At 59.8% G+C, this 55,261-nt stretch carries 56 protein-coding genes and 4 tRNA genes (2 of these 60 running past the window's edge); 38 read left to right on the forward strand and 22 right to left on the reverse strand.

From position 1 onward, the window contains the following. From CD351_RS08915 to trxA, 3 genes are all read left to right on the forward strand, one after another. Positions 1-1,148, forward strand: the 3' portion of a protein-coding gene (locus CD351_RS08915; RefSeq protein ID WP_111992329.1) for a PD-(D/E)XK nuclease family protein. Its footprint begins 1,879 nt before the window's first position; 1,148 of the gene's 3,027 nt are visible here — the last part of the coding sequence; its start codon lies beyond the left edge, outside the window; it ends in the stop codon at positions 1,146-1,148. Continuing rightward, the gene (gene addA, locus CD351_RS08920) at positions 1,145-4,627 is read left to right on the forward strand and encodes a double-strand break repair helicase AddA (protein ID WP_174214261.1); all 3,483 of its coding nucleotides are present in this window, start codon (positions 1,145-1,147) and stop codon (positions 4,625-4,627) included. Before CD351_RS08915 ends, addA begins: the two co-directional genes overlap by 4 nt. An 80-nt stretch (positions 4,628-4,707) precedes the next feature. Beyond that, the gene (gene trxA, locus CD351_RS08925) at positions 4,708-5,028 is read left to right on the forward strand and encodes a thioredoxin (RefSeq protein ID WP_111992331.1); all 321 of its coding nucleotides are present in this window, start codon (positions 4,708-4,710) and stop codon (positions 5,026-5,028) included. Positions 5,029-5,133: 105 nt separating this feature from the next. Here trxA and CD351_RS08930 read toward each other — a convergent pair whose 3' ends face one another. Continuing rightward, the gene (locus CD351_RS08930; RefSeq protein WP_111992332.1) at positions 5,134-5,958 is read right to left on the reverse strand and encodes an inositol monophosphatase; all 825 of its coding nucleotides are present in this window, start codon (positions 5,956-5,958) and stop codon (positions 5,134-5,136) included. A gap of 10 nt (positions 5,959-5,968) precedes the next feature. Beyond that, on the reverse strand, positions 5,969-7,195 hold the full coding sequence (gene argJ, locus CD351_RS08935; RefSeq protein ID WP_111992333.1) for a bifunctional glutamate N-acetyltransferase/amino-acid acetyltransferase ArgJ: 1,227 nt from the start codon (positions 7,193-7,195) through the stop codon (positions 5,969-5,971). Between the two features lie 123 nt (positions 7,196-7,318). On the opposite strand from argJ, the gene CD351_RS08940 reads away from it, so the two are divergent. From CD351_RS08940 to CD351_RS08950, 3 genes are all read left to right on the forward strand, one after another. Beyond that, entirely contained in the window at positions 7,319-7,594 is a 276-nt protein-coding gene (locus CD351_RS08940) for a hypothetical protein (protein WP_162627670.1), read from the forward strand. 136 nt (positions 7,595-7,730) lie between these two features. Next, positions 7,731-10,499, forward strand: coding sequence for a preprotein translocase subunit SecA (gene secA, locus CD351_RS08945; RefSeq protein ID WP_111992335.1), 2,769 nt, complete (start codon positions 7,731-7,733; stop codon positions 10,497-10,499). Between the two features lie 57 nt (positions 10,500-10,556). After that, positions 10,557-11,297 carry a sulfite exporter TauE/SafE family protein gene (locus tag CD351_RS08950; RefSeq protein WP_111993678.1) on the forward strand — a complete coding sequence of 247 codons (741 nt, stop codon included), beginning with the start codon at positions 10,557-10,559 and terminating at the stop codon, positions 11,295-11,297. 33 nt (positions 11,298-11,330) lie between these two features. Here CD351_RS08950 and CD351_RS08955 read toward each other — a convergent pair whose 3' ends face one another. From CD351_RS08955 to CD351_RS08965, 3 genes are all read right to left on the reverse strand, one after another. After that, positions 11,331-11,735: a hypothetical protein gene (locus CD351_RS08955; protein ID WP_111992336.1), complete on the reverse strand. Its 405-nt coding sequence runs from the start codon at positions 11,733-11,735 to the stop codon at positions 11,331-11,333. 91 nt (positions 11,736-11,826) lie between these two features. Beyond that, positions 11,827-11,901 (reverse strand) — tRNA-Asn (locus CD351_RS08960). A gap of 108 nt (positions 11,902-12,009) precedes the next feature. Then, positions 12,010-12,849 carry an NAD kinase gene (locus CD351_RS08965; protein ID WP_234027087.1) on the reverse strand — a complete coding sequence of 280 codons (840 nt, stop codon included), beginning with the start codon at positions 12,847-12,849 and terminating at the stop codon, positions 12,010-12,012. Positions 12,850-13,100: 251 nt separating this feature from the next. Between CD351_RS08965 and CD351_RS08970 the strand changes: the two genes are divergently transcribed. Continuing rightward, complete coding sequence (locus tag CD351_RS08970) at positions 13,101-13,877, forward strand: EAL domain-containing protein (RefSeq protein WP_234027088.1); 777 nt, start codon at positions 13,101-13,103, stop codon at positions 13,875-13,877. Between the two features lie 86 nt (positions 13,878-13,963). Then, on the forward strand, positions 13,964-15,058 hold the full coding sequence (locus tag CD351_RS08975) for a redoxin domain-containing protein (protein ID WP_111992338.1): 1,095 nt from the start codon (positions 13,964-13,966) through the stop codon (positions 15,056-15,058). On the opposite strand, the gene mfd is transcribed toward CD351_RS08975, so the two are convergent. Both mfd and CD351_RS08985 read right to left on the reverse strand, forming a co-directional pair. Continuing rightward, positions 15,055-18,546, reverse strand: coding sequence for a transcription-repair coupling factor (mfd, locus tag CD351_RS08980; protein WP_111992339.1), 3,492 nt, complete (start codon positions 18,544-18,546; stop codon positions 15,055-15,057). The genes CD351_RS08975 and mfd overlap by 4 nt on opposite strands. A 68-nt stretch (positions 18,547-18,614) precedes the next feature. Then, complete coding sequence (locus CD351_RS08985) at positions 18,615-18,893, reverse strand: succinate dehydrogenase assembly factor 2 (protein ID WP_111992340.1); 279 nt, start codon at positions 18,891-18,893, stop codon at positions 18,615-18,617. 56 nt (positions 18,894-18,949) lie between these two features. Here CD351_RS08985 and recG point away from each other — a divergent pair, with 56 nt between their 5' ends. After that, complete coding sequence (gene recG / locus CD351_RS08990) at positions 18,950-21,013, forward strand: ATP-dependent DNA helicase RecG (RefSeq protein ID WP_111992341.1); 2,064 nt, start codon at positions 18,950-18,952, stop codon at positions 21,011-21,013. A gap of 75 nt (positions 21,014-21,088) precedes the next feature. After that, a complete protein-coding gene (locus tag CD351_RS08995; RefSeq protein ID WP_162627671.1) occupies positions 21,089-21,805 on the forward strand; it encodes a hypothetical protein in 717 nt (238 codons plus the stop codon). Here CD351_RS08995 and CD351_RS09000 read toward each other — a convergent pair. Beyond that, positions 21,793-22,281, reverse strand: a complete 489-nt coding sequence (locus CD351_RS09000; RefSeq protein WP_111992343.1) for a low molecular weight protein-tyrosine-phosphatase — start codon at positions 22,279-22,281, stop codon at positions 21,793-21,795. The two genes, CD351_RS08995 and CD351_RS09000, sit on opposite strands and share 13 nt — an antisense overlap. Positions 22,282-22,348: 67 nt before the next feature. On the opposite strand from CD351_RS09000, the gene CD351_RS09005 reads away from it, so the two are divergent. Next, complete coding sequence (locus CD351_RS09005) at positions 22,349-24,109, forward strand: DUF885 family protein (protein ID WP_111992344.1); 1,761 nt, start codon at positions 22,349-22,351, stop codon at positions 24,107-24,109. Here CD351_RS09005 and CD351_RS09010 read toward each other — a convergent pair whose 3' ends face one another. From CD351_RS09010 to CD351_RS09020, 3 genes are all read right to left on the reverse strand, one after another. Then, complete coding sequence (locus CD351_RS09010) at positions 24,110-25,489, reverse strand: AarF/ABC1/UbiB kinase family protein (protein ID WP_111992345.1); 1,380 nt, start codon at positions 25,487-25,489, stop codon at positions 24,110-24,112. Positions 25,490-25,650: 161 nt separating this feature from the next. After that, on the reverse strand, positions 25,651-25,833 hold the full coding sequence (locus CD351_RS09015; protein ID WP_111992346.1) for a YqaE/Pmp3 family membrane protein: 183 nt from the start codon (positions 25,831-25,833) through the stop codon (positions 25,651-25,653). 132 nt (positions 25,834-25,965) lie between these two features. Then, complete coding sequence (locus CD351_RS09020; protein WP_111992347.1) at positions 25,966-26,739, reverse strand: SDR family NAD(P)-dependent oxidoreductase; 774 nt, start codon at positions 26,737-26,739, stop codon at positions 25,966-25,968. Positions 26,740-26,798: 59 nt separating this feature from the next. Between CD351_RS09020 and CD351_RS09025 the strand changes: the two genes are divergently transcribed. The 4 genes from CD351_RS09025 to CD351_RS09040 all read left to right on the forward strand — a co-directional run bounded on the left by CD351_RS09025 (position 26,799) and on the right by CD351_RS09040 (position 29,136). Continuing rightward, the gene (locus CD351_RS09025; RefSeq protein ID WP_111992348.1) at positions 26,799-27,254 is read left to right on the forward strand and encodes a DUF3429 domain-containing protein; all 456 of its coding nucleotides are present in this window, start codon (positions 26,799-26,801) and stop codon (positions 27,252-27,254) included. Between the two features lie 77 nt (positions 27,255-27,331). Continuing rightward, positions 27,332-27,832, forward strand: coding sequence for a hypothetical protein (locus tag CD351_RS09030; RefSeq protein ID WP_162627672.1), 501 nt, complete (start codon positions 27,332-27,334; stop codon positions 27,830-27,832). A gap of 123 nt (positions 27,833-27,955) precedes the next feature. Next, the gene (locus CD351_RS09035; protein ID WP_111992350.1) at positions 27,956-28,936 is read left to right on the forward strand and encodes an IS1595 family transposase; all 981 of its coding nucleotides are present in this window, start codon (positions 27,956-27,958) and stop codon (positions 28,934-28,936) included. Then, positions 28,936-29,136 (forward strand): hypothetical protein, encoded by a 201-nt coding sequence (locus CD351_RS09040; RefSeq protein WP_111992351.1) that lies wholly within the window; start codon positions 28,936-28,938, stop codon positions 29,134-29,136. The genes CD351_RS09035 and CD351_RS09040 overlap by 1 nt, the downstream gene beginning before the upstream one ends. A gap of 124 nt (positions 29,137-29,260) precedes the next feature. On the opposite strand, the gene CD351_RS09045 is transcribed toward CD351_RS09040, so the two are convergent. Continuing rightward, positions 29,261-29,686, reverse strand: a complete 426-nt coding sequence (locus CD351_RS09045) for a hypothetical protein (RefSeq protein WP_111992352.1) — start codon at positions 29,684-29,686, stop codon at positions 29,261-29,263. A 97-nt stretch (positions 29,687-29,783) separates the two neighbouring features. Here CD351_RS09045 and CD351_RS09050 point away from each other — a divergent pair, with 97 nt between their 5' ends. Together CD351_RS09050 and CD351_RS09055 are read left to right on the forward strand one after the other, a co-directional pair. After that, the gene (locus CD351_RS09050) at positions 29,784-30,020 is read left to right on the forward strand and encodes a helix-turn-helix domain-containing protein (protein ID WP_234027090.1); all 237 of its coding nucleotides are present in this window, start codon (positions 29,784-29,786) and stop codon (positions 30,018-30,020) included. 54 nt (positions 30,021-30,074) lie between these two features. Continuing rightward, positions 30,075-30,878 carry a hypothetical protein gene (locus tag CD351_RS09055; protein ID WP_111992354.1) on the forward strand — a complete coding sequence of 268 codons (804 nt, stop codon included), beginning with the start codon at positions 30,075-30,077 and terminating at the stop codon, positions 30,876-30,878. A gap of 17 nt (positions 30,879-30,895) precedes the next feature. Here the strand turns inward: CD351_RS09055 and CD351_RS09060 are convergent, their stop codons facing one another. Beyond that, positions 30,896-31,081 carry a YodC family protein gene (locus tag CD351_RS09060; protein WP_111992355.1) on the reverse strand — a complete coding sequence of 62 codons (186 nt, stop codon included), beginning with the start codon at positions 31,079-31,081 and terminating at the stop codon, positions 30,896-30,898. Positions 31,082-31,461: 380 nt separating this feature from the next. On the opposite strand from CD351_RS09060, the gene CD351_RS09065 reads away from it, so the two are divergent. Genes CD351_RS09065 through CD351_RS15710 form a run of 3 tightly spaced genes read left to right on the forward strand, consistent with a single transcriptional unit; the run spans position 31,462 to position 32,593 of the window. Further along, complete coding sequence (locus CD351_RS09065) at positions 31,462-31,890, forward strand: Panacea domain-containing protein (protein WP_111993680.1); 429 nt, start codon at positions 31,462-31,464, stop codon at positions 31,888-31,890. Between the two features lie 5 nt (positions 31,891-31,895). Beyond that, a complete protein-coding gene (locus tag CD351_RS09070) occupies positions 31,896-32,366 on the forward strand; it encodes a hypothetical protein (RefSeq protein ID WP_111992356.1) in 471 nt (156 codons plus the stop codon). A 53-nt stretch (positions 32,367-32,419) separates the two neighbouring features. After that, positions 32,420-32,593 (forward strand): hypothetical protein, encoded by a 174-nt coding sequence (locus tag CD351_RS15710; RefSeq protein WP_162627538.1) that lies wholly within the window; start codon positions 32,420-32,422, stop codon positions 32,591-32,593. Between the two features lie 139 nt (positions 32,594-32,732). On the opposite strand, the gene CD351_RS09075 is transcribed toward CD351_RS15710, so the two are convergent. Beyond that, positions 32,733-32,809: transfer RNA gene (locus tag CD351_RS09075), tRNA-Pro, on the reverse strand. Positions 32,810-32,921: 112 nt separating this feature from the next. Here CD351_RS09075 and thyA point away from each other — a divergent pair. The 5 genes from thyA to CD351_RS09100 all read left to right on the forward strand — a co-directional run bounded on the left by thyA (position 32,922) and on the right by CD351_RS09100 (position 37,801). Continuing rightward, on the forward strand, positions 32,922-33,878 hold the full coding sequence (gene thyA, locus CD351_RS09080; RefSeq protein WP_111992357.1) for a thymidylate synthase: 957 nt from the start codon (positions 32,922-32,924) through the stop codon (positions 33,876-33,878). 72 nt (positions 33,879-33,950) lie between these two features. Next, positions 33,951-35,267 (forward strand): 3-methyl-2-oxobutanoate dehydrogenase (2-methylpropanoyl-transferring) subunit alpha, encoded by a 1,317-nt coding sequence (locus CD351_RS09085; RefSeq protein ID WP_111992358.1) that lies wholly within the window; start codon positions 33,951-33,953, stop codon positions 35,265-35,267. Then, positions 35,264-36,322 carry an alpha-ketoacid dehydrogenase subunit beta gene (locus CD351_RS09090; RefSeq protein WP_111992359.1) on the forward strand — a complete coding sequence of 353 codons (1,059 nt, stop codon included), beginning with the start codon at positions 35,264-35,266 and terminating at the stop codon, positions 36,320-36,322. The genes CD351_RS09085 and CD351_RS09090 overlap by 4 nt, the downstream gene beginning before the upstream one ends. Positions 36,323-36,328: 6 nt before the next feature. Continuing rightward, entirely contained in the window at positions 36,329-37,624 is a 1,296-nt protein-coding gene (locus CD351_RS09095; protein WP_111992360.1) for a dihydrolipoamide acetyltransferase family protein, read from the forward strand. 100 nt (positions 37,625-37,724) lie between these two features. Further along, positions 37,725-37,801 (forward strand) — tRNA-Asp (locus CD351_RS09100). A 122-nt stretch (positions 37,802-37,923) separates the two neighbouring features. Here the strand turns inward: CD351_RS09100 and CD351_RS09105 are convergent. The 6 genes from CD351_RS09105 to CD351_RS09130 form a co-directional block, all read right to left on the reverse strand. Continuing rightward, a complete protein-coding gene (locus tag CD351_RS09105; protein WP_111992361.1) occupies positions 37,924-39,366 on the reverse strand; it encodes an MFS transporter in 1,443 nt (480 codons plus the stop codon). A 66-nt stretch (positions 39,367-39,432) separates the two neighbouring features. Further along, a complete protein-coding gene (locus CD351_RS09110; protein WP_162627673.1) occupies positions 39,433-39,960 on the reverse strand; it encodes a hypothetical protein in 528 nt (175 codons plus the stop codon). A gap of 79 nt (positions 39,961-40,039) precedes the next feature. Further along, positions 40,040-40,285 (reverse strand): DUF2842 domain-containing protein, encoded by a 246-nt coding sequence (locus CD351_RS09115; RefSeq protein WP_111992363.1) that lies wholly within the window; start codon positions 40,283-40,285, stop codon positions 40,040-40,042. Beyond that, on the reverse strand, positions 40,285-40,857 hold the full coding sequence (locus CD351_RS09120; RefSeq protein ID WP_111992364.1) for a 5-formyltetrahydrofolate cyclo-ligase: 573 nt from the start codon (positions 40,855-40,857) through the stop codon (positions 40,285-40,287). Before CD351_RS09120 ends, CD351_RS09115 begins: the two co-directional genes overlap by 1 nt. 311 nt (positions 40,858-41,168) lie before the next feature. Continuing rightward, entirely contained in the window at positions 41,169-41,747 is a 579-nt protein-coding gene (locus CD351_RS09125) for a cell division protein ZapA (RefSeq protein WP_111992365.1), read from the reverse strand. Beyond that, positions 41,744-42,010 carry a hypothetical protein gene (locus tag CD351_RS09130; RefSeq protein WP_162627674.1) on the reverse strand — a complete coding sequence of 89 codons (267 nt, stop codon included), beginning with the start codon at positions 42,008-42,010 and terminating at the stop codon, positions 41,744-41,746. The genes CD351_RS09125 and CD351_RS09130 overlap by 4 nt, the downstream gene beginning before the upstream one ends. A 218-nt stretch (positions 42,011-42,228) precedes the next feature. On the opposite strand from CD351_RS09130, the gene tkt reads away from it, so the two are divergent. The 7 genes from tkt (at position 42,229) to CD351_RS09165 (ending at position 49,030) form a co-directional block, all read left to right on the forward strand. Continuing rightward, positions 42,229-44,226, forward strand: coding sequence for a transketolase (tkt, locus tag CD351_RS09135; protein WP_111992367.1), 1,998 nt, complete (start codon positions 42,229-42,231; stop codon positions 44,224-44,226). A gap of 15 nt (positions 44,227-44,241) precedes the next feature. Next, on the forward strand, positions 44,242-45,264 hold the full coding sequence (gap, locus tag CD351_RS09140; RefSeq protein ID WP_111992368.1) for a type I glyceraldehyde-3-phosphate dehydrogenase: 1,023 nt from the start codon (positions 44,242-44,244) through the stop codon (positions 45,262-45,264). Positions 45,265-45,293: 29 nt separating this feature from the next. After that, on the forward strand, positions 45,294-46,502 hold the full coding sequence (gene pgk / locus CD351_RS09145) for a phosphoglycerate kinase (RefSeq protein ID WP_111992369.1): 1,209 nt from the start codon (positions 45,294-45,296) through the stop codon (positions 46,500-46,502). Beyond that, a complete protein-coding gene (locus CD351_RS09150; protein WP_111992370.1) occupies positions 46,495-46,923 on the forward strand; it encodes a nuclear transport factor 2 family protein in 429 nt (142 codons plus the stop codon). The genes pgk and CD351_RS09150 overlap by 8 nt, the downstream gene beginning before the upstream one ends. 19 nt (positions 46,924-46,942) lie before the next feature. Next, on the forward strand, positions 46,943-47,590 hold the full coding sequence (locus tag CD351_RS09155; RefSeq protein ID WP_111992371.1) for a TIGR02466 family protein: 648 nt from the start codon (positions 46,943-46,945) through the stop codon (positions 47,588-47,590). Between the two features lie 3 nt (positions 47,591-47,593). Further along, positions 47,594-48,052 (forward strand): PaaI family thioesterase, encoded by a 459-nt coding sequence (locus CD351_RS09160; RefSeq protein ID WP_111992372.1) that lies wholly within the window; start codon positions 47,594-47,596, stop codon positions 48,050-48,052. 87 nt (positions 48,053-48,139) lie between these two features. Next, positions 48,140-49,030: a fructose bisphosphate aldolase gene (locus CD351_RS09165; RefSeq protein ID WP_111992373.1), complete on the forward strand. Its 891-nt coding sequence runs from the start codon at positions 48,140-48,142 to the stop codon at positions 49,028-49,030. Positions 49,031-49,036: 6 nt separating this feature from the next. Here the strand turns inward: CD351_RS09165 and CD351_RS09170 are convergent, their stop codons facing one another. Next, positions 49,037-49,477 carry a hypothetical protein gene (locus tag CD351_RS09170; RefSeq protein ID WP_111992374.1) on the reverse strand — a complete coding sequence of 147 codons (441 nt, stop codon included), beginning with the start codon at positions 49,475-49,477 and terminating at the stop codon, positions 49,037-49,039. A 131-nt stretch (positions 49,478-49,608) separates the two neighbouring features. On the opposite strand from CD351_RS09170, the gene thiE reads away from it, so the two are divergent. Then, positions 49,609-50,244, forward strand: a complete 636-nt coding sequence (thiE, locus tag CD351_RS09175) for a thiamine phosphate synthase (protein WP_111992375.1) — start codon at positions 49,609-49,611, stop codon at positions 50,242-50,244. Here the strand turns inward: thiE and CD351_RS09180 are convergent. Beyond that, complete coding sequence (locus CD351_RS09180) at positions 50,241-50,657, reverse strand: elongation factor P (RefSeq protein ID WP_111992376.1); 417 nt, start codon at positions 50,655-50,657, stop codon at positions 50,241-50,243. The genes thiE and CD351_RS09180 overlap by 4 nt on opposite strands. Before the next feature lie 205 nt (positions 50,658-50,862). Between CD351_RS09180 and efp the strand changes: the two genes are divergently transcribed. The 5 genes from efp to CD351_RS09205 all read left to right on the forward strand — a co-directional run. Beyond that, positions 50,863-51,426 carry an elongation factor P gene (efp, locus tag CD351_RS09185; RefSeq protein ID WP_111993681.1) on the forward strand — a complete coding sequence of 188 codons (564 nt, stop codon included), beginning with the start codon at positions 50,863-50,865 and terminating at the stop codon, positions 51,424-51,426. Positions 51,427-51,432: 6 nt separating this feature from the next. Then, the gene (locus tag CD351_RS09190) at positions 51,433-52,251 is read left to right on the forward strand and encodes an inositol monophosphatase family protein (RefSeq protein ID WP_111992377.1); all 819 of its coding nucleotides are present in this window, start codon (positions 51,433-51,435) and stop codon (positions 52,249-52,251) included. 163 nt (positions 52,252-52,414) lie between these two features. Then, positions 52,415-52,499, forward strand: a tRNA-Leu gene (locus tag CD351_RS09195). Positions 52,500-52,560: 61 nt separating this feature from the next. Then, entirely contained in the window at positions 52,561-53,394 is an 834-nt protein-coding gene (locus CD351_RS09200) for a hypothetical protein (RefSeq protein ID WP_111992378.1), read from the forward strand. A gap of 70 nt (positions 53,395-53,464) precedes the next feature. Beyond that, a protein-coding gene (locus CD351_RS09205; protein WP_111992379.1) for an SLC13 family permease crosses the window boundary here: on the forward strand, positions 53,465-55,261 show its 5' portion. The gene runs 3 nt beyond the window's last position; only the first 1,797 of its 1,800 coding nucleotides appear in the window; the start codon lies at positions 53,465-53,467; the stop codon falls past the right edge of the window.

Genomic DNA, 55,261 nt, shown 5'->3' on the forward strand with positions numbered 1-55,261 from the left:
GCGTCCTGCGGGTGCTGGGTGTACCGGGCGCTGAGTTTCGGATCGGGCTGTCAGCTCACGATCTTGCTGGCGCGATGGGCGCACCGGAGGTCGTCCTCAGTCGCTCACTGCGCGACGCGGACGGGCCGACCCTACCTTCGCGCTTTATCCTTCGCGTCGAAGCGCTGTTGGGAGAATTGGCCGACAGGCATCGCGACGACCGTACACCTGCGATACTTCCACTACTCGACCGCGAACCAGAACCTGCGCCCAACTATCCGCGTCCTCGCCCCAAGCCGTCAGCCGCACAGCGGAAAGTCCGAATTAGCGCGACCGCGATCGACCGATTGCTGGGCGATCCGTACCAGTTTTACGCTCAGGAGATTCTGAGCCTGCGCCGCCTTGATCCTCTGGCTGCCGATCCATTTGGCGATCCTGCATTGCGAGGCACGCTGGTACACGACATTCTCGATGCATGGCACAAAGCGCGCGAGGCGAACCCGTCGCTTGAAATCGCTCCTTTTGCTGAACGCATGTTTGCAGAGGCCAAGGTTCACCCTCTTTTCAAAGGCCTATGGCAGCCGCGGCTCATTGCGGCGATGGAGCGGTTTGAGCAGTGGGTCGATGAGGCAGCCAGAGATGGCCGCACGGTGCTCGTCACCGAAACGAAAGGCGAGATGGTGGTCGACGGTATCACCGTGAGCGGCCGCGCCGACCGGATCGACAGGTGTGCGGACGGGCAACTTGTGGTAGTGGACTACAAGACCGGCGGGCCAGCTTCCGCCTCGCAGGTTGAAGCAGGTTACGCACTGCAAATGGGCATCCTGGGCCTGATCGCGCGCGACGGGGCTTTCGAGAAAGGCAAGCTTTCCGGCGAGGTCGCGACCTACGAATATTGGTCGCTTGGACGTTCGAAGGACGATGGCGAGTTCGGCTATCAGTCGATCCCACTGAAAATGACACCGCGCCAAAAAGGACTGACCCCGGAGAAGTTTCTGCCCACGCACGAAGAGTTCCTGAGTACCGCGATAAACAAGTACATCCTTGGCGACGCGCCCTTCACGGCGAAAGAGAACCCGGATTACCCCGGTTATTCCGATTACGACCAGCTCATGCGCCTCGAAGAATGGATTGTGCGACTTGGCGAAGACGGGGAGGGGGCGTCTTGAGCGGCAAGGTATTCCCTCTTGCCGAGAACCAGCTTGGTGCAGCCAATCCGCGCGATAACGTGTGGCTTTCTGCCTCTGCCGGAACAGGCAAGACGCAGGTTTTGTCGGCACGCGTGCTGCGATTGCTTCTGACGCCAGGTGTAGAGCCTTCGCAGATCCTGTGCCTCACTTTCACCAAGGCAGGCGCTGCCGAGATGGCCAATCGCATCAATGCGGTTTTGGCACGGTGGGTAAGGCTTGAGGCAGGCGCGCTTGCGACCGAGCTCAAATATCTTGGGGCGGATTTCGACCCCGAAACGCTGGCCCGTGCGCGCACGCTGTTTGCAAGCGTTCTCGATTGCCCCGGCGGTGGGCTGAGGATCGATACCATCCACGCGTTTTCGCAGTGGCTGCTGGGCAACTTTCCAGAAGAAGCTGACCTCACTCCCGGCGCAAGGCCGATGGAAGACCGGGAGCGTGAATTGCTCGCGCGAGAAGTGCTGGCAGAATTGCTCACTGAAGGCGACCCGGAGTTTGCCCAAGCGGTCGCTGATTTCAGCCGGCTCAAGGACCCTGACGCGCTGCGTGGCTGGCTGATGCGCTGTGCTGGCGCGGCAGAGCTATGGTCGGGCAAGGGCGCGTGGCAAAAACCTATGCGCACGCGTGTGCTGCGCTTGCTGGACATGCCTTCGGATGCGGATGAGGGCTGGGCAGTCGAGGGCCTTCACCCCGATATCTTTCCTGACGATCAGTTACGCGCGATGCTGCCGCTCATGCAGAGTTGGAGCGCGAAGAAAGGCGCCGAAACAGCCGAGTTCATTCAGCGCTGGCTTTCGCTCGATTTTGCCGCTCGTCCAGAAGCGCTGGGCGGAGTGTTTGAAACCGTGCTCAAGAAGGATGGCGATCCACGCAAGATGGATAAGCCGTCGCGTGAAGAGCCGCGCTTGCCGGAATGGCAGCAGGACGTTGCAGATGCGGTTGCCATGATTGCCGAGCGCCGCGCTCTGCTTGCTCTTGCTGACTTTCTTACCCCGGCGCTGGAAGTGGGCAGGGCTTTCGCGATCCGATGGGACGAAGCCAAGGCGCGCGAGGGATATCTTGATTTCGACGACCTCATTCGCAAGGCCGCAATCCTGCTTGGAAACAGCGCGGCATCGGACTGGATCCGCTACAAGCTTGATCGCAGTTTCGATCATATACTGATCGATGAGGCACAGGATACGAATTCCTCGCAATGGGATATCGTCTTTGCGCTGATCGACGATTTCTTCGCAGGCGAGGGCGCGCGCGGGGACAAGGTGCGAACGATCTTCACCGTCGGCGATTACAAGCAGGCGATCTTCGGATTTCAGGGCACGAGCCCGGACAATTTCGAGCGTGCCAAGCAAAACGTGAAGGCCCGCATCGACGATGCGCGGGCGCATGCTGGCGAACTGCGTGAAAAACGCCGCTTGCCGACGTGGAACGAACTCGATCTGGGCCGTTCATACCGAACCTCGTTACCGGTGCTCGATTTCGTCAACCAAGTGATCGAGACGCTTGGACATGAGGCATTCGGACTGAGCGACGCGCCCGCTGACCATGTCGGCTCAGATAAGCCCGGACTGGTCACGCTCTGGAACCCCGTAATGGGCTCAGCCGATGACCCGGACGAGGATGATGACCGCGACTGGCTCCCCGCACATGACACGCGCCTTGCCGAAAAGATCGCAGAGCAAGTTCGCCTCTGGGTGAGCGAGGAAGAGCCGTTCGTGCTCGAAAAAGGCAAGCGGCGTCATGCGAGCGAGGGCGATATCATGGTGCTGGTACGCCGCCGAAAGGATCTTGCGACGCAGATCGTCGCAAAGCTTCATGCCAAGGGTGTGGCCGTAGCCGGGGTAGACCGCCTCAGGCTCGGTGCTCCTCTCGCGGTCAAGGATTTGATGGCGGCCGTGCGATTTGCAGCGCAGCCGCTCGATGATCTCAGCCTTGCCAATCTGCTGGCCTCACCGCTCATCGGATGGACGCAAGACGACCTCCTTCAATATGTGCCGCGCGATCCGGGCAAACGACTTTGGGACCATCTGCGCAAGCACGATGCCGCCTTCGTCGTTCAGACAGTCGACAAGCTGCGCGAACTGCTGGCGAGGGCTGATTTTGAGACGCCGCAAATGTTGCTTGCCTGGATGCTGACAGGACCGTGGCAAGCGCGCCGGGAACTGGTCGCCCGGCTTGGGAACGAGGCAAACGATCCGATCGATGAACTGGTGAACGCAGCGTTTGCATTCGAAAGCGCGCATGCGCCGAGCCTCGCGGGTTTCATCGAATGGTTCGATGCGGGCGAGGGCGAGTTGAAACGTGACGCGGATGAAGCCACCGGGCAGGTCCGCGTGATGACGGTGCACGGGTCCAAAGGGTTGCAAGCCCCGATCGTTATTCTGGCCGATGCAACCGGCGAGCCGGGCCAGGGTGGTGCGCTTGAGCTGGCAGACGACCCGCTGGACAATCCCGGTGACGCCGCGCGCAGCGTGCCGCTGCCATCCCTGTCCAAGGACGAGCGAGTAGGGCCAGTGCGCGAGGCTGCGGAGCACGCGTCGCTCGCGCAGATGCAGGAGCATTGGCGACTGCTCTATGTTGCGATGACCCGGGCAGAAGAAGCCTTGTTCATCGGCGGATCGCTTGGCCCCAGGCAGGCAAAAAAAGGCGAGCCTCACGATGACAGCTGGTATGCGCGGCTCGCTCCGGTTTTCGATACGCCTCTGCTCGAAGACAGCGTCTGGGGCGCAAGGCGCGAATGGGGCGCGCGAGCAGAGCCGCTTGTGGGCAGCGACACTGCACCCCATGAGATAGCCAGAGAGCCGCTGCCAAGCTGGGCGACAACACCGGTAGGACCAGAGCCGCGCCCTCCAAAGCCACTGGCGCCAAGCAGCGCGGCCGAAGATCGGGCCGCTGACCCGCCGCTGGCGCCCGAAGTCGCTGCAATCGCGGCGCGGCGCGGCACGCTGATCCACCGCTTGCTCGAACGCCTGCCCGACATCGCTGATGCTGAGCGTGAAGCTGCTGCGCGCAGCTGGTTGGTGCGGCAGGCGGACGATCTGGACGAGAAAACAAGGGAGGAGATGCTGACAAGCTCTCTGGCTGTCTTGTCAGAACCCGGCTTCGCAGAATTGTTCAGCGCAGATGCTCTGGCGGAGATTCCACTCGCAGCGCAGGTCGATGGGATCGTGGTGGCAGGCACTGTGGATCGATTACTCGTGACCGAAGAGGCGGTGACCGTCGTAGATCTTAAAACGACACGCCGTCCGCCCGAAAGCCTCGACGAAGTTCCGCGCGCAACGCTTCGCCAGATGGCCGCCTATGCCAGCGCGCTTGAAGCGATCTACCCAGGACGCGATGTGCGTGCAGCGGTGCTCTATACCCACAACACCACACTGATCGAGATACCGAAGGTTACACTTGCCGATCACAAGCGATCATTGGGCGAAGCACAGGATAACTATGCCCCGCTCGCTCTTGAGTGAGCTACAAACCCGCTTAAATTGAACCCAACCCAAGGCCCGGATGTAAGAAGGGCAAAGACACACTTTCAGGAGAAGCCATTATGGCAACCGTCAATGTCACCGATGAGAGCTTCAAGAGCGATGTGCTCGAGAGCGACAAGCCCGTTCTGGTCGATTTCTGGGCCGATTGGTGCGGCCCGTGCAAAATGATTGCACCTGCTCTTGAAGAGATCAGCAACGAGCTTGGCGAGCAGGTCACTATCGCCAAGATGGACATCATGGAGAACACCGGAATTCCCGCTGAAATGGGCGTGCAGTCTATCCCTTTGATGGTTCTCTTCAAGAACGGCGAAGCCGTCGCCCGCAAGGTCGGGGCTGCTCCCAAGAGCCAGCTGAAAGACTGGATCGAAAGCGAGCTTTAAAGATCAGGCGTTCTGACTGCGTTCAGCGGCAGACAAGCATCAAGGCGCAGGTTCTCGCTCAGACGAGAGCTTGCGCCTTGCTGATTCTGAAGCCCCGTGATCGAGCTACGCGTCGGCAGGCATATAGCCCGCCTTGATCAGCCTTTCGGCAAGATCATCGAACAATACGCGATTGGCGCTTCCGATCATGCCTTTTCGGCCATCGTCAACGCGGTAGGGCGAACCGTCGCGACGCAGGCACGCGCCACCTGCTTCGTTCAGAAACAGGCAGCCCGCTGCGTGATCCCAGGGCAGGGTGCGTTCGTAAATCGCCAGGTCATGCCCGCCGAAAGCGACGAGAGGATATTGTTCACATGCCGCGCGCGGGGCTTTGACGATCGCATAGTGCGGCTCAATTTCGGCTTCGAATAGGGCGCGCTGCGCATCGGGCATAAACCCCTTCATCGCGGCTAAATTAGGCGGAGTTTCGCCAGATACCTTGGCGAAGACCCTCTCGCCGTCAATGAATGCGCCTTCGCCCTTCTTTGAATGGCACAGCCGATCGCGAACCGGATCGTAGATCCAGCCAGCGACGGCTTCGCCGGCATCGGCAAGCGCAACCATGATTCCGAAATGACCCTCGCCGCTTGCGAAGTTGGCCGTGCCATCGAGCGGGTCGATGATCCAGCATGGGCCGGCAAGTCGCTCCATCACTTTGGCGTCGGCTGCAACCGCCTCTTCTCCGACAACCGCGACATCGGGAGCAAGCCGCGTGAGCGCTTCGGTCAGAAACTCTTCCACTTCGCGGTCGACAACCGTGACCGGATCGTCCTCACCCTTCATCTCGACCTCGTCCTCGCGAAGCGCGCGATAACGCGGCAGCATCGAACGCTGCGCAGCGAAGCGCAGGAGGTCGCGGATTTCGGCGTCCAGCGGAGAAAACTGGCTCATGAGCGCCCTCTCACGAACGATAGTCCGCGTTGATTGAGATGTAGCCGTGGGTAAGGTCGCACGTCCAAACAGTGGCGCGACCGTCACCCATGCCAAGATCGACTTCGATGTCTATGTCGTCACCTTTGAGGTGCTGTGTGACCGGAGCCTCGTCATAGTCATCTACCGGGAGACCATTGCGTGCGGCCCAGATGCCGCCGAACCCTATCGACAGCCTGTCACGGTCGGCTGGTTCGCCTGCTTTTCCCACAGCCATGACGATGCGGCCCCAATTGGCATCCTCGCCCGCGATGGCGGTCTTTACGAGTGGCGAGTTTGCGATCGAAAGACCGACACGCCGCGCGCTTTCATCGCTGGCCGCACCAATCACGCGCACGTTGATAAACTTGGTCGCCCCTTCGCCATCGCGCACGACAAGTTGCGCAAGCTGGCGGTGAACATCATGAAATGCAGCGGCAAAGGCATCCGCGCCCGGGCTGTACCAGTTTTCGATGCAGGCGTTGCCAGCTTTGCCTGTTGCAAAGGACAGCACCGTATCGCTGGTCGAGGTGTCGCCATCAACGGTGATGCAGCTGTACGTTCGCGAGTTCGCCTCTTCCAAAAGCGTTTGGAGGAAATCGGGAGCGACATTGGCATCGGTGAAAACATAGCCAAGCATGGTGGCCATGTCGGGCGCGATCATGCCCGAACCCTTGATGATCCCTGCGATCTCGACGCGGGTATCGCCAATCATCGCAGAGGCATGCGCACCTTTGGCGAATGTGTCAGTTGTGCCAATTGCGTCGGCTGCATCTTCCCATCCGCATTCGTCGGCTTTCAGGGCAGCATCAACACCCTCTCGAGCGCGATCCTTGGGAAGTGGCACTCCGATTACGCCAGTCGATGAGACGAACACTTCGCCCGGAGCGCATGCCAATCCCTCAGACACCTGCGACATGATCTGCTCAACGGCCTCACGTCCGCGGTGGCCGGTGAACGCATTTGAATTGCCGGCATTGACTACGAGTGCGCGCGCTTTGCCTGCCTTGACCTGTTCGCGGCCAAATTCGACTTCGGTCGATGCACAGGCGCTTTGGGTAAATACTCCCGCAACCGCTGTGCCTTCGGACAGTTCGACGAAAGTCAGGTCGCAGCGATCCCATTCCTTATAGCGAGCTTTCGCAACGCGCAGCTTTACGCCTGCGATTGAGCGCATTTCGGGAAAGGGCAGGGCAAGAGGAGAGCGTTCAAGTTCCATGGCCCGCAGCCTTAGAAGTGCGCCCTTGCCGAGTAAACGCCTCAATCTTTGTTATAGCAGTGCTAAAAATTAGGCGGGAAGGTGGACGCCAACGAACAGATGCATTATGTCGGGAGGCGCATGATGGCTCGTCATCTTATTGCGTTGTTCGCACTGTTCACCGGCATCGCCGCGCTTTCTGCGCCTGCGCACGCTGGCGAGGTCCAATCGAACGTGCAGAATGCGCGCTCGGTCGCCAACGCGTCCGAAAGCCAGACGAGCGAGAATTGCTCATGCGCCTCCGAAGCAGAAAACCGCGAAGCGGCCCGTCCCAAGCGTGAGCGTAAGCGCACTTGGACGTGGTTCCCAAGCTGGCTGCGCCCGAGCATTTTCCTCGGCGGAGACCGCGCGCTGGAATAGCGCGCCTTCAAGAATTTCTATCGTAACGCGCGCCGTAGGGTTGCGCGAAACTCCCTGACATATCCGCAATATTTTCGCTCCCGCCCCGTGGTGAGGCGCGACTTAAGAAACAAAAGCCAAAGGCAAGACCTCTCCCATGTTCAATAAAATCGTCAAATCTGTGTTCGGCTCTTCGAATGATCGCTACGTCAAGTCGCTGGGCAAGATCGTCGACAAGATCAACGCGCTTGAGCCGATGATTCAGGAGCTTTCTGACGAAGCGCTCAAAGCTCAGACGGACAAGTTCCGGGCGCAGCTCGACAGCGGCTCCACGCTCGAGGACATCCTGCCCGAAGCTTTCGCAACGGTCCGCGAAGCTTCGGTGCGCGTGCTGGGCATGCGCCACTTTGACGTACAGCTGATCGGCGGGATCGTACTTCAGCGCGGCGAGATCGCAGAAATGCGCACGGGTGAGGGCAAGACCCTGATGGCGACGCTTGGGGTTTACCTCAACGCGATCGAGGGCAAGGGGGTCCACGTCGTCACGGTCAACGATTACCTCGCCCGCCGCGACGCGGAATGGATGGGGCAGCTTTATACGTGGCTTGGCCTAACGGTCGGCGTGATCGTCCCCAACATGCCCGAGGCGGCCAAGCGGGACGCTTACAACGCCGACATCACTTACGGCACCAACAACGAATTCGGCTTCGATTATCTGCGCGACAACATGAAGCATGAGCGCAAGGCGATGACGCAGCGCCCGTTTAACTTCGCCATCGTCGATGAAGTGGACTCGATCCTGATCGACGAAGCGCGCACGCCGCTGATCATCTCCGGTCCGACTGAAGACAAATCCGATCTCTATGTCGCTCTCGACGAGGTTGCGAAGGAGATTCCGGAAGACTGGTACGACAAGGATGAGAAGACCAAGAACATCCAATTGAACGAAAACGGACTGGACCAGGTCGAGCAGCTGCTGATGGACAAGGGGTTGCTCGAAACCGACAATCTCTACGATGTCGAGAACACGCAGGTGGTACACCACCTCGATCAGGCGCTGCGCGCGGTGCACATGTTCAAGCGCGACGATCACTACATCGTGAAGGACGACAAGGTAGTCATCATCGACGAGTTCACCGGCCGCATGATGGATGGCCGCCGCTGGTCGAACGGCCTGCACCAGGCGGTCGAGGCGAAGGAAGGCGTCAAGATCGAGCCTGAGAACCAGACCATGGCCTCGATCACTTTCCAGAACTATTTCCGCATGTACCCCAAGCTGTCGGGCATGACCGGTACGGCTGCGACCGAAGCGGCGGAATTCTGGGATATCTACAAGGTCAATGTCGTCGACATCCCGACCAATGTGCCGGTCCAGCGCATCGACGAGGAAGACGAATTCTACAAGAACACGCTGGATAAGTTCGCAGCTATCGCCAAAACGATCAAAGAACATTCCGAGCGTGGTCAGCCGATCCTCGTCGGCACTGTTTCGATTGAGAAATCCGAATTGCTCAGCCAGTTCCTGGACAAGGAAGGCGTGAAGCACGAGGTACTCAATGCCCGCCAGCACGAACGTGAAGCGCATATCGTGGCGCAGGCGGGCCGCCTTGGGGCGGTTACCATTGCCACCAACATGGCCGGTCGCGGTACCGACATTCAGCTGGGTGGTAACGTCGATTTCCGTATCGACGACGAGCTGAGCGAGATGGAAGACGGCCTGCGCAAGGACGCCGAGATCACGCGGATCAAGGAAGAGGTCGCCGCGGAAAAAGCCAAGGTGCTCGAAGCGGGCGGGTTGTTCGTGCTGGGTACCGAACGTCACGAATCTCGCCGTATCGACAACCAGCTGCGCGGTCGTTCGGGCCGTCAGGGCGACCCTGGCCTTTCGCGCTTCTACCTTTGCCTTGAAGATGACCTTTTGCGCATCTTCGGCCCGGACACTCTGTTCGCCAAGATGATGAATTCGAACCTGGAGGATGGCGAGGCAATCGGGTCCAAGTGGCTCTCAAAGGCCATTGAGACGGCGCAGAAGAAGGTCGAGGCACGCAATTACGACACGCGTAAGCAGGTCGTGCAATATGATGACGTGATGAATGACCAGCGCAAGGTCATCTACGAACAGCGCGCTGAAATCATGGACTCAGAGGCGGTCGACGACGTCGTGGTCGATATGCGTCACGATTCGATCAGCTCGATCATCTATTCGAACTGCCCGGTCGGTTCCTATCCGGAACAGTGGAACGTCGAAGGGCTCAAGGAAAAGCTTGAAGAGGTCTTCGGGATCAATCCTCCGATCGATGAATGGCTTGAAGAAGATCAAGTCGAGCAGGAGATCATGGAAGAGCGCATTCGTGCTCAAACCGACGAGATGATGGCGGCCAAGGTCGAGAAGTACGATGCTGATATCTGGCGCCGCGTCGAAAAGCAGCTGCTTCTCGAACAGCTCGATTATCACTGGAAAGAACACCTCGCCACGCTCGATGCGCTGCGGCAGGTGATCTGGATGCGCGGCATCGCCCAGAAGCAGCCGATCAACGAATACAAACAGGAAGCCTTCGCTCTCTTCGAGACAATGCTTGAAACTCTGCGCGAGGACGTGACCAAGCTTCTGTTCAAGTCCGAGCTGCGCATTCAGCAGCCAGAGCCTGCGGCCCTTCCCGATCTGCCCGATTTCCTTACCGGTCATATCGACCCGCTCACCGGATTGGACAATTCCAACGATGGCGACGGCTCCGAAGACCGGCCCGAACTGTTCGGCTCGCTCGCCGGTTCGTCGAGGGCTGCATTCGGGCCGGGCGGTTCTCAGACCGACAACCCCTATGCCGGCATGGAAATCAGCCGCAATGCACCTTGCCCATGCGGTTCGGGTAACAAGTACAAACACTGCCACGGTGCAGCCACTGCGGGCGCGGTTCGCACTGCATAAGACTGGCGTCTCAGCACCGGTCGCTGGCGGGCAGGGGGGCGAGGCGCAGTGCCGTTAATCCTTCTGCTGGCCGCGGGATTTTTCGTCACTGCGCTGCTATATGCGAGCGTAGGTTTTGGCGGGGGTTCGACCTATTCGGCGCTGCTTGCGCTGGCGGGGCTGGATTACCGGGTGCTCCCGCTTGTCAGCCTTGCCTGCAATATCGTCGTCGTGACGGGCGCAACCTTCCGTTTTGCTCGCGCCGGGGTGACCCCGTGGAAAGGCGCTTTGGCGCTCACGGCGCTGGCGGCTCCTGCGGCTTTTCTCGGCGGGCTGATGCCCATCGACCGCTCAGCCTTCTTGCTCCTCCTTGGAGCTAGCCTTGTGTTGACGGCCTTGACGATGCTGATCCCTGTGCGTGAGGTCGATGCAGGCGCGCCGACGCGCTTTGCAAAGGCGATTCCTTTTGTCGTTGTACCGATCGGGTTTCTCGCAGGCCTCGTCGGCATCGGAGGAGGTATCTTCCTCGCGCCGTTGCTTCACCTTACCCGCTGGCGCGATGCGCGTGCGATCGCGGCAACTGCGAGCCTGTTCATCCTAGTCAATTCGCTGTTTGGCCTCGTTGGTCACCTTGCCAAGAACGGACCCGCCATGTTCGGCGGCGCAATGGTCGATGCTCTGCCATTGCTTATTGCCGTGGTGATTGGCGGGCAGATCGGCAGTCTTATGGCCGTGCGCATCCTTCCACTCAGGTGGATCCGCTGGCTAACGGCGGCGCTGGTCGGAATTGTCGGCGTTCGGCTGCTGGCCGGGGTCTGACGCGCCTCGACGTCGCCCCCGGCGCTGAGCGCATCAACCTTCAGTGAAGTAGGCGCCCGACAATTCGTGGTCTGCCAGTTTCTCGCACGTCTTTTTCATGCGGCGATTGAAGCGTTCGGACTGGTCGCGCGTGCGTACAGTGCGGCGCGCTTCCTCGAACATTTCCTTGGTGTCTTCGTACTCTTCGTCGATCGTTTCCTGCAAAAGTGCCTGCGCATCAGGCTCGCTCATGCCGCCTGCGACAGCCATCGCGACCGCGCGGGTTTTCCAGTCATTGATGCCTGCGTCATCGACGACGAAGTCATGCTGTCTGCATGTCGGCGCCATCGACACCGATTGAGCGATCTTGTCGAAATGATCCCGCGTATCCTGATCGATACTGCCAGCCATCAGCATCACAAAGATCGGCGATGCCGCAGCAAGTCCTAAAGTCCCCATGTATTCCTCCCAAAAAAATACATTCCGCAAGCGTGCTAGCACGGCGGAATTGACCCTGTCCAAGGACGAGATTTCGAAGATGGGTGGAAAATGGCTCCCCGAGTTGGATTCGAACCAACGACCAAGTGATTAACAGTCACCTACTCTACCGCTGAGCTATCGGGGAGCAGCTTCCCAAGCGGTATGGAGGGAAGCGGAGGCGAGCCTATATTCAGGCACGGCTAGCATTGCAAGGGGTGAAATTGCGTTTTCGAGCCTTTGGCGGCCTGATCTTTCAATCGACCGCAAACTGTTCAGCCACGATACGTTCGGCAAGCGACTGGCCGGGATCGAAGAGCAGTTCCAGATCGCAATCGTGTGCGATCTCGATTGTGACCTCTGCGATGTCGCGCAATTCCTTTTGGTCTGCGACCGCTGCAACCGGGCGTTTGACTGGCTCGAGAACCCTGAACTTGATCCGCATCTCATCGGGCAGCACTGCGCCGCGCCAGCGACGGGGACGAAACGGACTGATCGGAGTGAGAGCCAGCATCGCGCTGTCGAGCGGCAGGATAGGCCCATTGGCCGACAGGTTGTAAGCAGTGGAACCGGCAGGGGTCGCGACGAGGACGCCGTCGCCCACGAGTTGTTTGATACGAACGCGGCTTCCGACCGTCACTTCAAGCTTCGCTGTCTGGCGCGTTTCACGAAGCAGAGACAATTCGTTGATCGCGTACATCTCATGCTTTTCGCCAGCCTGTGTGACGGCGGTGATGCAAAGCGGCGTGATTGTCTTTGCGCGCGCAATGTTGAGCCGGTCCATGACGGGTTTCGACATGTCATAGCGGTTCATGAGGAAGCCGACCGTGCCACGGTTCATGCCATAAGCTGGTACGATGCGCCCTGAATCCATCATCGAATGCAGGGTTTGCAGCATGAAACCATCTCCACCCAGGACGACGACGGCGTCGGCATCCTCCATCGCGCACCAGTCGCGCTGTGCCCACAGCATCGAATAGGCTTCCTGCGCGCGCGGCGAATCGGATGCGACGAGGGCCACTTTCTCGAAATTGCCTCGCACAGGGCCATCGCCCGAGCGGCTGCCATTGGTGTCGATGTCCACTGCAGTCCCCATACACGCTCTCCGCACAAATTCGCGAAAAATCAGGCTTGCCTAAGCGTTTACTAGTCCATGCTACGCTGGCAGCGCGCCCCCCAAAGGCACTAATGAGTTATCCTGATGTTCCAAATTCGGGCGGATTGCAATTGGGGAGCGATTTTGGCGAAATGCGGGCATAAAGGAGCCGCATGAATAACGGGCGCACATCGACGGGGACAAAAGGGGCTGGCTCACTACGGGGGGGCTCGCCGGGCAATCTGCCTGGCGTGAAGGCATCGGCTCTTGAGCAAGACTTGCTGCGCGCGCTGGACCGTCGCGAGATCGAAGTGTTGTTCCAGCCGCAATTCTCCTGCCGAACGGGCGCGGTCGTTGGCGCGGAAGCGCTCTCTCGTTGGCAGCATCCTTCGCTCGGCGAAATCGGTGCGCGCGATCTGTTTGCGATTGCCGAACGTGCGGCTCTGGTTGCGCCCCTGTCGCGGCATGTGGTTGCAAGAGCGCTGGAAGATGCTGCAAGCTGGCCACGCGATCTTACCATTTCGCTGAATATCACGCCCGAAGAACTGGGCGATCCGCGCTTTGCTGCCGACTTTGCGGAGATCATCGCCAAAAGCGAGGTCGGACCGGAACGCCTGATGCTCGAAATCACCGAGGATTTGCTCGTCCGCAATATCGAGCAGGCTTCAGCGGCACTGAAGGCACTGCGCGCATTGGGCTTTCGCACTGCGCTCGATGATTTCGGCGCAGGTTTCTGCAATTTTCATTATCTGCGTGCGCTTCCGCTAGACGCGATCAAACTCGACAAGATCATGGTCGATGGCATTCCGGGCGATACGAAAGCGCTTGCGGTGCTGCGCGCGATCATGGCGCTCGCCAAGGCGCTTGAACTTTCGATCTATGCCGAAGGCATTGAAAACGATGTCCAGCGCGCAACGATCAAGGCGGAAGGATGCGATTACTGGCAGGGCTTCCTGCGTGCGCAGCCGATGAAAATCGACGACGTCATCGCTTTGTCGCGCACCGCGCGTGGGCAGGGCCACGGCTGATGCCTCGCCCCGCAACGCCATGATTTCACAATTGCAGCCACCCTCGTCATTGACCTCCTGCCTGTTTGCGTGAAGCTGCAAGACAGATGTCCGACAACCGTCCGTCCTACGCGATCGCCGCGCCTTCCATTCGGCCTTATGTCCAGCCCTTATGGCCGGGCGCTCTCGCGATGCCGTTTGAGACGCGCGATGAACATGGACGAAAGATCGGTCTGGCTGATGATCACCTGTCCGGTCATTACCTGTTGCTTGCCTTCCTGAGCGATCCTGAAAGCGACCAGACGCAGACGCTTTTGCGCGCGCTGGCTGATCTTGAAGACCGGCTCGATGCGGCCAATGCGACGCTGCTCGCGGTCAGTTCATCCGCGGATGCGATCAGAAACAAGGCACTGAAACGCGCGACGGGGTTTGCGTGGCCAGTCGCTGGGGATCCCTCGGGAGCGCTCTTTGCATCATACGGGCTGCACAAGGGGCATGACCGGACTGCGAGGCTCGTTCTGGTCACGCCATTCAGGCAAATCCGTGCCTTCTTCGATCTCGACAACGATATAGGCTCAACGCTGGATACGATCATGAGTGTACTGGAAAATTCGCAGGTAGCAGAGGAAGCGCGGTGGAGCCCGCCTCACGCGCCGATCCTTATCGTCCCAAACGTTCTGTCGCCGGAAGAATGCGGCAACCTGGTCAAATCGGTTGAGACGCAAACGCCCTTCATGGTTCGCAAGCCGCAGCCGGGAGAGGTCGCGGGCAATTACAAGGTTCCCGTCTACGACCACAACCGGCAGGATCGGGTGGACCTGATAATCAAGGACTCCAACACGCTGAGATTCCTGGATGAGCGGATCTTCGGCAGGGTCACGCCCATGATCAAGAAAGCGTTCGCATACGACGTGACCCGCCGCGAGGACCTGCATATCGCCCGCTATGTCGGCAAGCGTGAAGGCATCGCGATGGGGCACCGCGACAATGTCGACCCACCCGGCGCGCATCGCCGCTTTGCTTTGTCGATGAGCCTCAACGATGAATATGAAGGCGGTGAAATAACTTTCGAGGAGTTCAGTCGGAAAGGATATCGCGTGCCTGCGGGCACGGCGATGGTCTTCTCGTCATCGCTTTTGCACGAGGTTCAGGAAACGACCTCGGGTGTGCGCTACAACCTGATCTCGCACTTGTTCAGCTAGGCGGCCTGCTTCTCGCGCTTCTTCGCCCTGCGCGCGATCCCGCTGAGGCCCTTGGTCAGCTGAAATAGTCCGTTCAGGCGGCTTGCCGGATCGCCCCACGCACGATTGATCACCAGCTTCATGTCCGGGCGCAGCTTTGCTGTGTCTTTCAAGCGATCGACATAGGCGATGAGGCCCGGTCCATCGGGGAAGTCGTCCTTGTGGAACGTCACCAGTGTGCCGCGCGCGCCTACATCGATCTTGGCGATGTTCGCCTCGATGGCCTGATGCTTGATCTCGATCAGCCGAACGAGGTTCTTGGTGGGTTGCGGCAGGTCGCCGAAGCGGTCGATCATTTCCGCAGCAAGGCTTTCGATCTCGGCCTTGTCCTGCGCCTGATTGAGACGGCGGTACAGCGCCATGCGCACCGCAAGGTCGGGGACGTAATCTTCCGGGATCATGATCGGGGCATCGACCGTGATCTGAGGTGAGAAAGCATCCTGCGCTTTCTCAAGCCCCATCTCGCCCGCCTTTGCTGCGAGGATCGCGTCTTCAAGCATCGACTGGTAGAGTTCGAAGCCGACTTCGCGGATATGGCCCGACTGTTCGTCGCCGAGCAGGTTCCCCGCACCGCGAATGTCCAAGTCATGGCTGGCAAGCTGGAAGCCCGCACCAAGGCTATCGAGGTCACCCAGAACCTTGAGACGCTTTTCCGCGATTTCGGACAGCTGGACGTCTTTCTCGTAGGTGAGATAGGCGTAGGCGCGCAGCTTTGACCGGCCAACACGTCCACGCAGCTGGTAAAGCTGGGCAAGGCCGAACCGGTCGGCGCGGTGGATGATGATCGTATTGGCGCTAGGCAGATCTAGGCCCGATTCGACGATGGTGGTCGACAGCAGGACTTCGTATTTGCGGTCGTAGAAGGCGCTCATGCGCTGCTCGATTTCAGCGGCTCCCATCTGGCCGTGGGCGCTGATCGCTTTAACTTCGGGCACGTGTTCGCGAAGCCATTCCTCGACCTCGGCCATGTCGGATATGCGCGGCACGACGATAAAGCTCTGCCCACCGCGATGATGTTCGCGCAGCAGCGCCTCGCGCATCACCATGTCGTCCCATTCCATCACGTAGGTGCGCACGGCGAGGCGGTCGACGGGAGGGGTCTGGATCGTGGACAGCTCGCGTAGGCCAGTCATCGCCATCTGCAAGGTGCGCGGGATCGGTGTCGCAGTCAGCGTAAGCATGTGCACGTCCGAGCGCAGCTGCTTGAGCTTCTCCTTGTGCGTCACTCCAAAGCGCTGTTCCTCGTCGACGATGACCAGGCCGAGATCCTTGAACTCGGTCGATTTCGAGAGGATGGCGTGGGTGCCGACCACGAGGTCGACTGTACCGTTGGCCAGTCCCTCTCGGGTCTCGGCAGTCTCCTTGGACGAGACGAGACGCGACAGACGGCCAATCTTTAAGGGGAAGCCCTCGAACCGCTGTGTGAAGTTCTCGTAATGCTGGCGGGCGAGCAGGGTGGTCGGGGCAACGATCGCAACTTGTTTGCCGCTCATCGCCGCGACAAAGGCTGCGCGCAGGGCGACTTCCGTCTTGCCAAAGCCGACATCGCCGCAGACCAGCCTGTCCATCGGCTTGCCGCTTTCAAGGTCGCGCAGGACATCGGCGATGGCCGCGTCCTGATCGTCGGTTTCCTCCCATGGGAAGCGATCGACGAACTGATTGAAGCTTGCGTCCTCGGCCTCGAAACGGGGCGCCTTCTTGAGTGCTCGCTCGGCGGCGACCTTCATCAATTCGCCAGCGATTGCGGTGATACGCTCTTTCAGTTTGGCGCGGCGTTTCTGCCATGCCTCGCCGCCCAAACGGTCGAGCGGTACGGTTTCCTCAGACGAACCATAGCGCGAGAGAACTTCGAGGTTCTCGACCGGAATATAGAGCTTGTCGCCGCCCTTGTATTCGAGCGTGACGCAGTCATGCTGGCTCTTGCCGACAGCAACGGGTTCAAGGCCCAGATATTTGCCGATGCCATGCTCGACATGGACGACGAGATCGCCGCGCGAGAGCGCCTGAAGTTCGGCGAGAAAAGCGTCGGAATCCTTGCGCTTCTTCTTGCGACGAACCAGCCGGTCGCCAAGCACGTCCTGTTCGGTCAGGACTTCGAGATTGTCGTTGGCAAAGCCGGTGTCGAGCGGCAGGACCATGGCCGCTGTCTGACCCTTGGCAGCAAAGCCCTGCGCTTCCTGCCAGTTATCGGCCAGCACGGCGGGCGCGCCCGCTTCTTCCAGGATCGAGGAAATGCGTTTCGCGCTGCCGGTCGAATAGGCGGCGAAAAGCGGCTTTCGACCGTCCTTGGCGATGGACTTAAAATGCTTGGCCGCCGCTTCGTAGACATTGTCGCCACGTGCCCGTTCGGGCGAGAAGTCACGCGCAGCCTTGAAGCCGAAGTCCAGCACCGCTTCCGCTTCGGGCGCGGCGAAAACGCTGGCACGGTGCGCCGGAGCATTTGCCAGCGCGTTCTGACATTCGCCCTCTGTGAGATAAAGCGCATCGGTTGCGAGAGGGCGATACGATCCGGTCTTCTCGCTCGCCACGCGGCCGCGCTGGTCGTGATAGTCCTTGATGTCGGACAGGCGTTCTTCAGCAGCGCCAAGCGCGGCTTGATCAATGACCACCACATCTTCGTCGCTCAAGTGATCGAACAAGGTCGCGAGCCGTTCTTCGAACAGCGGCAGCCAATGTTCCATTCCCGCAAGCCGCCGCCCGTCGCTGACCGCTTCATAAAGCGGGTCCTGCGTTGCGGCAGCTCCGAATTTCTCGCGATACCGGCTGCGAAAACGCTTGATCGATTCGTCGTCGATCAGCGCTTCGGATGCTGGCAGCAGCAGGTGATCCTTTAGCCGGCCTGTCGAACGCTGGGTCGAGGGGTCGAACAAGCGAAGGCTTTCAAGCTCATCCCCAAAGAAATCGAGCCGCAATCCTTCGTCGAGCGATGAAGGGAAGATGTCGACAATCGATCCTCGCACCGCGAATTCGCCGTGATCGACAACCGTGTCTGTGCGGGTGTAGCCCTGTCGGGTCAGCAGCGCGGCGAGGCTTTCGTGGCCGATCGTGGTTCCCGGTTTAAATCCGCGCACACTCTCGCGGATGCGGAATGGCGTCAGCACGCGCTGAAGCACTGCATTGACCGTCGTCACCAGCAATTGCGACCCGCTTGACGGGTGTTGCAAACGGAACAGCGCAGACAGGCGTGCAGCGCTTACCGACAAAGCGGGCGATGCGCGGTCGTATGGCAAACAGTCCCAGGCCGGGAATTCGAGCACCTCGATCTCTGGCGCAAAAAACCGTGCGGCTTCCGCGACCGATCGCATCGCAGCATCGTCGGGCGCGATGAATACGGCGCGTTGCCTGGCGGCACGCGCCAGATCGCTCAGAACAAGCGGCTGCGCGCCGCGGGGCAGCGACGACAGGGTCAGCGGGGCTTTGGCCGCGAGAATGCGGTTGAGATCGGGCATGTGTTTTACAGCGTTTGGTGAAGCTAGCGGTTCCTGCGCTGTCGCAGGAATTGAGATACGCCGCGGCCCTAGCTGGGGATGTCGACGTAGTCGAGACGCTGCATCTTATCGATCATCTCGCCCTGAAAACGCTCTGGCACGGGTTGAGTCTGAAGTCCCCATGCCATGACATCGACGTCGTCTTCGGCAAGCAGGTCTTCGAACCAGCCCATTTCCTGCTCGCCCCATTCCGCATGATAGCGATCGAAATAGCCGCCGATCATGTAGTCCGCTTCGCGAGTGCCACGATGCCAAGCACGAAATTTGGCACGGGCGAGACGGGTTTCTAAGGTGGGCATATCGGACATGCCTGAGCGTTAAGGCACTCGCACAAGACGTTCAAGATCGTATAGGCTTGTGCGAGATGCGCCCCGATATTCTCAATCCCCTGTTTGCGGAAAGCCAGACGCTCGACGGCGTCGGGCCCAAGCTTTCGAAACCGTTGGAAAAGCTGGGTCTCACCAGGGTCAAGGATCTCGCCTACCATCTTCCCGAACGGTTCGTGACGCGGCGCGCGATTGCGAATCTTGATGATGGTGCGGAGGGCGAGCAGGTGATCGTCGCGCTGACCGCGACCGAGCACCGGTCAGCGCGCAATCCCGGTCGTGGGCCTTATCGGGTCATGGCGCAGGACGAGATCGGCAATATCTGCGCGCTCACGTACTTCGGTCGCGCCTCCTACACGGCGAAGAAACAACTGCCGGTCGGGGAAAAACGCTGGGTGGCAGGGCGGCTTGATCGGTATGGCGACATGCTCCAGATCGTGCATCCTGACCATGTCGAGACGGATTCCGCAGCCCATCTCGCGCGCCTGAATGAGCCGGTCTACGCTCTTTCGGAAGGTCTCACACAACCCCGCGTCGCGGGTCTTGTCGCGCAGTCGCTTGAGCGGTTGCCATCGCTGCCCGAATGGATCGAGCCGGGGCAGTTCGAAAGGGAGGGCTGGCCGCAGTGGAACGATGCGCTGCACCTCGCGCACAAGGGCAGTCACGAAAAGGCGAGAGATCGGCTGGCATATGACGAATTGCTCGCCAACAGCCTGGCTCTGCTGCTGGTGCGCGCGGACGGGCGGCGCAAGCGGGGGCAGCCGCTTCGAGGTGACCGGAGCTTGAGGGACAGGCTCGACCTGCCTTTCGAAATGACCGGTGCCCAGAAACGGTCGGTTGCTGAGATCGAAGGGGACTTGCAACAAGAAGCGCCCATGCTCCGCCTGCTGCAAGGAGACGTGGGCGCGGGCAAGACGGTTGTAGCCTTGGAAGCCATGCTGATCGCCGTCGAGGCAGGAAAGCAGGCGGCGCTGCTGGCACCGACCGAAATCCTCGCTCGCCAGCATTTCGAAACGCTGCGCAAAATGGCTGCGCCCACCGGGGCCGAAGTCGCGCTGCTGACAGGCCGTGCGAAGGGCCGGGAGCGTGAAGGGCTGCTGATGAGCCTGATCGGCGGGGATATCGATATCCTCGTCGGCACACATGCGATCTTTCAGGACAGCGTGACCTACAATGACCTTGCGCTCGTGGTGATCGACGAACAGCATCGCTTCGGTGTGCAACAGCGCTTGTCTCTCGCCGCAAAAGGGAAACGCGCACCGCACACCCTTGCCATGACTGCAACGCCGATCCCGCGCAGCCTTACACTTGCCCAATATGGCGAAATGGACGTGAGCAGGCTTGATGAACTCCCACCCGGCAGGCAGGCGATCGACACGCGCGTCGTCGCGCAGGACCGGATGGAGGATGTCGTGGCGGGGGTCGAACGGCATCTGGCTTCGGGACAACAGGCCTATTGGGTCTGCCCGATGGTCCGTGACAGCGAAACCGCCGACATTGCTGCTGCCGAGGCGCGCTATGCGTCGCTTAAGGAGCGTTTCGGTGACGATGTGGTCCTCGTCCACGGCCAGCTGCGTCCAGAGGTGAAGGATGCGAATATGGAGCGCTTCGCCGGGGGCGAGGCAAAGCTGCTTGTCGCGACAACTGTGATCGAGGTCGGGGTCGATGTCCCCTCGGCAACCTTGATGGTCATCGAACAGGCTGAACGATTTGGGTTAGCACAGCTTCACCAATTGCGCGGACGCGTGGGGCGGGGCAGCGAGAAATCCGTCTGCCTTCTGCTGCGCGGCGGCGAACTCAGCGAGACGGGCCGCAAGCGGCTAGCCCTGATGCGCGAAACGCAGGACGGGTTCCGGATTGCCGAAGAGGACCTTGAACTGCGCGGCGGCGGCGAATTGCTCGGCACGCGCCAATCGGGAGAGGCCGCGTTCCGGACCGCCAATCTGGAGCAAGTGCAAAAGCTGCTCCCCGCAGCGCATGCAGATGCAAGGCTCCTGATCGAGCGCGATGGAGGGCTGACCTCCGAGCGCGGAGAGGCGGCGCGGGTTCTGCTCTACTTGTTCGAACGCGACTGGGGCGTGCAATTGCTGCGAGGCGGGTAGGCGGCGCATCGCGTTGATTTGTCCGCAACCAGCAAGAATGATAGGCTCCAGCCGCCTTTGGGGGGAGGGACAAGCATGGCTACACAATTGTTCGCGCCCGATCCGATCGATTTTTTCGATCCGGTGCCATACTCGCTTGTCGAATATCAGGGACACATGATCGTCGGCGCGATCTGGTTTGTGGCGGCATTGGTCGCATTTTTTGCGACCAAGGGAAGCCGGCTGCATATTCGCGCAGGTCAGGTTTGCATCGCATCGGTCTTGCTGATCGGCGTGACGGCATTGGTGATGCTGGCAAGGGAGTTTATTGCGCCGCTCGCGCTCAATGCAGTGACGTCGTCCTACGCTGTGATCACGGCTTGGCTGGCGCTCAAGCCGTCGAGCGCAAATGTGCGCAGCGCAGAGGTCGCGCTCAGCGTGATCGAGGTGGCTGCCGTTGCCGCGTTCCTGGCAATTGCCCTGCCTAACGTGATGTCGGGCCTAGTGCCTCCTATCGGTCCGGTCGTGGTACTGCTCGTCCCGTTGATCCTGCTTGGCGGGGACATCAATTGGCACCTTCGCCAGCATGATCGTGCCAGATTGCGCGTGGGGAGGCATCTGGCACGTATGATCTGGGCATTCGTCATCGTGCTGCGCGCACCGCTCGTCGAGTTTGAAACCGCCGGGTTTTACGACCTGCCCGATCCCTTGCTGGTGGCTGGACCGGTGCTGCTTGGCGCGGTCATGCTCGTCTATGCGCAGTATCGGTTCGCGGGACGAACGCGCAGATCTCCAACATCTCAGGCGGTGTGATAGCCAAGCTTCTCGATCAGCGCCTCGACTGCCTCATTGATCGTCTGCCAGCATTCCTCGAAGCCGTCTTCGTCGCCATAATAGGGATCAGGCACAGGCTCTCCCTCGCGGCCCGGCACAAGGTCGAGCAGGAGACTCACACGCGCCGTACCATGCTTGGGTTCGCGCGCCTTGATCCCGGCCAGATTCGCTTTATCGAGGGCAAAGATATGGGTGAAGTCGTGAAAATCTGCCTCGGTCAATTGCCGACCGAGAACGCCAGAGATATCGACACCGTGCGATTGAGCCGTGGCAATAGCGCGGGGGTCGGGGTGTTCGCCGATATGATAGGAAGCGGTGCCGACAGAATCCACGTGCAACTCGATGCCAGCAGCGGCCGCGGCTTCGCGCAGCGCACCTTCCGCCATCGGAGAGCGGCAAATATTCCCAAGACACACAAAAAGCACCCGGGGAACGTGGTTATCGACCCGTCCCATAGGCGCTCTCTACGTTAAGACTTTCTCGCAACGCAATAAACATAATGCTGAAAAAGGGTTTAAATCCATGTCCTCCAAATTCTTGATTGCATTGCTTGCAACAGCCTTGCCCCTTTCGCCTTTATTTGCCGGCCCTGTCGAAGATTACGAGGCTGTGCGCGAAGAGGTCTGGGAATGGCGGCTCGACAACAACCCTCAACTTGCGACCAGCGTTGGCGACCGGCGCGGCGATGGCAAGCTGGGGGATTGGTCGCTGGAGGCCCATATCCGTTCGATCGAGGAAGCGCGCGCCTTTGTGGAGCAGCTTGATGCTATTGATACAACTGGATTTTCGCCCGAACTCATGGTCGATTTCGGAGTGATCAGGTCAAGCCTTGCCGACGCGGTCGCTGCGGGTGAACATGAGCATGATTTCTATATCCTCTTCACCAATCGCGGGGGCTGGTTCAGCAGTTTCGCCTCGCTTCCGAACGGATCGCCCTTCTTCACTCTGGCAGATTACGAGAGCTACATCTCGCGCTTGAACGCCTATGGTCAGGTGAATGACGATGGCATCGCGCGCAGCCGTCTTGCTGTGGAAAAAGGGCTGACGCAGCCGTGTGAGCCGATGCAAGGGCTGGATGCCCGGATCGGGCAACTGATCGTCGATGACCCCACTCAGACCCCGTTTTGGGGCCCGTTTGCAGGGGACAAGCCAGCCGCGTTCAGCGACGAGGTGTGGGACGATCTGAAACAGCGTGCGCGCGCGGCGATCACCGGAACGGTTGTGCCGTCCTATCGCGAGTTCCTGACGTTCTACACCGACGAATACGCGCCCAATTGCCGTGACGGCGTTCCCGGCGTTTCCGCGACGCCGGGTGGGGAGGCGTATTACGACTACCGAGTGCGCAGCTTTACCACGACCGGCATGACCGCTGACGAAGTGCACCAGCTCGGCCTCTCCGAAGTCGCGCGCATTCGCGCCGAGATGGAAGAAGTGGCCGCCCAGGCAGGGTTCGACACGCGCGAAGCCTTTATCGAACATCTGCGCACCGATCCGCAATACTACATGACCGATGAGGATGAATACGTCCGTTACGTCGCCGCCCTCGCGAAGCACATTGACGGGTTCATGCCCGAACTTTTCGGCCGTCTGCCGCGTAATCCCTACACTGTTTCGCCCATCCCTGCGGCACAGGCACCGGGCAACACCACGGCGTATTACGAACCGGGCTCGTTGGAAACCGGTTCGGCTGGCATCTACCGGATCAACACCACTGAGCTCGATCAACGCCCGCTTTGGGAATTGCCCGCGCTGGGCGTTCACGAAGCGGTGCCGGGGCACCATTTGCAGATCGCTATCCAGCAGGAACTCGATATCCATCCGCTGCGCGCCAACGGCACCTTCTTCACCGCGTTCGTAGAAGGGTGGGGGCTTTATTCCGAACGCCTCGGGATCGAGATGGGCCTCTACGACACTCCCGCCAAGCAGATGGGGCGCCTGTCATACGAGATGTGGCGCGCGACACGATTGGTGGTCGATACCGGGCTTCATTCGAAGGGTTGGAGCAAGCAGCGCGCGGTTGAATACATGCTCGATAACACGGCGCTCTCGCCGGGCAATATCGATGCAGAGGTCAACCGCTACATGACCTGGCCGGGTCAGGCGCTCGCCTACAAGGTGGGCGAACTCAAGATCCGCGAGTTACGCCAGCGCGCGGAGGATGCGTTGGGTGCCGATTTCTCCCTGCGCGACTTCCACGATACGGTGCTTGAGAATGGCTCGATCCCGCTGGACGTGCTCGAAGGGCACGTCGATCGCTGGATCGCGGCGCAGCTTGCAGAGTGATCAGGCTGGAACGGGGAAGGGCTCGGTCGACCCGAGCACTTCCTCGACCATCTGCCTCACATTGACCTGAGCCTTGAGCTTCGCGCCCAGCAGGGCGGTGCCCGATACTTTGCGCTGGACGAACAGCGTCTCGATCGGGGGGAAGGCCCATGTGTCCTTGTCCTGCGCGATTTCCCAACCCTCGTCGCGAAGCAGTGGGACGAACGCGCGGTCGCCAAAGTCGAACGGTTTGTCCTCGCGCATTTCACCGATTACGATATCGACCATGCGCTCAACGCGCTCGGGGTGCTTTTCGTAGACGATCGGCATCATGAAGCCCGAGTCGATCGTCGCCCTGACGACTTCGTCCCGGTCGCCTGCAAGTCCGGCTATCAACATCTTGCGATAGCCATTGGCAACCACGGGATCGACCGGACGGGATGCGCCGAAATCCAGAAGGACGATCTCGCCCGTCTCACGGCGAAAGCGGTAGTTTGCGAAATTGGGGTCTGTCTGCATGATCCCGAACTCGAACAGTTCGCGCGCCACCAGTTTCATGAGCCGGGTCATGACCTCATCGCGGCGCCCAGGCGTTTCCTGGTCGAGCCGCTCGATTGAAACGCCGTCTTCGAAACTCATCGCGAGGATCGAACCGCGCGTCAGACCTTCGTGAAGACGCGGCACGACGAAGCCTGCTTCCCCTTCGAGAGTGCGGCGGTAGAGCTCCATCTGCTCGCCCTCGCGCTGATAATCGGCTTCCTCATGAAGCTGTTTCTTTGCCACCGCCAGAAGCTTGTCGATCTCAAGCTCTGGCGGAGCGAAGCCCGCAACCCTGAGAAGCGTCATCACGTTGTCGACATCACTGTCGATGCTCTTGGCAACGCCGGGATACTGGACCTTGATAGCCAGTTCCTCACCATCGCGGGTCATCGCCTTGTGCACCTGACCGATGCTGGCCGCCGCGATAGGGCGAGGGTTGAACCATTTGAACTGGCGTCGCCAGTCATTGCCCCATTCGGCCTTGAGCACGCCGTCCAGCTGCTTTGTCGGCATGAAGTTGGCCTGATCGCGAAGGCGCGCGAGAATCTCGGACATCTCCGGCGGAAGAAGGTCGCCCGCATCCATGCTGATCATCTGCCCCATCTTCATCGCCGCGCCGCGAAGGTGCGAGAGACGGTCGGTCATGCGCTTTACATTGCCGGGCGTAAGGATCAGATCGCGCGGATTTATCGGTTCTCCGCTCGTCAGCCGACGCGCTCCTTCAGCAGCCATACCGCCGGCAACTCCGCCGACGAGCCTGCCGAAAGTCCCAAAGCGGGCGATCCGGCCCGATGGTACGGCGCGTTCCCTGTTCCTGTCGGCGCGGGTCTTTGGCGAATTTTCGAAGCTGTCGTCTGGCATGGCGCTCTAGATAGGGTCTGCGGGTTGAAAGCCCAGAAAAACAATCATGGGAAGCTACGCCGCGTACCCGGCGAAGGTTGCCGCAAATGCAGAAACGGCCTCGACACTAATGTGGCGAGGCCGTCTGTCAGGTCATGTTGCTGACCGAAGTCAGATCTGGATTAGGCGATCGATGCGCGCGTTCCACCAGCGATGTAGTTCACATAGATCGCGTGGATAAGACCCGGTACAAAGAACAGAAGAGTCAGCACGAGATTGATCAGAAAGTCTGTTCCAACACCCTTCTTCAGTGCAACGCCGAGCGGCGGAAGAAGAATAGTGGCGATAAGTGCGATAAGTTCCATCATGGGTGGGGCTCCTAGATTTGCGTGTGCGGCGATTGTCTCGCCTTGGTTACGCTTATCTTACCCTTCGGAACGCCATATTGTTCCAACAAAAAGAAATGGAACCAATCGCTTGGCGAGGTGTATTGATCTTCAGCTGATGCACAGGCCCCCGTCGACCGGCAGCGACTGGCCCGTAATGTAATCGCTGTGCGGCGATGCGAAGAAGACAGCCAGTCCTTCCAGTCCCGCGTGATCTCCAAACCGGCCCAGCGGAACGCGCTTTGCAATCCACTCCCCGAATTTCGGATTGGCAGCGGCGGTCAGCGGCGTTTCATAGAACCCGAAGAGAAGCGCATTGGCGGTGATCCCATATCGGGCGAGTTCGAATGCGGCCCCCCGTGTCAGCCCGTTTACTGCCGCTTTCGACGCGGCGTAATCGGAGCTTTTGTTCACTCCCATGATCGACTGGTCCGAAGAGGTGACGATGAGCTTGCCGCCCGGATCCCCACTTTCGGCGCGCTCGATCATATGGCGCGAGACGTGTTTGTAGGTCAGCGCCGCTCCGCGCGTATTGACAGCCATGGTCGCGTCCCAGCCTTCTGCCGTGATATCGGGAATACGGCTGCCCGCGCCGGATCGTCCGGCATTCGCAAATGCAGTATCGACGCGGCCAAACGCATCGAGCGTCGCCTTCATGGCCGCTTCAATGGTTGCTTCTTCGGCGACGTCACATGCAAAAGCCGCGACCCGGCCGCCGCCCAGTTTATCCAGCTCTGAAACCGCGGAGGCACTCTTGCGCGTATCTCTGGCCCAGATCGCGACATCCGCTCCCGCCTTGGCGAGACCTTTTGCCATGGAAAGGCCAATGCCGGAATTGCCTCCGGTGACGATGGCCACGCGGCCTGAAAGATCGAACATATCCATGGTTCACACGAGTGACCCAATTGGCTTAGGGCCGCAAGACTGAGAAACCGGACGACATAATGGACAACACAGCTTCGTTAACCCCGGCATCGCGCTGGCTTGGCTATGCAGGCCTCCTGCCGCAGATCATCTGCGTAGCGCTGGCAGCCACCGGACATGAATATGCCTACACCGCCCTGGCTGGAGGGTTTGCTTACGCGGCTGCGATCTTCAGCTTTCTTGGCGGCGTTTGGTGGGGGCAAGCCATCGCCAGCGGCAGGGGCGGGGCGGGCGCGTACCTTATCTCAGTCATGCCCAGCCTGATCGCGGTCGCGCTTTTCCTGCCGTGGAGCTTTGGATGGGATTGGCCCGGGCCAGCGCTGCTTTATCTGGGCGCGCTGATCCTGTTGTCTCCGCTGGTCGACCGTTGGCTGGGCTTTGCTGCGAAGGATTTCATGCAGCTGAGAGTGCAATTGTCGGTGGGGCTCGGTCTGCTGACAATCGCGCTCGGCCTGGTGGCCGACCGGATCGTCTGACAATTGCAAGAATGAAATGCGGTATTAGGTAGCAAACGCACAAAGCGTATCGGCTCGCTAGCCCCTACCTAGGCCGCATGGGAACTACGAACGTAAAAGCGGGTCTGGAGAACCAGATTGCGTCCTACATGGGCGAACTCGAAGAGATCGATGCCACGATCCAGATGATCATGGACGGCATGGACAATCTCAAAGAGCTTCAAAAGCGCCGAGCGAAGCTTGTCAGGCTGATCGATGGTGCAGAACAAATCATCACCGAAAACCATCCGGATTGGCAAAATAAGGTCAAGCCGCGCAAAAAGGGCAAGTGGCGTAGTCCATTTGCGAATGGTGAACTTGGCCGACGAGCGCTCGAAGTGCTTCGTGAGGAAGATCGCTGGATGCGCCCTCGTGAGATCGCAATCAAGATGCTTGAGGCCAAGAGCATCGCGACAGATGACAGAGTAACCTTGGACCGGGTGACCAACTCAGTTGGTGGCTACTTCGCGAAACACGAAGGCGATCTGGTCGAATCGACCTCCGAATATGCGAAGAAATGGCGCTTGATTCCCGATTTGAAAGCTTGCGTTAAGAACTAAATTTGGAAAGCGCTGATCCGTTAATCACGCGAGCGCTAGAGAATCCTCGAAAACTAAATTTGTAAAATAAAACTGTTGTAATTCCTCGAAAATCTGCATTCTTTCTCCGCTGCAACTTTCGCAATGGAGGTAAAGTCGCAGCATTTTCTTCTCTCGAAACAGGCGAGATCGCTGAGCAAAAAGCGTATCCAGCGCCTCACGGAGGACGAGGCCTTTGCCGAGTTCTGTGCCGTGCGTTTCGAAGAGAACGACGGTGAACCCTTCTGCCCGTGGTGTGGGCACAAGGAGGTCTACTCGATTCCTACCCGGAGAAAGTGGCGCTGTAAGTCCAAGGTGTGCGGTCGAGACTTTTCGGCAACTTCCGACACGGTTTTCGCAAGCCATAAGCTTCCATTCCGCGATCTTCTCCTGCTCGTCGCATACCAGTCTCAAGCGAAGAAGAACTTCAATGCAATCGACATGAGCCAAGAGCTTGAAGTGCAATACAAGACGGCGTTTGTCTGGTGTCATAAGCTTCGAGAGGCGATCGCGACCAGTCAGCACGAAGGCACGCTTCGGGGGCAAGTCGAAATCGATGGCGCGTATTTCGGCGGCTACATAAAGCCGAAGAACAGCTTCCCATTGCGGCAGGACAGACGCCGGTTGGTAAGAGAACAGGGAAAGCGCAAATGCGTCGTGATCTTCCGAGAACGGGGAGGTCGAAGCCGCGCTCTGGTCTGTTCAGAGAGCGAGGCAGCGCACAAAGCCCCTGAGTTCATCGAGCCCGGCAGCATCATCTACACAGACGATGCTGTCGAATATAACCGGCTTGCAGCGCGCTATAAGCTGGTAAAGGTCAACCACTCCAAGCGGTATTCGGAAGGTGACGCCTGCACGAACTGGGCGGAGTCATATTTTGCAAGGCTACGGCGCGCTGAGATCGGCATCCACCATCACTTCGCAGGAACCTACTTGCACAACTACGCCAACGAAATCTCGTGGCGAGAGGACCGGCGTCGCTTCCCGGCAAACGAGAACTACGAGGAGCTTCTGCGGATCACATCGCACCATCCCGTGTCGCGCCAATGGAAGGGCTACTGGCAGCGCTACAAGGACGCCGCATAGTGACCACGTTCACCATCCATCTGATGGGTCAGGCAACGCCCATCACGCTCGACTTGCCGATAAGCACCGTTGATGACCTTGCCGAGAAGGCTGGAGAGACACGATACCTTGTCGGTCACTTGGCGAGTGCCGATGAGGATGGTGTTTGTCGGCGGGTGATGATCGCTACGAGCAGGATACAATGCGCGATCGAGGCCTAGACGATCGCACATCCGACAAGCAGGAAGAGGCCTCCAAGAACGAGCGTCATAAGGCCTTTGATCAGATCACGAGCGCCCTTGCTCACGATCGCAGCCAGAATGAGTAGGCCAATGAACCAGAGCATCAGATCGGCTGCACATTACCATTTCGGAAGTTCACCAGATAGTTCGAGCGACCAGTCCCGTCGCGATTGGTGATGCAGCCAATCCCATAGTGGTCTGCATCAACTTTTGCTGACTCGATTGGTGCAGCGCAGAGATAGCCCTTCACGTTGATCGAAGCGCTTACGTAGTCCACCGATTGGAGCCATTTCTGTTGCTCTTCTGGCGAGCGCTGTTTGTCTCCGGAGAAGGCATGGATGATGGCCTGTTCGAGTGGGGTGGTTGGCGCAGGCTCGGTTTGCGCGACGGCAACCTCCTCGACAACTGGATCGCTCTGGTCGCTTGCTTTGCGATCTGATGGCAGGCTGACTGACCCGACCGAAGTGATGCCGAAATAGACACATAGACAAATGATGCCAATTCCAGCGCCTTTGATCGCATTATGCATTTCCGTTTTCCTTTCGAAGCATCGGATAGCTTCAAAAGGTTAACAGCGGGATTCATAAACCGTGGACTGATACTCCTTCCTGCCGCGATCTGGCGGTGTGGACCCTTATCTCGACATCCTAGGCCAACGCATCCGCGCCAAGCGACGCGAACTCGGTCTGTCACAGGAGGGATTGGCCAATGAGGCCGGACTGGACCGCAGCTATGTCGGCCGGATCGAGCGCGGCGAGCACAACCTGACGTTCGTCTCACTGGTCAGGCTGTGTCGTGCGATGGGGTGTGATGTGGCGGCATTGACAATGAATTTACCCACAACTTCAAATTCCTCTAAGTAGAGCAAGCGGCAGGCATGACTTACTCATTCTAGGGCTGCGTCTTAGGAATGAAGTATGGCGATCAATGAAGACACGGGAAAAATCGCACGCGCAGGCATGAGCGCTGCGTCGGGCCTAATCCCATTTCTGGGCGGCTTTCTTGCTGCCGCTGCGGCGGCTTGGAGTGAGAAGGAGCAGGAACACGCAAACAATATGTTGCGCCAATGGGTGCAGATGCTTGAGGACGAACTGCGCGAGAAGGGAAGGACGATCACCGAGATTATCGCCCGTCTCGATATGCAGGACGAGGAGACGCTGAAACGGGTTGAATCTGATGAGTTCCAAAGCCTGTTGAAGAAAAGCTTTCGAAATTGGTCTTCAATAGATTCTGAGAAGAAGCGAGAGAAAATTCGTAACATCCTTTCGAATGCAGCCGCAACAAGGTTGGTCTCAGACGATGTAGTCAGCCTTTTTATAGATTGGATCGCTCTATACTCAGATTTTCACTTCGAGGTGATCGGACAAATTTATCAGAATGAAGGAGTGAGCAGAGGCCAAATCTGGCGGAATCTTGGCCGTCCGCTGGTGGCGGAAAACTCAGCTGATGCAGACCTGTATCGAATGCTGATACGTGATCTAAGCACTGGCGGAGTAGTGCGCCAACACCGTCCGACCGACTATGAGGGCAATTTTCTAAAAAAGCCCTCTCGTGGGAGATCACGCGGCTCCGGAGGCGGGACAATGAAATCGGCCTTTGATGACGAAGACCCGTATGAACTAACGGAGCTTGGGAAGCAGTTTGTTCACTATGCGATGAACGAGCTTGCGCCAAGGCTTGAGTTTGAGGAGGTAAGCGAGAGTAGCGAGGCTTCCGCCTAGCGTTCCACTATAGTGGCTTACGCCATCGCGAACCCTGACCCAGCCTTAACCAGCAAAGCCGGATTGAACGTCTGCCTGTGCGCAGTGTGCTTTTCAAACCAAACACAGCCAACGAGATCGTAACCCTCACCTTGATCGATTTCTTCTACAGTCATCCGGGGACCGCCCGACTTTAGTTGAACAACGTCTCCAAGCTGAAACATGCTTCCGGCTCCTAACTGGTTAACCTATATGCGAATTGCGCCAATCGGACCCAGATGGTCAAGGGGACATTTGTAGAACACTGTGAGTCCAAATTCCCACAAGCGCCGGAAAAACACCGCTCAACGGCGCACGGCAAGCGGCCGCCAGCCTCTTGGTGTGGTTGCTGGTAAAGACCGGCGACGTGACCGCGCCGACATCAGGAATGCCAGTAATCCATAATCGAATTTGGCCGCACCTTGACATTTCAGCCAATGTCATGTAAACTTCGCAGAAGTCAGTTGCGAAGTTAAAACTTGGCCGCTCTTGGTGTTTGCTTGAAGAGCGTGAGACTTATTGCTAATCACCCTTTGGAACAAGGCTAGAACGAATGGAGGCGAACATGGCTGACGTATTCGACGTGTCCGCATACATTTTGAAGAAAGCTGGGCCTATGACGGCCATGAAGCTTCAAAAGCTTGTGTATTATTCACAAGCATGGTCGCTTGTGTGGGATGAAAGCCCTCTTTTCGATGAGAGGATCGAGGCTTGGGCCAATGGTCCTGTGTGCCCAGATTTATACTTCGAGCATCAGGGGCAATTTACTGTCTCAAGAGAGCCTAAGGGCGACGCAAAAGCGCTCACAAAAGACGAGCGTGAGACTGTAGACGCCATCTTGAAGCACTATGGGAACAAAAGGGCTCATTGGCTGAGCGATCTCACTCACAAAGAAGACCCTTGGCGGAATGCACGGCGCGGGTTGCCAGATGGCGTGCGCAGCAACCGCGTGATTTCGCACGCTTCGATGGCTGAATTTTACGGCAATCTCTGATTTCTGTGGCTCGAAAGCGCGATAAAAAGGCCAAATTTGGGGCTCATCCCGCGCCGGTTAAAAGTCCTGTCATCCGCGAACATCACTTTGAGGATGGGCATCCGCTCGCATGGAGGTTCGGCCAGACGGATAAAGCCGGTCCATTCGCTTGGGACATCCAGCCGGATCAAAAATTCCGTGAGGTGATGCTAAAGTTATGTGAATTTGAGTCGAAGAATTGGAATGAGATCACAGCAGGCGGCTCCCATCCAATTGCAACTGAGAAGCTTTGCGATGAAGCTAAGAGTCGACTTGTTGAAATTGAGAGAGATGATCTCGATGAGTTGCTGTCCCTGAGGCTGGCAGGAAAAAATCGAGTTTGGTGCATCAAGAGTGGGCACCTCTTGAGGCCCCTTTGGTGGGATGAGGAGCACCAAGTTTATCCGGTCGAGAAGGACAAGGCCGATAGGAAAAAGCGACGCCGCCGGAATGGTTAGGAGTTATATCTGGTGCTGGATATGAGTGATCAGCCGATCCTGAGGAGAACATTATGGCAATCAATGAGTCGTTCGAGGACGGGTTTGTCGAAGGCTACAAGGCAATCGCTGGAGATATGGTAATGGTCCCGATGGCTCCTATGGCTCCATTGACGCCGCTAGGCCAGACAGACTTTCGGATGGGCCTGCTAGCCGGAATCCGTGCGGCAGGCGGAATGCCCGACTGATCGAATTCAGTGCGGAGTGAGCTTCCATTTCCTTTACAAAGCCTCGGTTCGCAGATGCCTAGTAAGGTGAGAAACCGCTAAGAGCACTGGATTTCGCAGAATCCCAATTTAATGCTTTTGCTACCTAATACCGATGAAATGGTCGGGGAGAGAGGATTCGAACCTCCGGCCCCTGCCTCCCGAAGACAGTGCTCTACCAGGCTGAGCTACTCCCCGACCGTGTGCGCGAGACACTGGATTCGATCCAGCGGCGCGGAAGCAAGGCGCGTGCCTATAGGTGTGGATAGCGCAGGTGGCAAGCGCACTTTTGCACCCTATAGATTGGCTCATGGCCTCCCAGTCGATTCCAACCAAGCTAACCGAGCCCGCTCACCCTGAATGGCAATACCTCAATCTCATGCGCGAGATCTGGGAACGCGGAAGCGAGCGGATGGATCGCACGGGCACGGGCACGCGCTCAATCGCTGGTGCCATGCTCCGATACGACCTTGCCGATGGCGCAATGCCGCTGCTCACGACCAAGCGCGTCTACTGGAAGACCGCCACGCGCGAGATGCTGTGGTTCCTGACCGGGGAGACGAATATCCGCCCGCTGGTGTTTCAGGGCGTGAAGATCTGGAACGAGTGGCCTCATGCCAACTATGTGCGCGAGACGGGCGACGACATCAGTCTTGAGGACTTCGTCCAACGCATTGCCGATGATGAAGCATTCGCGGCGCGCTGGGGCGATCTTGGCCCGGTCTATGGAAAGCAGTGGGTCGATTGGCCGACCTATCGTTATCGCAAGGATGGCCTCTACGAGAAGGGCGAGGGGATCAATCAGGTCGCTGAGGTCGTCGAGAGCCTGCGCAACAATCCGGGCAGTCGGCGCCACATTATCGAAGGCTGGAATGTAGCCGAGCTTGACCGCATGGCGCTGCCGCCGTGTCACAAGACCTATCAATTCCACGTTGCAGGCAATCGCCTCAATTGCCTGCTTTATCAACGCAGTTGCGATGTCGCGCTGGGCCTTCCGTTCAACCTGTGGTCGGCGGCGCTGCTGACCCGAATGATGGCGCAGCAGACCGGCTTCGAGCCGGGTGAGCTCGTCTGGATGGGCGGGGACGTTCACCTCTATTTAAATCACGCGCATCTGATCGAAGAACAATTGACCCGCGAGCCAGCCGGTAACCCGCGTCTGGTAATCACAAGAAAGCCCGAAACAATTTTCGACTACAAAATCGAGGATTTCCGGGTCGATGATTACGCGCCGCTGCCTCCGATCAAGGCTCCTGTTGCGGTCTGATTGCCGCCGCTTGACCGCCGCATTTAGCTGACATAGCTGCCCTTCTGAAACTGTTCTTGGGAGAGCAAATCTATGGCCGATGCGGCCGACAATCCGTCCCCGACCGGAGACAACCGCCCCGCGCTCGCTCTGCACGTGCCAGAGCCTCGCTCGCGCCCAGGCGACCCGGTCAATTTTTCCGATGTCGATATTCCCGAAGCCGGTGCACAGCCGCGCCCTGATGAAGGCGCCAAGCCAGAGGACATGAAGGACCTGGCCTATGGGCTCGTCCGCGTTCTGGGCGATGACAACAAGGCGCATGGGCCGTGGGATCCGAAACTCGATCCTGAAACCCTGCGCACGATGCTTGGCCACATGGCTCTGACGCGCGCTTTCGATGAGCGCATGTTCCGCGGTCAGCGTCAGGGCAAGACGTCGTTCTACATGAAGTGCACCGGCGAAGAGGCGACCAGCATTTCTGCTGCCATGGCGTTGGCATCGGACGACATGGTGTTCCCAAGCTACCGCCAGCAGGGCATCCTGATCGCGCGCGGTTACCCGCTGATCGAGATGATCAACCAGATCTATTCGAACAAGGGCGACAAGCTGAAGGGCCGCCAGCTGCCGATCATGTATTCGAGCCGCGAGCATTCGTTCTTCTCGATCTCCGGGAACCTAGCCACGCAGACCCCGCAGGCCGTGGGCTGGGCAATGGCGAGCGCGATCAAGGGCGACAGCCGTATCGCGGCGACCTGGGTGGGCGAGGGCTCGACTGCGGAAGGTGATTTCCATTCGGCCTGCACCTTTGCGACAGTTTATAACGCACCCGTGATCCTCAACGTGATAAACAACCAATGGGCAATTTCGAGCTTTTCGGGTTTCGCAGGGTCCGAACGCACCACCTTTGCTGCACGCGCTCTTGGATATGGTCTTGCGGGCCTGCGCGTGGACGGTAACGACGCGCTCGCATGCTTCGCAGCGCAGCAGTGGGCGGCCAACCGCGCGAGAGCCAATCAGGGGCCCACGCTGATCGAATACTTCACCTACCGCGCCGAAGGTCACTCAACCTCTGACGATCCCTCCGGATATCGCTCTGCGCAAGAGCGTGAGGAATGGCCGCTGGGTGATCCCGTCATGCGCTTGAAGAACCACCTCATCGCGATCGGTGAGTGGGATGAGGAGCGTCAGGAAAAGATGGACCTAGAAGCCGCCGAACTGGTCAAGAAGACCACCAAGGAAGCCGAGAAGAATGGCATCCTCGGCCACGGCCTCCACCACCCGTTCCACACCATGTTCGAAGACGTTTTCGAAGAGCTGCCGTGGCATCTCAAGGAACAGGCCGAGCAGGCGACGCGAGAGCGTAAGATCAAGTGGCCCGATAGCCACCCCAAGGATGGAGCGGGCAAATGAGCGCTGAGACCCAAACCGCCGATCCGGTTGCCGAAACGACCGAACGCCGGATCAACATGATCGAGGCGATCAACGAAGCGCTCGACATCATGCTTGAGCGTGACGACGACGTCATCGTGATGGGCGAGGATGTCGGCTATTTCGGCGGCGTGTTCCGCTGCACCGCCGGACTTCAGGAAAAGCACGGCAAGACCCGCGTGTTCGACACGCCGATTTCCGAATGCGGGATCATCGGTGTCGCCGTGGGGATGGGGGCTTATGGCCTGCGTCCTGTCCCGGAAATTCAGTTTGCCGACTACATCTATCCCGGCCTCGACCAGCTGATCTCAGAAGCAGCCCGTCTGCGCTATCGCTCGGCGACCGAATACATCGCTCCAATGACGGTGCGCTCGCCTTTCGGTGGCGGCATTTTCGGTGGGCAGACGCACTCGCAATCGCCCGAAAGCATCTTCACGCACGTGTCGGGCCTCAAGACGGTCATCCCGTCGACGCCCTATGATGCGAAGGGCCTGCTTATCAGCTGTATCGAAGATAACGATCCGGTGATCTTTTTCGAGCCCAAGCGTATTTATAACGGCCCGTTTTCCGGTTTCTACGACAAGCCTGTTGAGCCTTGGAAGAAGCACAAGGATTCTGTGGTGCCGGAAGGCTATTACAAGATCCCGCTTGGCAAGGCGCGCACCGTGCAAGAGGGCGAGGCGCTAACCGTGCTCGCCTACGGCACGATGGTTCATGTGGCGGAGGCCGTGTGCCGTGAAAAAGGCGTTTATGCCGACATCCTCGACCTGCGCACGCTTGTCCCGCTCGACATCGAAGCAATCGAGCAATCGGTCAGGAAAACCGGGCGCTGTCTGATCGTTCACGAAGCGACCCGCACCAGCGGTTTTGGCGCTGAACTCTCGGCGCTTGTGACCGAGCGTTGTTTCTATCACCTCGAAGCCCCGGTCGAGCGCGTGACCGGTTTCGACACCCCTTATCCGCACAGCCTCGAATGGGCCTATTTCCCCGGTCCTGTCCGCATCGGCGAGGCCATCGACAAAATCCTCAAGGACTAAACGCATATGGCGAAGTTCACTTTCAACATGCCCGATGTGGGCGAAGGCGTGGCCGAGGCGGAGATCGTCGAATGGCTGGTCAAGGTCGGCGATACCGTTGCCGAGGACCAGCATCTCGTCGACGTGATGACCGACAAGGCAACGATCGACATCGAAAGCCCGGTCGATGGCAAGGTCATCGAGGTTGCCGGCGAAGTCGGCGATGTAATCTCGGTCGGTGCAATGCTGCTGGTGATCGAGGTCGAAGGCGAAGTGACTGATGAGGTTGAGGAAGAGGCTGCTCCTGAGCCTGCGCCTGAACCCGTGGCCGAGCCCGAAGAGCCGTGCAAGCCCATGCCGGAACCGACCGTAACGCCCGAGCCTGAGCTCAAGCCTGCACCGGCTCCTGTACCCACGCCGACACCCGCACCCGAGCCTGCTGCATCAGCGGCGAAGGTTCTCGCATCGCCCGCCGTGCGCCAGCGCGCTAAAGAGCTCGGTGTCGATCTGTCGCAGGTTAAGCCAGCCGACGATGGCCGCGTGCGTCACGGCGATCTGGACCAGTTCATCGCTTACAATTCCGGCGGTGGTTTCTCGCCTGCCGGTCGCACCCGCGAGGACGAGCCGATCAAGGTGATCGGCCTTCGCAAGCGCATCGCTCAGAACATGAGCGCGGCCAAGCGCAACATTCCGCATTTCACCTATGTCGAGGAATGCGACGTCACTGCACTGGAAGCCATGCGCGCCGATCTCAACAGCGCGCGCGGCGATCGGCCGAAACTGACGATGCTGCCGCTGCTGATCACGGCGTTCTGCAAGCTGATCCCGGATTATCCGATGATCAATGCGCGCTACGATGACGAGGCCAATGTCGTCACCCGCCACGGCAGCGTGCACATGGGTATGGCGACCCAGACCGACAACGGTCTGATGGTCCCGGTCATTCGCGATGCGCAGGCGCGCAATCTGTGGCAGCTGGCGACCGAGATCGGGCGTCTGGCGAATGCTGCGCGTGATGGATCGGCGAAATCGGAAGAGCTCTCAGGCTCGACGATCACGGTCACGTCGCTCGGACCGCTTGGCGGTGTTGCGACCACCCCGGTCATCAACCGCCCGGAAGTCGCCATCATCGGTCCCAACCGCATTATCGAGCGCCCGATGTTCGTCTCCGACGGGCAGGGCGCAGAGCGCGTTGAGAAGCGCAAGCTGATGAATATCTCGATCTCCTGCGACCACCGAGTGGTGGATGGATATGATGCGGCCAGCTTTATTCAGGACGTGAAGAAGCTGATCGAGACACCGGTTTTGCTGCTGTCTGATTGAGGACGAAAAAAAAGCGTCATCGAAGGCCAAACGGGCGTTGACAGCCCTGCTGGTCTGCCTTAGTGGCGCGTCTCCCAAGGGCGCTAACGCCGCAAGATGCGCGGGTGTAGCTCAGTTGGTTAGAGTATCGGCCTGTCACGCCGAGGGTCGCGGGTTCGAGTCCCGTCACTCGCGCCACTTGGGACATTGAGAGCCCCCCGAAGACATCTGTCTTGCGGGGGTTTTCTTTTGCCTAAACACAGGCTGCCGCTGGTTGACCGGGGGAAGTTCGTCGAGGTCTGTAAAGCCTCGCGAGCCGATCAGCCCTCACTTGCCTTTGCCAGCGCGGCCAGGTTCGCCTCATGCTGCGCCTTGTCGATCTTGTAACGCGACAGGCAATAGAGGGCCGCCATCCACAGTATAAGCAGCGTGGGCGCGTAAAAAGCGCCGAGCTGCCAGAGCGTGTCTTGAGGAACAGCCGAAGGCTCCGCGCCTTCGGGAAAGGCGATCAAGGACAGGATGACGCCCGCAGACAGCACGCCGAGCCCTTGCGTAGTCTTCCGCGTGAACGTCATCGCTGCATAATAGACGCCTTCATTTCGCCTGCCGGTCTTGACCTGGTTTGATTCAACAAGGTCCGCGATCATCGAATAGGACACGGTCTGCACTGAGATGATGAGCGCCAGATCGAGGATATTCACCGCCAGCATGATCGGGAACAGGATCGGGTCACCATTTTCCGGCATCAGGTCCACCAGCCGCAGCAAGACCGGCAAGGGCTGGATCGTGAAGGTAAGCAGCCCGAGCATGATCGTCGCGCGTTTCTTGCCAAGCCTGCGCACCGCGAATGGCGCGATAAAGAACGACATCGCCGCCGATATGAAAACGGTCGTCGTCCAGATGAAGATCTGAAACTCGCTGAAGCCCCAGAAATAATTGAGCATCAGAAAGGCAAGCGAGGTGTTCACGCCGAGCGCGATCGAGAAGATTACCGTCGCAACGAACAGCGCGATGAAGCTGCGCTCGCTCAGAATTTCGAGCATCTCGCGAACGACGCGGCGTAAGCTGAATGGATCGGGATTTGGGCTCGGCTTGCTGAATGTTGGAATGCGATGATGCGTGCCGATTGCGGAAACAAGGATAGCCGCCACCATCAGCACGCTCGCGACGACGCCATAGGTGCGAAAGCCCTCCGGATCGCGCATCCCCAACGGGCCGGTCAGCAGCACGCCGAACATCAGGACGCTCATCGCGTTGCCGCCCACCCATCCAAAGAACAGGCGATAGGCTTGAATGCTCGTGCGCTCTTCATAGTCGCGCGACAGTTCTGGCAGCAGCGCGCTGGAGGGCGTTTCATAGAAGGTGATGAAAGTCCTGATCGTGACCGCAAGAACTGTGAGGTACAAGAACAGCCCCATTTGCGAGAGATCAGGCGGGCTCCACAAAAGGAAATAGCTCAGCCCCACCGGGAGAGCGGCTGCGTACATGAAGGGATGCCTTCGCCCCCAGCGTGATCGAAGATTGTCGGACCAATACCCCACGATAGGATCCGAGATCGCATCGAACACAAGCGCGATAAAAATCGCGAGCCCGACCAGTCCGGGCTCCAAGCCGATGACGGTGCCGTAGAAAAGCAGAAGGAAATAGTCGAAGCCGCCATTCTTCACACCGAACGCGACCGAGCCGAAACCATGCGCCAGTTTGAGCGCGACAGGCGGTTTGTCGGCAGGCGCCGGCGCTACGCCCTCAGCGGTTGATGCCATTCAAATCCCTCTCTCAAAGGAGGAGGCTAGGCACTTGTCCGTAAGCTGGCAATGGGAGGACAGCGCTTATCCGGTTCGCTTGCGGCCCGGCAGACACCGAAGATCGTTGGTCCCAAGCTCTGTTTCCTGCGTCCCCGCTAGAACGAAGGCCTGCGATCCTCTGCGCTGGGTGTCGACGATGTTCAATGTGATGAGGTCGCCATCGGGATCGCTCCACTCGGCATCGCCCGGCAAGGGGTCGGCTTCGTAATTGTAGACCTCTGTGAGGCTGATGACCGCCTCTTCGCCTGACGTCGCGGTTGTGCCTCGCCAGCGCATCCGGGCGCTCACGGGTGCGCCCGACACGCGCCCGGTCACGACCATGCGCGCTTCGATTTGTGAGCTGTCACCGAACTCGAAATCAAGCGCGATGCTTGTTTCGCTGGTGCTGGAAGTGCGCGGTTTCACGCGGCAGAAATAGGTGCGCTGCGCCGCGACCTCTTCCACGTGAGCGAGCTTTTCTTCGGCGCTGGATTGCGATTGAGCATAAGCAACAGGAGCAGCAACGATAAGCCCCACGCCAAGCGCCAGTTTCCAACAGGCCAGACCTTGCATAAATGCTTCTCCCGCATCCGGCAGCAACGCTATTGCCAGCCGCAAGACCTGTCAAAGGCGTCTATGCCTGTACAAACCCTTAAGCCGGGTCCTGATCGACCTCGCGGCTGACGCCCCATTTTCCGGTTTCCATCCAGATCAGAAAGCGTTTGAGCGGCAAAAGCCAGATGACGCCAAGGGTCACGTAGGTCACGGTCTGCGCCCATCCGGGCCATGTCGCGAGGATGTCTGCGAGGTATACCGCGATCAGTACGCCGTAGATGATGAGCGCCACAAACAGGCCAAAAATGCCGATAGGAATACGCCAGGTCGGGGTCTCACGCATCAATTCAGTCCGTAGATTCGAGTTGGGGTCACAACCGCATCGAGCGCGATATCATGCGGCTCGGTCGGTAGCTCTTCGCACAATTGCACGTCCCAGGCGAGGCCGATTGCAATCCTGCCGGGGTTGGCGGCGAGCCAGCGGTCATAATGCCCTCCGCCCTGGCCGAGACGTGCAAGATCGTCGGTAAAGCCGACCAGAGGTACGAACAGAACGTCAGGAGAGATGAGCGGCGCGGATTGTGCCGGTTGCCTGATACCGAATGGCCCGTCCTCAAGGTCGCTTTCACCGTGGGGCTCGGTATGAGCGCGAAACTCCATGGGCGAGCTTTCGGTCGCGAAATGGGGCAATGCTATTGTGTGCCCCGCCTCGTGAAAAAAACGCGCATAGCCAGCCGCAGGCGCTTCGGCCCCGGTCGCGTGATAAAGCCCGATCACCGCCTTTTCGCTGAGTTTCGCCAGAAGCGGGGCAGGGGGGCGATGGAACAACAGCGCCCGCACGGCGTCCGGCTGAGCGGCGACATGCTCACGGCGCGCTTTTCTAAGGGCTTTGCGAAGCTCTGCTTTGGTGGTCACGACTTGTAGCGGGCCTGTTGGCGCTGATCGGCCAGAAGGATCGCAAGGGCGACCGCCCGCCCGCAGCGACGCGGCCGTCAGGCCGTGTGAGCGAGGAAATCGCAGAGCGAATGCGCTGCAGATAGCAAAATGACGGGACCACCATGGGTCGGTGCCGGGAAATCCTCTGACGCCTAAAACGTCAGGTGGGCGCCGTTTACTCCGGTCCCACAGCCGAACTGGTGGACCAAAGCAGGGACAGCTCCCTTGGATTGCTTATAGCCTCAGGGATTTTCTGTGGCTCGTGCCGGGCAGCCCCGCCATCGCGTCATTTAGTGTGTGGTCGACTGGCCTTCAAGCGCGTTCGCAGTCGCTTCAGCCCGTGCCGCCAGGGCTTCGAGCTTTTCCGCGAGCGCTGCGGAGTGCGCGGCGTCCTCTGCGGGACCGCCAAAAAGATCGTGCTGATGCTTCTCGCGTTCCTCGAATTCCGCGACTCTCGCCTTGAGAGCGAGATTTTCTTTGCGGGCGCGTTCTTCGGCCTTGCGAAGGGTCGCGATTTGCGCGCGCATTTCCGCCTTGGCCGAGCCGCTGCGCTCCTTGTCGTTTTCGTTGTCGGACGCAGCTTTCTTCAAGGCGTTCGCCGCGTCGTCACGGGCACGCTGAAGTTCGATCCGCAATTCGGCAAGCTCGCCCTTGGCATTGGCTGCCTTCTCTTTTGCCTCGTCGAGCTCATCGGCCATGAACAGGGCGGCAAAGACGAGATTGTCGGCTTCCTGCGGTGCGCGCGCCGTCCCAAGCTTGGCGTAGTTTTCATCGATAAGCTTCCCGAAAGCTTCGACTTTTTCCTCGTCACCGGGGCCACAGGCAATCGAATATGTGCGTGGGCCGACCTTGATCTTGACCTGGCTCACGCCTCAAGCTCCTCGATCAGGCTGTCGATCTGGCCGATTGTGTCGGCGACTTCCTCGCGCAGCTTTTCGTGCGCGTTGACCAGCGCCATGACGCGCTGCGATCCGCCCGCGTCATTCGCCCTTTCATCGGCGCTGTCGCCACCGCGCTGTTCGATTTCCGCACGCGCGGCGTCAATCCGCTCCATCGCGGCATTAAGGCGGGTCATCGCCTGTTCGATCCGGGCTGCACTCATGGTGGACCGGAATTTACCAAGAATGCCCACATTCGCAAAGCCTTGGGGCACCCTGTTGATAAGTGCTCTTGAGTCCATTGCGCAAACAAACACTTTGGGGAGCGCAAGGCGGCAAGTGTTGACCTCACCACATGGCTCGGCAATGGCAATCCGCGCTGGGAAAGGGGCCCGAATCGCAGCCCATAGAACAGCGCCCAAAAGCTATAGAGCGCGCATTCAACCCCGCGCCAGCAGGAGCCTGACCGAGCATGACCCTCGACGCCGCCCGCCTTCAGCCGATGGCAAACGCCATCCGTGCGCTCTCAATGGACGCGGTGCAGGCCGCAAATTCGGGACACCCCGGTATGCCGATGGGCATGGCGGATGTCGCGACCGTGCTGTTCGACCGGCATCTGAAATTCGATCCGGGCCGCCCCGACTGGGCAGACCGCGACCGTTTCGTTCTGTCGGCAGGTCACGGCTCGATGCTGATCTATTCGCTGCTCCACCTGTCGGGCTACGCACGTCCGACGATGGAGGAGATCGCCAATTTCCGCCAGCTGGGCAGCCCTTGTGCGGGCCACCCGGAAAACTTCCTCATCGAAGGCATCGAATGCACCACCGGCCCGCTTGGTCAGGGGCTCGCTATGGCGGTTGGCATGGCCATGGCCGAACGGCACCTTAATGCGAATTTCGGTGACGATCTTGTCGACCATCGCACCTGGGTGGTCGCGGGCGACGGTTGTCTTATGGAAGGGATCAACCACGAAGCAATCGGACTTGCCGGGCACCTGAACCTGGGCCGACTGATCGTGCTGTGGGACGACAACGCGATCACCATCGACGGTGCGACGGACCTTTCCACCAGCGAGAACGTCAAGGCCCGCTACGAAGCGACCGGTTGGCATGTCGTGTCGTGCGACGGCCACGATTTCGACGATATTGAGCGCGCACTCGAAGAAGCCAAGGCCGATCCACGCCCCTCGCTGGTAGCGTGCAAGACCATCATCGGAAAGGGCGCTCCGAACAAACAGGGCACCAGCGCCACGCATGGCGCACCGCTCGGCCCGGACGAAGTGGCCGCTGCGCGCGATATGCTTGGCTGGGAAGCGGAGCCTTTCAAGGTGCCGCAGGAAATCCTCGTCGATTGGCGCAAGACCGCCGAGCGCGGTCGCCATGAACACGGCGAATGGGAGCGGCGACTGAGCGAATCGCCCGAACGCGATGCTTTCGATAGCCAGCTGGCGGGCGTTGCCGAGGCGGTCGATACAGCCATCCAGCAACATATCCGCACGCTCGCCGCAGAGCCGCAAAAGGCCGCGACCCGCAAGGCAAGCGAGATGGCCCTTGGCCCCCTCACGGAAAGCTTGCCGCAGATGATCGGTGGTTCGGCAGACCTCACGGGCTCGAACAACACCAAGACGCCATCGACCCTGCCGATGAGCGCGGACGATTATTCGGGCCGCTACGTCTATTACGGTATTCGCGAGTTCGGAATGGCTGCCGCGATGAACGGCATGGCGTTGCATGGCGGCGTTGTGCCTTATGGCGGGACGTTCCTGATCTTTTCGGACTATTGCCGCAACGCAATCCGCCTTTCCGCGCTCCAGAAAACGCAGGCGATCTATGTCATGACCCATGACAGCATCGGCCTTGGCGAAGATGGTCCGACGCACCAGCCGGTCGAACAGGTGATGAGCCTGCGCCTGATACCGAACCTCTACACCTTCCGCCCGTGCGACACGATCGAAACGGCGGAGTGCTGGGCGCTTGCGTTGAAGGCAGAGGAAACGCCGTCAGTGCTGGCCCTGACGCGGCAAGGTCTCCCGCAATTGCGCGGCGAGGGTGATGAACAATGGACGGGCGAGGCGAACCGCTGCGCCAAGGGCGGCTATCGCCTTCGCAGCGCAGGCGCGGATCGCCGTGTCGTGATCGTCGCCAGCGGCAGCGAAGTCGCGCTCGCGATGGAATGCGCTGATCAGCTTGAAGAGGCAGGCGTCGGGGTGGATGTCGTCTCCATGCCGTGCACCGAGCTCTTCGATGCGCAGGATGAAGCCTACAAGGCCGACCTGTTGCCTCACGACACGCTGATCGTTTCGATTGAGGCGGGTTCGACCCTCGGCTGGGAGCGCTACACAGGTCGCGGCGGTCTCAATATCGGCATGGAAAGCTTCGGCGCTTCGGCTCCGGCGGGCGATCTGTTTGCCCATTTCGGTTTCACGGCGGGCGCAATCGTCCCCCAAATTCAGAACAAATTGAACAACTAAGCAGGAGTTTCTCACATGGCCACCAAAGTCGCCATCAACGGTTTCGGCCGTATTGGACGCCTTGTCGCACGCGCAATCCTTGAGCGTGACGATCACGACCTTGAGCTCGTTTCGATCAACGACCTTGCAGATACAAAGTCGAACGCGCTGCTGTTCCAATACGATTCCACCCATGGCCGTTTCCCCGGCACGGTCGAAGTCGCTGCCAAGGATGATGGGGGCGGCGCAATGGTCGTGAACGGCAAGAGCATCGCGGTCACGTCTGAGCGAGATCCGGGTAATCTCCCGCATGGCGACCAGGGCGTCGACATCGTGCTGGAATGCACCGGCTTCTTCCAGAGCCACGAGGCCGCTGAACCCCACCTCAAAGCGGGCGCAAAGCGGGTGCTTATCTCGGCACCCGCCAAGAACGTGTCGGCCACCATCGTTTACGGCGTAAACCACGAGACGTTGACTGCCGAGGACGTGATCGTCTCGAACGCAAGCTGCACCACCAACTGCCTGTCGCCCGTTGCCAAGGTGCTGAACGACACGGTCGGGATCGAGCGCGGTTTCATGACCACGATCCACTCCTACACCAACGATCAGCGTATGCTGGACCAGATGCACTCGGACATGCGCCGTGCGCGCGGCGGGGCGCAGAACATGATTCCGACCACCACCGGCGCAGCCCGCGCGGTCGGTCTGGTCCTGCCCGAACTCGCCGGCAAGCTCGACGGATCGAGCGTGCGCGTGCCCACGCCCAATGTCAGCCTCGTCGACCTCGTCTTCACGCCGGGCCGCGACACCAGCGCCGATGAGCTGAATGAAGCTCTCAAGGCAGCTGCCGAAGGTCCGATGAAGGGCGTTCTCGAATACACCGACCAGCCGCTGGTCTCGAGCGACTTCAACCACCAGCCCGCCAGCTCGACTGTCGACAGCCTCGAAACCAGCGTGATGGAAGGCAAGCTTGCCCGCGTGGTCAGCTGGTACGACAACGAATGGGGCTTCTCGAACCGCATGATCGACACTGCGGGCGTGATGGCAAAGTTTCTCTGATTGAAACGAACTGACGGGATGAGCGCGATATGACGGCATTCAAGACGCTCGATGATCTTGGTGACGTGACCGGCAAGGTCGCGCTCGTCCGGGTCGATTTGAACCTTCCGATGAAGGATGGTTCGGCCACCGACCTGACCCGTGTGGAAGCGGTGAAGCAGACCATTCTCGAACTCGCCGACAAGGGCGCGAAAGTGCTCTTGCTCGCGCATTTCGGGCGTCCCAAGGGTCAGCGTTCGAGCGTGCTTTCGACCAGCATGGTCGTGGGCGATGTCGAAAAGGTGCTCGATAAGGAGCTGATGTTCATTCCCGAGGTCCACGGACCTGTCGTGGCGCAGAGCATCGGTATCCTGCGCGATGGCGATATTGGCCTTCTCGACAACACCCGCTTTTGGCCGGGCGAGGAGGGCAATGACCCCAACTTCGCGCAAGCCATCGCGGTGCATGGCGATTTCTATGTGAACGACGCCTTCTCCACCGCGCACCGCGCCCATGCGAGCACGGAAGGCATAACGCATTTCCTGCCCTCCTATGCGGGCCGCGCGATGGAGAAGGAACTCAAGGCGCTCGACGCGGCGCTGGGCGATCCCGAAGCGCCGGTTGCGGCGGTCGTCGGCGGGGCGAAGGTCTCGACCAAGCTTGCCGTGCTGGAAAATCTGGTTGGCCGCGTCCAGCATCTCATCATCGGCGGCGGCATGGCGAACACGTTTCTCGCCGCGCGCGGCGTCGATGTGGGCAAGTCGCTGTGCGAGCATGACCTGACGGACACCGCTTCGAAAATCATGGATGAGGCCGACCACGCAGGCTGCACCGTGCACCTGCCTTACGACGTGGTCGTCGCCAAGGAATTTGCCGCAAACCCGCCAAGCCTTCGCACCTGCAACGTCCACGAGGTTGCTAGCGACGAAATGATCCTCGACATCGGCCCTCAGGCGACCGAGGCGCTTGCCGATGTGCTCAAGACCTGCCGAACGCTGGTCTGGAACGGGCCGCTTGGCGCATTTGAGACCGAGCCTTTCGATACCGCCACCGTTGCGCTTGCACGCCATGCGGCTGCGCTCACTCAGGAAGGATCGCTCACCAGTGTCGCTGGTGGAGGCGACACCGTTGCTGCGCTCGCCCAGGCTGGTGTGACCGATGACGTGACCTACCTGTCGACGGCAGGCGGCGCGTTCCTCGAATGGATGGAAGGCAAGCAGCTGCCGGGCGTTGCTGCGCTTGAACGTGCCGATGGCTGAAGTTCAGGACAGCATCGAGGTCCTCGAAAATCGCCTGATGCGCGCGTGGCTGCATCAGTCGGCTGGAGAAATCAGAAACCTCGTGCAGGCCGATTGCCTAATGATGTTCGGCACCGCGCCGCCGGTATTGCTGGACCGGCCCAGCTTCATCGCAGGGCTTGAACGGGGCCTTCGATGCGACGCGTTCCGTTTTCACGAAGTCACCGCGCGCGCTTACGGCAAGACGGCGTGGTTCACCGGCCATGCGGAACTTGATCTGTCGATCGGAGCCCGGCGTTGGACCGGAAACTTCCTGATTACCGATCTGTGGCGCAAGGGTACGGTCCGGCGGCGCTGGAAACTCGCGGAGCGCAGCATTGCGCCGGCGGAGAACAACAGCCAGCTCTCCGACGCTATCCTCGCCCTGCAATTGTGGCGCTGATGCGGTAAGGGGCACGCATATGGCAGAAACACGGCATCTCTTCTCGACCCCCTTCGTCATCGACACGCTGCGCAGTGCAGAAGGTATCTCGCATCTCAAGAACCTCATCATCGCGGAAAAAGCGCGCGATGAGGACGGGGTGCAAATCTCCAATATCGGCGGCTGGCATTCGAACACGAAGATGCTCGAATGGGGCGGCGAAGCGGCGCGCGCGCTGGCTCTGAAGGCCATGGATATGGCCGATGCGGCGATGATCAATGTCGGCGCGGATCAGGGCCGCGAATATGGCTGGGTTCCGGAGATGTGGGCCAATGTGTCGACCAGGGGCAACGCCAACCAGTATCACACCCATCCCGGCAGCTTCTGGTCTGCGGTTGCCTATATCGACGATGGGTATGAAGGTGACCCCGACGCAGGGCTTGGCGGCGAACTCCAGCTTCTCGATCCGCGCATGCCGATGGTGCGAATGACCGTGCCGGACCTGCGCTTTAAGGATGTGGATGGCGGATTGCAGAACAATGAGCCGATGGTTCGCCCGCATACCGGCCTGATCGTGATGTTCCCCAGCTGGCTGCAACATTCCGTGCGCGCTTTTTATGGGAACGGCACGCGCATTTCGATCGCGATCAACCTTATCGCTGGTCCCAAGGCGCGCGGCGGGAACTGATCGATGAGCGAAGGTATTCAGGGAACCGAAGCCTATGGCAGCGCCGTCCTCAATGGAGAGGGCGAATTTGCCGGTTGGCACCATTGGAACAGCGACCCGTTCGAGACCCGCTCCGGCCCGTTCTTCATGAAGCGCGAGGAGGATGGATCGTTCGTTTCCGCATTCCGCGCAGAGGATCGCCACATGAACGGGGCAGGCTTCATGCATGGCGGGTGCCTTATGACCTTTGCCGATTTCGCGCTGTTCGCCATCGCGACGGATGAGCTTTCTGGCAGCAATGGCGTGACGATGAACCTCTCGGGCGACTTTCTCGGCTCGGCTGGACCCGGCGCGCTTATGGAAGCGCGCGGCGAAGTGACGCGGGGCGGGGGGAAGACGATTTTCGTACGCGGGATGATCACCGCCGACAGCCATCCGGTTTTCAGCTTCACAGGGATTATCCGCAAGTTCACAAAGCGCTGAATTCGGGCTGTTGCGGCTCGTGCGAGCGAGCGTTAAGGCCCGCTAGAAACAGCACAAAACAACCAGCAGGAAAGGCGCCCTCACGCCATGAACACTCAGGAAATGACTGCCAAGATCGCCACTGGCGAAGGCTTTATCGCAGCGCTCGATCAGTCGGGCGGCTCCACTCCCAAGGCGCTGCGTGGATATGGCGTGGAGGACACGGAATGGTCAGGCGACGAGGAAATGTTCGCCCGCATTCACGCCATGCGTTCGCGCGTAATCACGTCCCCCTGCTTTTCCAGCGGCAAGGTCATCGGCGCGATCCTGTTCGAAAGGACGATGGACGGCGAGGTGGACGGCAAGCCGACTGCCGATGCGCTGAAAGAGCGCGGGATCGTCCCGTTCATCAAGGTCGATCAGGGCCTGATGGACGAAGCCAATGGCGTTCAGATGATGAAGCCGATGGACAAGCTTCCCGCGTTGCTCGAAAAATCGGTAGCGAAAGGCATGTTCGGCACCAAGATGCGCTCGGTCATCAAGTCGGCTGACGCGGAAGGCATCGCTGCTGTCGTCGCCCAGCAATTCTCGGTCGGCTACCAGATCGCGGAAGCGGGCCTTATGCCGATGCTTGAGCCGGAATATGACATCAACGCCGATGACCGTGCCGAAGGTGAGGACATCCTGCTGGCCGAAATCCAGAAGGGCCTCGATGCGCTTCCCGAAGGGCGTCAGGTCATGCTCAAGCTGTCGATCCCCAAGCGCCCCGGCCATTACACCACTCTGACCGAGCACCCCAAGGTGCTGCGCGTCGTTGCGCTTTCGGGCGGCTATTCGACCGATGATGCCTGCGACCAGCTCGCCAAGAATCCGGGCATGATTGCAAGCTTCAGCCGCGGCCTGTTGCAGGATTTGCGCAAGGATCAGTCGGATGACGAATTCAACTCCGCACTGAGCGGAGCGATCGACAAGATCCAGAAAGCCAGCGTGCTGGTCTGACCCGTGTCAGGGCCGGGGCAAAGGCGCTGGCCCGGTTCGAGTGCGAGTACGAGGCGGCGCGGGTATGAACTCGATATCGAGCGCATATTCGCGCAGATGAAGCGCGCCGCGCTCACGTGGGCGCGTGCCCGGATCGCGCAGGACGAGAAATCCGCCCGGAGCCGCAACCGGCTGTCCCAGCCGCAGCACGATCTCATAGGGAAGGCCGCGCTCTCGCACGATCACTGAGACGCGCATGTCTTCGGGCCGAAAACAGAAGCGCGCATCGGCGCAGCGCTGGTCACGCACGACGCCGAACGGTGTCACTTGAAGCGGTCCGACCTGAGCTTCCTGGAAAAAGGCCACATCGTCGGCCCGTGAAACCTGTGCCTGCGCGGGTGCGCTGCTGAAGGCGAGGGCGCCAAGCGCGACAAATGCAAGACGTGAGAGAACTGGTTTGAACCGCATCGAAGTGGGTCTCCTTTAACGTTTCGTATACCATGGTTTCGTGCGCGCGACGGACAGCAAAATCGGCCTGTGCCGCTGGTGGACAGTTAGCCGGATTGGCGCAGGCACAATCAGACGCTATCAGGCGCCGCATGACTGACGTATCCACCCAGCTTTACCTGATTTCGCCCGCGCAAGTGGACGGTGACTTTCCCACACGGCTCGAACGCGCGCTTGAGGCAGGAAAGGGTCTCGTCACGGCGTTCCAGTTTCGCGTGAAGGGTGTCGATCAGCATGAGGCGGCGCGGCTTGCAGAGCCGCTGATGGCGATTTGTGCTCGCCACGAGGTCGCGTTCATCGTCAACGATTCGGTTCCGCTCGCGAACCGGCTGAAGGCCGACGGCGTGCATTTGGGGCAGGATGACGGCGATCCGAAAGAAGCGCGCGAAGTGCTTGGCCGCGATGCTCAGATCGGCGTGACTTGCCACGCCTCAAGGCACCTCGCGATGGAAGCTGGCGAGGCTGGTGCTGACTATGTCGCATTCGGGGCGTTTTACGAAAGCACCACCAAAGACAAGGGCGATGCGCAGCGCCCGACGCCCGGCATTATCGAATGGTGGGTGAAGATATTTGAAATCCCGGTCGTCGCGATCGGAGGGATTACACCGGACAATTGCGCGCCGCTGGTCAAAGCGGGTGCGGACTTCCTGGCAGTATCGGGCAGCGTCTGGAACGGGGACGAGGCCGCCGCCGTCAAAGCCTTCGCAGAAGCGATCGAAGCGGCCTAGCGGCGATCCTGGGTCCTGGTGCACAGCAGGGTGCTGCGCTTTCCTTCGTTGTCGAGCTTACGCAACTGATTGTCGCCCACGCGCAGAAAACGCTCGCCCTTTTTGGGGCCGCGAGTGAAGGTCAGTTCATCCCCGCGCATGATGTATGTCCCATCGCCGTCCATGCTGAAATAGCGCGACGCGGTGGATATGCGGAAATTCTCCGCTTCGACTTCGACATAGGCCCCTGCACCGGCATCGCCGGGCAGCGCGCATTGATAGTCGCCAAGCGGCATCGTGCGCAGCATACCGCCCGATGGAAGCGGCGCGGCCTCGGTCGCTGGTGGTGCGTTGTCCTGACGCCCGGTCGCGGGCACGGACGCGGCGACGATCACCGCGGTCGCGGTCAGGATAAGGACATGAGAGGTTTTCATGGTTTAGCGTGATCCCTTTGAGCGCATGTCTTACCATCGCGCAGCGCGCTTTACCACGCGATTAACCATAGGAAACCGCGCCTTGATCGCGGGGAGCAGGGGCGCGCTTGCCGAGTCTGGCGCAAGCGGCTATTGGCGCGCTTTGATTTCCGGCAGCGCCTGCCCATATGCGCTCGCGCCTCCCACCTACAAAAGAGTTATTCCCATGAAGATCAGCGGCGTCGACATTCGTCCCGGCAACATCCTCGAATATGAAGGCGGCATCTGGAAAGTCGCTAAGATTCAGCACACCCAGCCCGGCAAGGGCGGTGCCTACATGCAGGTCGAAATGAAGAACCTGCAGGATGGCCGCAAAACCAACGTGCGCTTCCGCAGCGCCGATACGGTCGAGAAGGTGCGCCTCGATACGCAGGAATACCAGTTCCTTTACGAAGACGGCGACATGCTCGTCTTCATGGACACGGGCACCTACGAGCAGATCAACCTGCCCAACGACCTCCTTGGCGATGCGCGCCCGTTCCTTCAGGACGGGATGCAGGTGCAGCTTGAGCTGTGGGAAGAAAAGCCGATCTCGGTCGAACTGCCCGCGCAGATCGAAGCGGAAATCGTCGAAGCCGATGCGGTGGTGAAGGGGCAGACGGCCTCCTCCAGCTACAAGCCCGCCGTGCTCGACAACGGCGTTCGTATCATGGTCCCGCCGCACATCGAAAGCGGCACGCGGATCATCGTCGACGTTTACGAGCAATCCTATGTCGGGAAGGCCGGCTAACTTCTCATGAGCATGTTTTCAGGTCTTATCCGCGTCATGGAACGCGCCGCGCGCAAGGCGGGCGGCCGTTTGCGGCGCGATTTCGGCGAAGTCGAACACCTGCAGGTGAGCCGCAAGGGCCCTGCCGACTTCGTATCCAAAGCCGACATGCGTGCCGAACGCACGCTGTATGACGAACTCCGCGCGGCGCGTCCGGGCTGGGGCTTCGTTCTGGAAGAGGCGGGCATCATCGAAGGCGATGAAGGCAAGCCGCGCTGGATCATCGACCCGCTCGACGGGACGTCCAACTTCCTTCACGGCATTCCGCATTTCGCGATCAGCATTGCGGTGCAGGAACCAAGGCTTGACGGCAAAGGCTGGGGCGAAGTGACTGCTGGCGTGGTCTATGACGTCATTCAGGACGCGACCTACTGGGCGGAGAAAACGCGCGGCGCATGGCTTCAGGATGCGCGTCTGCGGGTTTCCTCGCGGCGTGGACTGTCCGACGCGCTGGTTGCGACCGGCATCCCGTTTCAGGGTCATGGCGACTTCGCCGAGTGGAGCCGCATTTTCGGCGCAATCGGTCCTGAAGTCGCCGGTATCCGACGCTTTGGCACAGCCTCGCTCGATCTTGCCTATGTCGCGCAAGGGCGTTTCGACGGGTTCTGGGAAAGCGGTCTCAACGACTGGGATACTGCTGCCGGATGCCTGCTGGTGCGCGAAGCGGGCGGCTTTGTCAGCGACTTCCGCGGCCGTTCGGAACCGATCCACTCGAAGCAGGTCCTCGCTGCCAACGACACCCTGCATTCAAAGCTGCACAAGATCCTCGCGGGAAGCTTGCGTTAATTTTTTGTGCACCCCCATCCGGGGTGCGTTTTCCTCGCTCTTGCGACCTGAAGGCCGCGTCGCTGCGGGCGGGCAGTCGCCCTTGCGGCGTCCCGCGCGGTTTCCAGTGCTTGCCAGCTTCGTCGCACCTCGCTAACAGCCCGCATTCCGCGAAAGCGCGGGTGCCCCTGTGGTGGAATTGGTAGACGCGAGCGACTCAAAATCGCTTTCCTTCGGGAGTGCCCGTTCGAGTCGGGCCAGGGGCACCATTTTTCGTTGCGCTACCGCTTCGCTGGTTGAGCGCGGAATTGGTTTTGGGAGTTGACCCGCATGGAAACCCCATTCGAAACCGGACCCTCGCGCTACCAGCCTCCGGCAAATTACCCTTACGCGAGCGATCCCAAGCTGCGCTTTGATCAGAGGCGTCTGGCGCGCGTGGTCGGGTTCATTGCCTTCGCCATGCCGGTTGTGCTCGGGTTTGGCGGCTATGCGCTGGGCCGGTTCCGCGTCGCGCTTTCCGAATATTACTACGAAGTGATCCTGCTCGGCGATTTCTTCGTGGGTTGTCTTGTCGCGATCGGAGCGCTGTTGATGGCCTATCGTGGGTGGACGCCCAAGGTCGCGCAGCTGGCGACGCTTGCGGGGCTCGCCGCGCTGATGGTCGCTTTCGTCCCGATGAATGGCTGGATCATCGGCTGCGAGGAGCTGGCGAGCGATCGCAGCTGCGCTGTGCAGGCGGTGCGCTATCCGATCATCGGGTATTGGGTCCATGCGGTGGCAGCGGGGATATTGTTCGCGATCCTTTCCTTCTTCTGCCTGTTCGTCTTCACCAAGATTCCCGTCGACGATGCCAGTGGCCGCAAAGTCGCAAGCCCCGCAAAACTTCGCCGCAATGCGATTTACGTAACCTCGGGCGTCATCATCGCGCTTGGGGCGATCAGCATTGCGGTTGCAGGCTTGCTTGCCGTGCCGTGGTGGTTCGACAACAACATGACGTTCTGGGCCGAGGCAATGATCCTCGGCGCGTTCGGCGCATCCTGGTTGGTGCAGGGGCGCGCGCTTGCCCCATTCAACGATCCGCGCGACCGCGAGGATGCAAAGCTCGCCCGGCAAGTGAGCGGGCAGCAGCTCAGCCTGTTCGGTTTTGGACCGACGCCGCGCTAATCTTAACGCTCCACCAATCAAAACACTTGCAAACTTGCCCGCTTATTGGGACACGAGCGCCAACGACGCCATGCTGGAAGCACCATCCTATCACGCCATGGCGGCAATGGCCGTCACCATCCTGATGTTTATCGGCTTTGTACGCGGTCGCATGAGCATCGAGATCGTCTCGCTTCTCACCATCGCGGTCATCGCGGTTGGCCTCTATTTCTTCCCCATTGGCGATGCGCGCCCAATTGATGGCCTCGCGCTCGCATTCGGAGGCTTCGGGCATTACGCGCTGATCACCATTTGCGCGCTTATGATCATGGGCAGGGGGCTGGTCGTGACCGGCGCTCTCGAACCCGCCGCGCGCATTCTGGAGCGGGTGTTCAAGTTTAACCTGCAACTTGGCCTCCTGGTCTCGCTCATCATCGCGCTGGTCCTGTCGATGTTCGTCAACAACACGCCGGTTCTGGTATTGATGATCCCGATCTTTGCAGCGCTGGCCAGCAGGGGCGCTTTGCCGACATCCAAGACGCTCATGCCCTTGAACGCGGCCTCGCTTATCGGCGGGCTGGCGACGACTATCGGCACCTCGACCAATATCCTCGTCGTCTCGATCGCGATGGACCTTGGCATGCGCGAGATCGGGGTGTTCGACTTTACCCCGATCGTGCTCGTCGCCTGCCTCGTGGCTCTGCCTTACATGTGGCTCGTCATGCCGCGTCTGCTCAAGGACAACACCGCACAGGCGCAGGCCGGTGCCCGCATGTTCCACACGCGCCTTCGCGTCGGCAGCCAGTCGATGCTGGCAGGGGTGGAGCTTTCCGAAGTTCGCGACAAGCTTCCCTCGGCCATCACCTTTCACAATCCCCCTGTCGGCCCGATGCAGCCGCAACAGCGCATCCATATATCAGGCACGCACGAGGCGCTTGAAGATGCAACGCGCGAGCTGAAGGGCGAACTCGCGCCAAGCTGGGTGCTCGACCGGATCAAGCGCACCGCATCGGCGAAGAGCGAGGACGTGATGGTCGTCGAAATGACCGTCACGGCAGATTCGCGCCTCATCACGCGGACCCTGCCATCTTCGGGCATCGCTGACCTTTATTCGGTCGCCGTGCTCGGCATCCACCGGCCCCAGCGCCTGCTGGGCGAGCAGGATCAGTATTCCGACGGCGGCGACCTTCGCATCAAGGAAGGCGATGTGCTGCTGGTCATGGGGATCGAAGCAGACCTTCAGGCCTTTGCCCTTGCCGACAGCCTCCTGATGCTCGAGGGCGCGCGCGAATTGCCGCGCCGGTCGAAAGCGCTGCTTTCCGCTGCGATCATGGGCTTTTCGGTCACCACCGCTGCGGTCGGTATCTTCCCGATTGCGATATCCGCGCTGGCTGGCGCAATCCTGATGTTCGTGACCGGCTGCGTGAAGTTCGACCGGGTAGGGAGGGCGTTGTCGGGACAGGTGATCGTGCTGGTCGCCGCCAGTATCACCATCGGACGCTTCATCGATGAAAGCGGCGCGGCGGCATGGTTGGGAGAGGCCCTGTCGCTTGGCCTTGCCTATCTGCCCCCTGCGCTGGTGCTCGCAGCGATTATGGCGTTTGTGACGGTGCTAACCAATTTTGCCTCCAATGCGACTGCGGCGACCGTGGGCACGCCGATCGCGTTCAGCATCGCGGCGCAATTGGGCCTTCCGCCTGAACCGCTGGTGCTCGCAGTGCTGTTCGGCTGCAACCTCTGCTATGCGACCCCGATCGCGTACCAGACCAACATGCTGATCATGGCTGAGGGCAAGTATGAGTTTGGCGACTACATCAGAACGGGTGTGCCGCTGGTGATGATCATGGTGACGACGCTGTCGATCTTGCTGGTGCTCAGCTACGGATTG

Source organism: Erythrobacter sp. KY5 (genome assembly GCF_003264115.1).
GTDB lineage: Bacteria > Pseudomonadota > Alphaproteobacteria > Sphingomonadales > Sphingomonadaceae > Erythrobacter.

Excerpts from the sequence above, each read along its gene's own strand:
- trxA (WP_111992331.1), top strand. The coding sequence starts at position 4,708 with ATGGCAACCGTCAATGTCACCGATGAGAGCTTCAAGAGCGATGTGCTC.
- CD351_RS08930 (WP_111992332.1), bottom strand. The coding sequence starts at position 5,958 with ATGAGCCAGTTTTCTCCGCTGGACGCCGAAATCCGCGACCTCCTGCGC.
- argJ (WP_111992333.1), bottom strand. The coding sequence starts at position 7,195 with ATGGAACTTGAACGCTCTCCTCTTGCCCTGCCCTTTCCCGAAATGCGC.
- CD351_RS08940 (WP_162627670.1), top strand. The coding sequence starts at position 7,319 with ATGGCTCGTCATCTTATTGCGTTGTTCGCACTGTTCACCGGCATCGCC.
- secA (WP_111992335.1), top strand. The coding sequence starts at position 7,731 with ATGTTCAATAAAATCGTCAAATCTGTGTTCGGCTCTTCGAATGATCGC.
- CD351_RS08955 (WP_111992336.1), bottom strand. The coding sequence starts at position 11,735 with ATGGGGACTTTAGGACTTGCTGCGGCATCGCCGATCTTTGTGATGCTG.
- CD351_RS08965 (WP_234027087.1), bottom strand. The coding sequence starts at position 12,849 with ATGGGGACTGCAGTGGACATCGACACCAATGGCAGCCGCTCGGGCGAT.
- CD351_RS08975 (WP_111992338.1), top strand. The coding sequence starts at position 13,964 with ATGTCCGACAACCGTCCGTCCTACGCGATCGCCGCGCCTTCCATTCGG.
- mfd (WP_111992339.1), bottom strand. The coding sequence starts at position 18,546 with ATGCCCGATCTCAACCGCATTCTCGCGGCCAAAGCCCCGCTGACCCTG.
- CD351_RS08985 (WP_111992340.1), bottom strand. The coding sequence starts at position 18,893 with ATGTCCGATATGCCCACCTTAGAAACCCGTCTCGCCCGTGCCAAATTT.
- recG (WP_111992341.1), top strand. The coding sequence starts at position 18,950 with ATGCGCCCCGATATTCTCAATCCCCTGTTTGCGGAAAGCCAGACGCTC.
- CD351_RS08995 (WP_162627671.1), top strand. The coding sequence starts at position 21,089 with ATGGCTACACAATTGTTCGCGCCCGATCCGATCGATTTTTTCGATCCG.
- CD351_RS09000 (WP_111992343.1), bottom strand. The coding sequence starts at position 22,281 with ATGGGACGGGTCGATAACCACGTTCCCCGGGTGCTTTTTGTGTGTCTT.
- CD351_RS09005 (WP_111992344.1), top strand. The coding sequence starts at position 22,349 with ATGTCCTCCAAATTCTTGATTGCATTGCTTGCAACAGCCTTGCCCCTT.
- CD351_RS09010 (WP_111992345.1), bottom strand. The coding sequence starts at position 25,489 with ATGCCAGACGACAGCTTCGAAAATTCGCCAAAGACCCGCGCCGACAGG.
- CD351_RS09015 (WP_111992346.1), bottom strand. The coding sequence starts at position 25,833 with ATGGAACTTATCGCACTTATCGCCACTATTCTTCTTCCGCCGCTCGGC.
- CD351_RS09020 (WP_111992347.1), bottom strand. The coding sequence starts at position 26,739 with ATGGATATGTTCGATCTTTCAGGCCGCGTGGCCATCGTCACCGGAGGC.
- CD351_RS09025 (WP_111992348.1), top strand. The coding sequence starts at position 26,799 with ATGGACAACACAGCTTCGTTAACCCCGGCATCGCGCTGGCTTGGCTAT.
- CD351_RS09030 (WP_162627672.1), top strand. The coding sequence starts at position 27,332 with ATGGGAACTACGAACGTAAAAGCGGGTCTGGAGAACCAGATTGCGTCC.
- CD351_RS09035 (WP_111992350.1), top strand. The coding sequence starts at position 27,956 with ATGGAGGTAAAGTCGCAGCATTTTCTTCTCTCGAAACAGGCGAGATCG.
- CD351_RS09045 (WP_111992352.1), bottom strand. The coding sequence starts at position 29,686 with ATGCATAATGCGATCAAAGGCGCTGGAATTGGCATCATTTGTCTATGT.
- CD351_RS09055 (WP_111992354.1), top strand. The coding sequence starts at position 30,075 with ATGGCGATCAATGAAGACACGGGAAAAATCGCACGCGCAGGCATGAGC.
- CD351_RS09060 (WP_111992355.1), bottom strand. The coding sequence starts at position 31,081 with ATGTTTCAGCTTGGAGACGTTGTTCAACTAAAGTCGGGCGGTCCCCGG.
- CD351_RS09065 (WP_111993680.1), top strand. The coding sequence starts at position 31,462 with ATGGCTGACGTATTCGACGTGTCCGCATACATTTTGAAGAAAGCTGGG.
- CD351_RS15710 (WP_162627538.1), top strand. The coding sequence starts at position 32,420 with ATGGCAATCAATGAGTCGTTCGAGGACGGGTTTGTCGAAGGCTACAAG.
- thyA (WP_111992357.1), top strand. The coding sequence starts at position 32,922 with ATGGCCTCCCAGTCGATTCCAACCAAGCTAACCGAGCCCGCTCACCCT.
- CD351_RS09085 (WP_111992358.1), top strand. The coding sequence starts at position 33,951 with ATGGCCGATGCGGCCGACAATCCGTCCCCGACCGGAGACAACCGCCCC.
- CD351_RS09090 (WP_111992359.1), top strand. The coding sequence starts at position 35,264 with ATGAGCGCTGAGACCCAAACCGCCGATCCGGTTGCCGAAACGACCGAA.
- CD351_RS09095 (WP_111992360.1), top strand. The coding sequence starts at position 36,329 with ATGGCGAAGTTCACTTTCAACATGCCCGATGTGGGCGAAGGCGTGGCC.
- CD351_RS09105 (WP_111992361.1), bottom strand. The coding sequence starts at position 39,366 with ATGGCATCAACCGCTGAGGGCGTAGCGCCGGCGCCTGCCGACAAACCG.
- CD351_RS09110 (WP_162627673.1), bottom strand. The coding sequence starts at position 39,960 with ATGCAAGGTCTGGCCTGTTGGAAACTGGCGCTTGGCGTGGGGCTTATC.
- CD351_RS09115 (WP_111992363.1), bottom strand. The coding sequence starts at position 40,285 with ATGCGTGAGACCCCGACCTGGCGTATTCCTATCGGCATTTTTGGCCTG.
- tkt (WP_111992367.1), top strand. The coding sequence starts at position 42,229 with ATGACCCTCGACGCCGCCCGCCTTCAGCCGATGGCAAACGCCATCCGT.
- gap (WP_111992368.1), top strand. The coding sequence starts at position 44,242 with ATGGCCACCAAAGTCGCCATCAACGGTTTCGGCCGTATTGGACGCCTT.
- pgk (WP_111992369.1), top strand. The coding sequence starts at position 45,294 with ATGACGGCATTCAAGACGCTCGATGATCTTGGTGACGTGACCGGCAAG.
- CD351_RS09150 (WP_111992370.1), top strand. The coding sequence starts at position 46,495 with ATGGCTGAAGTTCAGGACAGCATCGAGGTCCTCGAAAATCGCCTGATG.
- CD351_RS09155 (WP_111992371.1), top strand. The coding sequence starts at position 46,943 with ATGGCAGAAACACGGCATCTCTTCTCGACCCCCTTCGTCATCGACACG.
- CD351_RS09160 (WP_111992372.1), top strand. The coding sequence starts at position 47,594 with ATGAGCGAAGGTATTCAGGGAACCGAAGCCTATGGCAGCGCCGTCCTC.
- CD351_RS09165 (WP_111992373.1), top strand. The coding sequence starts at position 48,140 with ATGAACACTCAGGAAATGACTGCCAAGATCGCCACTGGCGAAGGCTTT.
- CD351_RS09170 (WP_111992374.1), bottom strand. The coding sequence starts at position 49,477 with ATGCGGTTCAAACCAGTTCTCTCACGTCTTGCATTTGTCGCGCTTGGC.
- thiE (WP_111992375.1), top strand. The coding sequence starts at position 49,609 with ATGACTGACGTATCCACCCAGCTTTACCTGATTTCGCCCGCGCAAGTG.
- CD351_RS09180 (WP_111992376.1), bottom strand. The coding sequence starts at position 50,657 with ATGAAAACCTCTCATGTCCTTATCCTGACCGCGACCGCGGTGATCGTC.
- efp (WP_111993681.1), top strand. The coding sequence starts at position 50,863 with ATGAAGATCAGCGGCGTCGACATTCGTCCCGGCAACATCCTCGAATAT.
- CD351_RS09190 (WP_111992377.1), top strand. The coding sequence starts at position 51,433 with ATGAGCATGTTTTCAGGTCTTATCCGCGTCATGGAACGCGCCGCGCGC.
- CD351_RS09200 (WP_111992378.1), top strand. The coding sequence starts at position 52,561 with ATGGAAACCCCATTCGAAACCGGACCCTCGCGCTACCAGCCTCCGGCA.